Raw genomic sequence first — 47,604 nt, forward strand, 5'->3', positions numbered from 1 at the left:
TTTAGCAGGCATTCACTTTGTCTGAATATCATTATGTTATATTATACCACTATGCGTTTTAAATGCACAACAGCTTAACTAGGAGAAATTGTGGAGAAGCGGAGTTATTAATCTAATGCAGGTACTTTGACTAATTCGACTTCAAAATAAGCTTTGCCCATCAATCTTGAGGCAAAACTGGCTGTTCTTGACTATCAAAAATAATCACAAATGTGCGATGTTTAACCAACCGTTGCAAAACCCGCAGATGCTCATCTGCATCGTTTCTCTTGCGAAATCGCGCCACAACAATACGCTGGCAATTAGGAAGTAAGCGAATTAAGCACCACGGGTGCAACTTCTCAAAATAGGTCATTTTAACCTCCTGATAACAGTAACAAATTGTGTTTGTGTTTGATTACCTGCCATTACCTTAATTGAAACAATATTGTCGAAGACAGGTCACGGTGATATTGACAATTGACTATATTTGTGCTGAAACCAGCTCAAATTATTTTTTGATGCTGAAAAGGCTTGATGTATATAAAATCAAAAACAATAGTGGCGCGTCTATTTGGAAATGAGGCATTAGAAATCTCCTCAGAAACTCGCAGGGGAGAAGGGGAGAAGGGAGAAGGGGAGAAGGGAGAAGGGGAGAGGGGGAGAAGGGGAGAGGGGGAGAAAGAGTTTCTTTGATCCATAACGGGTGCTGGGCCTCCGTGAAACGCTTTGAAGTTTATCAATTTGAGAAAACACGGGCAATTGTTCAATGCACTAATTTCAAGCAGACGCGCCACTACTAATGCACGCTATTATCTTCAGAAAGCCGACATAGCAAGGTTGCCAGTGCCTCTGGAATTTCCTCAAAATGTTCCAGCAGAAAGTCCATTACTGCCAAATGGCGCAAATCAACAGCAGTAGGAAATCTTCGATTTTTTCCCTTTTTAAACCAACCCCGCACTGTAGAATTAGAACGGGAACAAATAAAAGCGATTTCCTCGTAACTCACCGCCCACTTGCCATAAAACTGCTTCGGCGTCATTCCCAATTGGCATTGGCTGTAAGCTGCAATTAAATTGCGCTCTCTATCTGTCAAAGTCTGCGGCTTTTTCATCCTCAAACCCCTCCAAATCTTCCTCCCGCGCCGTATCAAACTGACACCAAGCTGCGCTCTTGGAATTAGCAGCCAGCCAAATTATGTAGCACCACATCCAACAGCAACGGCGCGGTTCGCAGTTGTAAAATTTGCCAATAACTATCCCCCAATCAGCTTCTTCGCCAACACCCGTCCAGCGCACCATGTCGCCGCACTCAAAGCGCGGCGTGTGAATTTTGGCAAAATTAGCAGGCAATTCGATTGAAGGTGGCATCCCCTTCAAATCTCTTAGCGGCAGCGCCGAAATCAAATCTCGACTTCCTTTTAAGATTGACATAAGTTCATAGCTGTGAATCGATTGCACCTGACTTTTTTTGACAGGTTTTCAGGCAAATTTCTTGATAAAGAAATTGCAGCGCGATATTCCCCTAAATCAATCAACTGAAATCAAGCTGTGTAAATTCCTTACTGGGAGGACACCAGCTTTTAACGCATTGTACAAGCGCTCTTTCTCCAATGGCTACTACTTGATTCTGTGTTTTATTTTTGTTACGGAAATAGGCAGACTTTTTGGCCATTAATTAGTGTTGCTAGGAATTGGCACTAATACCAATTCCTCTCAGATTTACAAGGAAAGATTGCGTTCGTTTAAGGGTAATGATTCTGCTGTACCCAAATTTAATGGATGCGTTGCAAAAATCTTTGCAGTACAGAAATCGCTGTCCAATTACCTTTATTAGCAGCTTCGACGTATCGCCGGATCGAATCTTCAGTTAGTTGTTGGTCAAGCCAATGCGTTAATTCCACTAGCTCCTGCTAAAATGGGTTAGAAACCCCGTGCTTCTAGCACGGCTTTACATTAGAACTTACGCATCTCACAGGATAATTGCTATAATGTGAGACATGACGCAAAAAGCCTTTAAGTACCGCTTCTATCCCACGCCTGAACAAGAAACCTTGTTGAGACGCACGATGGGCTGTACTCGTTTGGTCTACAATCGCGCCCTTGCTGTGAGAACACAGGCTTGGTACGAACAGAAGAAGCGAGTCGGTTACAGCGATACTTCGGCAATGTTGACCGAATGGAAAAAGCAGGAAGATCTGCAATTCCTCAACGAGGTTAGCTGTGTCCCATTGCAGCAAGGATTGAGACACCTTCAGAAAGCATTCTCGAACTTCTTCGACGGGCGGGCGAAATACCCCACCTTCAAGAAGAAACGCAACGGCGGCAGCGCAGAGTTTACCAAGTCTGCCTTCAAGTTCAGAGACGGGCAAGTCTTTCTTGCCAAGTGTTCTGAACCCCTGTCGATTCGCTGGAGTCGAGAATTGCCACCAGGTGCAACTCCATCGACCATTACGGTGAAGCTCTCGCCTGCTGGACGCTGGACAGTTTCCTTGCTGGTGGATGTCGAGATTGAGCCATTGCCAAAATGCTCCAGTGAAATTGGGATAGATTTGGGTGTGACCAGCCTGGTTGCCTTGAGCGATGGCGAGAAGATTGCCAACCCCAAAGGCTTCAATGCGAAACGCCGCAAGCTCAGGAAAGCTCAGAAGGCGTTGAGTCGCAAGCTTCATGGATCGAACAATCGCCACAAGGCACGACTCAAAGTGGCAAAGGTGCATCAGTCCATCGCTGACGCGAGAAAGGATTTTCTTCACAAGCTGACCACTCGATTGGTGCGCGAAAACCAAACGATCGCCGTCGAGGATTTGGCCGTGAAGAATATGGTGAAGAACCCCAAACTTGCCCTCTCCATCAGTGATGCGAGTTGGGGCGAGTTGGTAAGACAGCTTGAATACAAGTGTGACTGGTACGGTCGTACTTTAATCAAGATTGACCGATGGTTTCCGAGTTCTAAGCGGTGTGGCAATTGCGGTCACATCATGGAAAAAATGCCATTGAATGTTCGGGAATGGGATTGCCCAATCTGCGGGGCGCACCACGACCGAGATATCAATGCAGCAAAAAATATTCTTGCCGCAGGGCTTGCGGTGAAAGTCTGTGGAGCGAACGTAAGACCGGATAGGCATCAGTCTGATGGCAGTTGCGATGAAGCAGAAAGGTCTAAGAAGTGATTCTTGGAATCACCGTGGCTCAATTCCCGGTGAGGATGTCAAGGCGAGATAGCATCCCTCTTTGAATTTTGTGTGGTTAATTGAAAGGGAGCCAGTTAACTGAAATAGAAGTCAATCCTAATTCTTAACAGCTAACTGGCTTTTTTGAGGGCGATCGCCCGTGATGAAGGCTTTCCTAGGTGAATGCGTTCGCTATTGTTAAGAATGGATGAAACTTAATTGAGCAGGTCACTCCCAATAGCGGCGATAGCCGCTCTTTGACCAGCCCAGTAGGAGCGTGCGCTCCTCTTCGAGAGCTGCGCTAACGACGTATTTACGTCATCCTAGGTACTCGCGATCGATCAGAAACAAGATTTATTGTCGTGAGCGGTTGACCAAAATCAGATCGAGCGATCCTCTTCTCCGGCTGCGCTAACGTCGTCAACCAAATGGAAGGTGTTTGAGAGCCTTCTTCACGCGCGCGTGACAGGGCTGCCGCTCTTTGACAGAATAGTTGCTTTAAGCGTTCAGACACTCCACCAACCAACACCTTCTTGCGTCTAGCCGGAATCCAAACAAAGTGGTATCTAATAAGTGTAAGTGATGTAATTTTGCGCCTATATTTGTCTTGCATATTTATTGTCGTTGAGTCGCTAGTATCTACAATAATCTCGTACAATAATTTTAGGAGGTGATGCAGTTTGCTCTTAAGTTTCAAATACAAACTTAGACCTAATCGACAGCAATCCCAAAAGTTAACTCAGTGGCTAGATCTGCTACGAGCAACTTATAATTGGTGCTTGCGTGACCGAATAGATGGTTGGCATCAGCAATTCATTATGGGTGACTATTGTGATTTAAAAAACCAAGTTGAAATCATGCCTTTAAGTTGCAGTTTAGTTAAGGGAACGCAATTAACTAATCCCTGGAAAGATGGGGGTGGTAAAGCAAAAAAAGAAGGAAGGGAAAATAAATCTCCCAAGCGCACAGCATCTTTAATGCAAGATGCTAACTTACAAGAATTAAAAGATGCTAGACCTTGGTATCGGGATATAGATATTGGAGTTTTGCAGTCAATTCCTGCCAGAGTTAATGAATCATTCAATAAGTTTTTCAAGGGTGCAGGATTCCCCAAATTCAAACGTCGCCATGATTTCAAATCCTTTAGTTACAAGCCGGGAAGAGTAAAGATTAAAGGCAATAAAATATATTTGCCTAAAGTTGGATGGATGCGTTTTTATAACTCGCGTTCTATTCCAGAGGGATTTGAAATTAAGACGGTAACGGTTAGGCAAAAGGTTAATGGTTGGTACGTCTCGATCAGAATCGAAAACAAGACAGTGCCAGATTTCCCAGTAATCCCAGACAGTGAAATTAAAACCATTACTGGCTGCGATATGGGATTGAGCAAGTTAGTTTACTTGTCTGATGGAAGCAGTATTGATAACCCACGTTTTGCTACAAATAAAAAGACTAAGCGGTTAATGCGAATTAGACAACGGCGGGTTAGCCGTAAGCACAAAGGAAGCAATAATCGTGGTAAAGCTCAACTTAAAGTGAGCAAATTACACAACAAAATTCAACAGCGACGGGAATCTTATCAATGGGATGCTGCTAAACGTATTCTTGAAAGAAGCGATGCTGTTGCAGTCGAAGACTTGCAGGTTAAAAACATGATGAAACGGTGCAAGCCTATTAAGTCTGAGGCTGGTAGGTTTTTATCTAACGGTCAATCGGCTAAGCGTGGATTGAATCGTTGTATTGCTGATGCGAGTTGGTATGGGTTGACTCAAAAACTTGAAGATTTGGCTGTGAAGTCAGGCAAGAAACTATATCGAGTTAACCCAAGATATACCAGTCAAACTTGCAGCAAATGTCAGCACGTTGATAAGGATAGTCGCAATGGTGAAAAGTTTATTTGTGCCAATTGCGGACATATTGATGATGCTAATTTGCAAGCTGCAAGGAATGTAAAAATTAAGGCAATCGAAACCTACGGGTTAAATATTGTCAAATTGATTAAATTAAAAATGGTACGGCGGGACTCGCCGAAACCAGTACAATTAAGTCTTTTTGAGGCTGAATTGTGCAAACGCTCGCCAGAGAATACACCGCCAAAAGGCAAACGGTGTGTGGGCGAGAACCCAGAGTACAAGCAATTGTCTCTCTGGGATATTAAGGGCGAAATCTCTTAAGAATCCCATCCCCGACCGGGGTGGGAGTGTCAAAAGGCCAAACCTGTCTTGTACTGATAAATTTGTCAGTTCAATCTTCTGACTATCAATGAATGAATATCCCTAGATTTTGACAATGGCTTTTCGCCCGAAAATAGCTTAATTCTTTGAGCTTTTTTTTAGTTATATAGTAGTCGCTACCAACCAAAATTACCTTAAATATCTAATTTTTTAGGGGTAAATATTTTGCATTTTGTGGGTGTAATGACAATCAGGATTCCGGTGTATTTACTGCTGGTGTCGCACTGATAAGTACCTTCGGTTTGTTGATTGGTGGAGTCATTTTTAATGATTTGGGCATTTCCTAGCATTTGCAGCAGTAAGTATATATCTATCTGCCCTTTGACTGGTTCCGTAAGATAGTTTTTATGGAGTTATGGGGATTACGTCAATTACAACTCAAGAGTCAGGAAAGCTTATTCATACCTCACTCTTGAGCAGGCGGCTCAAACCAGTCAGGATTGTCGCGGATAGCAGTTGCCTTTGTTTTAGCTAAAATACATCCGGGAAGAAATGGGTAGCCATCGCGAGCCTTGCGCCTGAATTCAAAGAAGACTTACGGGAGAGCCCTTCAACTGTTGAAACAATCTGGCGAACCAAAGTCGCGATCGCCTCATTTCAGAATCCCGAGCGCCTTGACAAGCTGTTCCGGCTGCACTTCTAAATAGCGCTGGAGGCTCGACAAATTTTTGTGACCTGATATCTCCATAATTACCCGCAGTGGCACCCCAGCATTGCTCAAGTTCGTGAGTGCTGTCCGCCTCATCGAATGTGTGGAAGCTCCCTTAATTCTTACCCGTTTGCAAGCTTCTTTAAAAATCAAGTCTGCCTGAGAGCGTGTCAAAGGCTTCGTACCCTCTCGCCCCGGAAACAAAAAACCCGCATCTGGATTGTAAGCCAATAAAAACTTAGCCAACATAGGATGTAGCGGCAGCGTTCGCGTTGCTGACTTGCCCTTAGTTGTCGCTTTCCGCAGCGTCACCACACCGCCAACAATGTCCTGAGTTGTTAAAGCTAACGCCTCTGAAATACGACAGGCACAATAAAAGGTCACAGCAAACAAAAGCCTATCCCTTGCTGTAACAAAACCCCGGTCGAACAGCCTAGATATTTCGGCGGGCGTCAAAATCTTAGCACGCCCGTTGCCTTGAACCTTCACGGCGCAGCCCTCCAAAATGAAAGCTCCCTTATTATTGGACGAAAGTGTCCTTTCGTCAAGTCTGCCGAAAAGCTTTTATCGCTTGATGGGCCACTTGCGGGGCGCTGCGCCGAGGATGCCTCCGCCCGCGTCCTTTATTGCAGTTAGATTGGCTTTTATTGCTACTCAACTGACTTAAATTCTCAGGAAAGTTGATAATTGGCAAGGTGGCGATCGCATCTATGAGGTCTAGGAAGGTAACAGGTTTAAGTGCCGCCATAACAGTACGCTCAAATAGAAGTGGCGCTTGTAATAATTTGATTATACTATTTTTTGATTCACTTGGCAAGTTGTTTTGCTAGTTTTGTTCCCCTTTAATAAAAAATTAGGATTTTATTGGAAAATCGCTTATTCAGGTCAAAAGAACTGCCCAAGCCTTACGAAGGCTTGGGCATTGTTATAAGTTTCGGAGGGTAAACGAGTGCGCTGGTTGGTTGAGAAACTTTTCGTTCGCTGTTAGGACACTGAACGCGCACTTTCACCTAGTTCGGAAGTAGCAGATGCTAGGGTATTTGCAATCACCGCTTTGGGAGCAAGCTTGAGGATGATAGGCATCACAATTAGGGGAGAATTTTCCAGCCGATTTTTGATTTGAGCCTGCAACCATTCAATAGAGGAATCAGAGCCGTTAACTTTTTGCTTGAACCCCAGTTCTGGCGCAGCAGCTTTGATGGCGCTAGCAATTTTGCGAGCTTGCCTAAGTGAAATTAGTGAAGTATTAACGGCAGGAACTGAGGTTGTGCTTGCGCCTGAATGTGCGGCAAAATCAATTGGTTTTGCTGGTTTGTTTGGTGTTTTTTTGCCTGTGGTCTGATGGCGAGTGTGATGGGATCTGGCTGGTTTCTCAATTTCAATTGTTGCTCCATTTACGGCACTGCCAATACCATCGGATGGTGTTGCGACTGTTGACACATTTACTTGGGTTCGATTGTCTGTGAGTTCTTCTTGGGCTGCTTCAGGTTTGTGCAGGAATACTGAGGCTAAGCAAAAGAGAGTGGTAAAAAGGAAAGGGGGAAATAGTACATCGTTGATAGTTTGGATAGTCATATTAACAGAAAACTCCAAATCAAAATTTTCGCGGTAAGCATTGCTAACCTTTTTTAGATTGCAACAGTTGACAACATGGTGCAGCATGGCTACACGGGCTGAAAAAACGGATAATTAACTTCAGCCTTTTGGATGATTAACTGAGGAGAAATACACCTCCTCTGATAATTAATTCAAAGGCTCCGACCTGCTGTACGAGGATCTAAGCGGTTTCAGGAAAGCGAAAAGTTGTGTTTTCTTTCTTTGCTCACGCCTCGCGCGTGACGGGCGCCAATGCGAGGGGACAGTGGCGGGTGAGCGTTCAGTCGCCACAATTAGCACTGATACTTTTAATCCAGACAATCTCCGACAACCTGAGAGAATCCAAATATAGCACACTCATCAGACACGTCTGAGAGTATGGTGGTATCCCACAAAGCTTTAAGGAAAATCCCTAAAGCGCCATTAAAATCACGGGGTATTTCACGAACACAATTGGGGCATTTAAAAATTTTAGAGCCACCCAACTTTTTATGAATGTGACCGCATTTTGTACAAGTTTTGGAGGTATATTCCTCAGTTACTCTAACCAATCTCGAACCGTAACGATTACAGAGATGCTCTAAGGTTTGTGAGAACTGATAGAAAGCCCAAGTCATCATTGCTCTTGCCGACTTAGAATTAAGTTTGCGACTTCCTCTTGCCACCATCTCAGAAGTCTCAAAGTGTGGCAAGTAAATGACATCGTAATTACGCGCCAAGTAACTTCCTACTTGTTTGTGAGCTTCTGAGCGCAAGTTTTTGATTTTAGTTCTTATTTTCTCCATTGCTTGCCTTAGTCGGTAACGCAATCGGGAAAATACCGAACCTTTCAATTGGTCACGCTTGGATTGAATTTTATCTAAATGCTGACACAATCTAGCAATTCGTCCAAAGTCATGTTTCCCAAATTCAGTGAAATAATTGCCATCAAACCCGGTCAAAAAACAGCGCAGTCCTGGATCGAGTGCGATGGTCTTGCCACCATTTTTAGATGCTGGAACGTCCATCTCTACAGGCATATTCACAAACCAACGTCCTTTATTGTAAGTGACTTCTACAGCTTTGTCGTAATTGATTAAGCAAAAATCTTGCCCAGTCCAAAGAGGTTTTTCTAAACCCTTGCTAGCGTTAGCCATGAGATGACCGTTCTTATAATCACCCGGGTCAAACTGAATGGTCTGTTTTTGGTCGCGAATCGACCTGAATTTGGCTAGTCTTAGTCCAGCTAAAGGATTGATTTTCGCCTTTTTCCCTTTACCTATGTGAGTTGGTTGTTTGTCAGTTTTCTTCCAAGCTGTATAAGCCTCGAAGAGGGCGTTATCTAAGCCATGAGCTATTCCTAGCTCTTTGCACCATTCAGGGATTATCTCGTAACCCAAAGTTTTACAGAAACTCCGAAATGCTTGCTTCCCAGAAGTTTTTAAAACTGGCTGATTAGTCTTTTTGTCAACAGTGTAATAGGTAAACTTTCCTTGATGTTGGTTTAGGTAAGAAATTGCGTTATTGTAAACTTTGCGATTGGCATGAATTCTCAACATCCAGATTTTCTTGGTTTCCCCCTTTGGGTACACTCGGTACGTCAGAGTCTTCAATGATTTGCTTTTTGTACTTTCTGAGTCCGTACAATCGACAACTGAAGACATGGATGATTGCGAGTATGTCTTGAACCATTTCTCTTTCTGGACTAAGTGTGCAATTGTTGAGAACCAGAATTTTACATCCGCCCCGCTCCGCAAACCATGAGATAAGATCGAACCCGAATCGACACAATCTATCTTTTGAGGCAATGACAACCATTCCGATGTCGCCTGTGTAAATGTGTTCCAGTAGGGCGATAAGACCTTTCCGTTTGAAATTGAGGCCGCTCCCGATGTCTTGGATAATTTCACATCCGGGGTAGCGAGACAGAAGAAAGTCAGTCTGTCGTAGAAGGTCGGCTTTTTGACTTCGACTGCTAACTCTGGCGTAGAGGATGGTTGGTTTAGTAGATGGAATATTGACAACTGAGTCACAGTCGTATCGTCGCTGTCCTGATGGTGTTCTGTACGCTTTGATTTTCCCTTCTTTTTCCCACCGCTCAAGGGTTTTTGAACATACTCCAAGTCGTTGAATAGCAATTCTTGGTGGTACATATTTAGCCATATTAGGTTTATTTTACGTGAACCACTCCCTCCTACACCGATTGTCTGACTTATTAGGGAAATGTCTAAGAAAATATCGTCCTAGGGATTACTCTCTGCGGAAAGTGGTTTCAGTAGCTCGCTTTGTTTGTAGGCCGGGTGCGGGAATTGTTAGTTCAGCTGTCTTCCACTCCGCGACGGTAGGCGCGGAGATACAGCGGTTTCCGCTGTAATGAGGTACAGTAGCAGCAATTAGCTTTCCCAATTTCTTAAATGTTGAGGATTCATCAATTTGAGTGCAACTGCAATTATAGTATCAACCATTTCTGTTGTAGTTAAAAAAAAGCTTCGTAAAAAAGACTTAAGTTGAGACCACCATAATTCATACGCCTGCGGCGGGGCGTAGCCCTACGGGTTAAAATCAGGAGAATATGGTAATAAACAAATAATTTTAGCACCTACAGATTCAATCATAGTTGTAATTGAAGCTAGTTTATGGGCCGATAAGCGATCCATTATGACTACTGCTCCTGACCACAACTCAGGGACTAAAAATTTCTCAACAAATACTTCAAAAGCTTTGCCATCCATTAAATTGTCCATTCTCATCAATGCCACGATTCTTTGAATACTAATTGCTCCAATTGCCGTAACTTTTGACCCTCGATAAAATGGTTTTAAATCGTATACTCTTGTTCCCTTTTCTGGGCGGGCATGAGTTCTTGCCAACCCTAGCATTACACCAGTTTCATCCAGAAATACTAAGTTTATAGGATCTATATCCTTCACTTTTTCCCAGTAATCAACTCTTAATTTTTGCACTCTTTCTGTCTCAGCTTGACTACTCCGCATTGTTTTTTTTAGGATTTAATCCTAACTTTTTTTTCGGGTAAAATTCCATTATAATTTAAGAGCGAGCGGTCAACTATTTCTTTTTGGGAGATATCTATTACAAAATTGAGCAATGCAAATTTGGAAGGAGCTAATTTAATTGATACAAATTTGACGGGAGCAACGGTTGCCGGAACGGTTATGTCTGACGGTTCTATCCATGAATAACTACTGAATTTAGGTACGTTGTTGCGCTTCAGCGCTCTTAAAATGAAGCGCAACTACATACATAACGGTACAAGTTATTGAATTTTCATTCCTTACTTTCTTGCCGTAAACAGTGCAGTGCAACCGACAACTTGAACCGAATAACTAGAAAAATTCGATGCAAGCGCCTGCTTTAAATCTTCAACGCTATCGTGCCAATTGCTGAAAACACCAGTGCTGTTGTAGATGTGCATCACTATTTTTCCTAAATAATGGTGATTAACTCCTTGACCAAGAATAGTCGAGCCAAATAGAATAGCACCATCTTTCATCAGAGGTTTTAGGTGCTGGAAGGCTACTGTTTTAGTGGCAAGCGTTCCAGGGAGGCAGTGAAGTAGGTAGTTAATTCCTACAGAATCAAATTGATTTGGTTCCAGCGACAGGGGTTCTAATACCGAGGCTTGATAGCAAGACGGTTTGTAGCGTTCAATCCGCTTTGAAGTAAAATCTAAACTGTTAGCATTTAGATCCAACAAAGCAATCTTTGGCTGTTTAGAAGGAAAGCGGCACTTGTCCAAATAATATCCAGATCCAACTCCGACATCCAAGTGGCAATCAGAAATATTTTTGTTGTAAAAATTGAGAAGTCGGCGAGCAGAGCATTTCCACAAAAAACGAGATGAAAACCCAACAACAATTTTATCGTATTCAGACAAAATGTCTTCTGTATAAACGGCTTGTCCTTTGATTACGCGCTCTTGACTTATGGGAAAAGAAGTTGTATCCATGATTTTTACCTATTGGGTGATTAGTGTTAGTGTGAGGAGCAAAATAGGAGAAGAGGAAAGACTTTTATTTTGAACGATTTACCCTTTCTACTTATGAGAGTTAGGGGCAGAGGATATTAAGAAACGGCTAAAAGAAGAGACGCGATGTTGCGGGGATTTGTTGGGCGCTAGTTCGCGGGAAATAGTTTGTAAAACAGATTCGCGATCGCTCTCTAAAAACAAGTGAGAACCCGAAACAGCGTCAAGGTGAAAGCGGCTCGAAGTATGTAAACTCCATGCTGCCATATCCTCTTGGCTGACAAACCGATCTTTGCTTCCTCCCAAAGCCGAAATCGGACAATCCAGTGGTGCATTCTCCTTGTATAGATAGCCCTCAAGAGCAATAAAATCTGCCTTTATAGTCGGCAAAAGCGCCTCCGTCAGTTCAGTGTTTTGCAGCACTTTAGATGATGTTCCCAAACTGTGGAGAAATTTAGTCAACTTCAGAGGAGAACTCAAATCGAGGGCTGGGAAAGGATTAGGCAATTGGGGAGCCATACTTGCACCAATAAACAAGTGAACTGGCAACAAGTTAAACTGAGCGCGAAGCAACCTTGCCGCCTCAAAAGCTAGCACTGCGCCCATACTATGACCGTAGAATGCAAAAGGTTTATCAAGCATTGGTTTTAAGGCATCTACCAAAGCTTCAACTAAGTCTGTAAATTTAGTAAAAGGCGCTTCGTTGATGCGGTTTTCCCGACCGGGAATCTGAATCGGACAGACTTCTATTTCTGGGGGCAATTCATCTTGCCAGGTGCGGTAGATTGAAGCGCCGCCACCAGCGTAGGGAAAGCAAAATAAGCGAATTTCTGAAGAGGAAGAAAACTCAGATTTGTTGATCCAATTAAAATGAGGTGCGTGAGGAATTGTTTGAGCTACAATCTCAATTTTTGGTGATAATTCTGCTACTTCTGATGTCAGTTGAGAGTTCAGTTTTAGGGCTAGCTGAGTGACAGAAGGCCCCCCTATTAGTTCCTTAACTAGCAAGGTAATTCCCAAATCTGTCTCAATCCGATTTTTGAGTTCGACTACCATCAAAGAATCAAATCCCAAATTTTTTAAAGACGCTTCGAGGCATACTTCGGAGCGTTTGATTCCCAGTCCTCGGACTACTTGATCGCAGAGATAAGACTCTAATAAAGCGGGGCGATCGCTCTTTTGTGCATTTAATATTCTGTCGCGCCAAGACGCTTGTTGCGAAATTAAAACCGCCGTAGATAGCGCTATATCTGCTTCTTCAACCATAGAATGCGCGGGTGCAATTGAGGTAGACCGTTCGCTAGGTACTACTGTATTTACTGCCTCTATCCAATATCGCTGGCGCTGAAATGGGTAAGTAGGAAGTAGCACTCGGCGACGGGAATAATTTTTGTCAAATGCTGCCCAATTTACATCTGCTCCATAAACGTATAACGTTTTTAAAGTCGCGAGCAAATGCTGCCAGTTGGAGCGTTCTTTTTGGAGGGAAGATAGCCAAATTGCTGTTGTATCTGGGAGACACCTGCGCCCCATCTTTATTAATTTGGATTGCGATCCGATTTCAAGAAAAATGTCAATATCTAGGGTGGAAAGTGAGTCGAGCGCACCCTCAAACATTACAGGTTGCAGGATTTGATTGCACCAGTATTCAGCGCATCCAATTTCACTGGCTTGAGCGCTTTCTCCCATCGTAGAAATTAGCTCGGTCTGAGGTTCAGCATAGGTGATTTGAGCTGCAATCTGCCGGAAATCATCTAGCATCGGTGCCATTAAGGGGGAGTGAAAAGCGTGGGAGACTGCTAGGCGGTGCGTCCACAATTTTTGAGGTTGCAGGTCGGAAAGTACCGCAGAAATGGCTTCAGAAGTCCCGGAAATGACTGTTTCTTCTGGGCCGTTGATAGCTGAAATTACGACATTTGGCTGGTAGGGCGCGATCGCGGCTTTTACTAACTCTGCATTCGCTAAAATTGCTACCATCTCGCCGTTTGGAGGTAGTGCTTGCATCAGCCTTCCTCTTTCTGCAACTAGCTTTAGTGCGTCTTCTAAGCTGAAAACTCCGGCTATACAGGCGGCTACGTATTCGCCTAAACTGTGACCCATCACCGCATCTGGCTTGATGTCCCACGACAGCCACAATTGAGCTAAAGCATACTCGAAAGCAAATAATGCTGGCTGCGTATAAGCTGTTTCATTGAGAGGAGAATCTACGCCCTTTTCTGGTGCGCCTTTTTCTGGATAAAGGACATCTAGCAGTGGCACTTCTAAATAGGGGCGTAGCAGTCGATCGCAGCGATCGAGAGTTTGGCGGAATGTAGGTTGAGTATCGTAGAGTTCGCGCCCCATCCCGATGTATTGGGAGCCTTGGCCGGTAAATAGGAAGGCAATTTTAGGTGGGTTGGTATTCGAGCATTTGGTAATAACTTCGCTGAAGTCTTCGCCAGCAGAAAATTCTGCCAATTGTTCGCGCAAATCTTTGGCGGAATCAGCTACTATTCCCAGGCGGTAATTGTGGTGCGATCGCCCTGCATTTGCAGTAAAACAAATATCTGCTAAGGACTGATTTGGTGATATTTCGAGGTGAGTTTCGTATTTAGCCACCAATTCATTCAATGCTTTTTCAGTTTTGGCCGACAGGCAGAATAAATGCAAGGGCCGTTCGGTTTCTGATTGTACGGGGGCTACTTCTGGCGGTTCTTCCAAGATAATATGAGCATTAGTGCCGCCAATTCCAAAAGCGCTGACTCCTGCGCGGCGAGGAATGCCATTTTCAGTTGTCCAAGGTTGTTGTTTTGTGTTGACGTAGAAGGGGCTATTGGCAAAATCTATTTGGGGATTTGGTTCTTCAAAGTGCAGGCTAGGTACTAACATCTTGTGCTTGAGCATTAACGCAGTTTTGATGAAGCCTGTTACCCCAGAAGCTATATCCAGATGTCCGGTATTCGTCTTATACGAACCGATCGCGCAAAAGCCTTTCTTTTTGGTGTAGTGTGAAAACGCTTGAGTCAAGCCAGCAAACTCAATTGGATCGCCCTGCTCAGTAGCCGTTCCGTGAGCTTCAACATAGGTAATTGTTTCAGCTTCTACTCCTGCATTAGCAATAGCTTCAGCAATCACTTCTGCATGGCCATTGACACTGGTAGACCAATAGCCAACCTTTTCCGAGCCGTCATTGTTGAGAGCTGAACCTTTAATCACTGCATAGATACAGTCCCCATCTGCAAGAGCATTTGAGAGCGGTTTTAACACTACAATCCCTACGCCGCTGCCGAATACAGTGCCTCCTGCTTTCGCATCAAAAGTGCGCGTGTGTCCGTCAGGAGAATAAATCTGCCCTTCTTTGTGGAGATAGCCTACTTTTTCAGGAATATCGATCATTACTCCGCCAGCTAGAGCGATATCGCATTCACCCGCCAGCAAACTTTGGCGGGCAATGTGGATGGCAACTAATGAACTAGAACAGGCGGTTTGGACATTGATACTTGGCCCTTTCAAATTTAATTTGTAAGAAACCCGCGTCGGCAAAAAATCGTTCCAATGAGAAGCAAAAAGTTTTAAGTTGCCTGAAATTGCGGCATCTTGAAGATCATAATGGCCTGGATAAATATTTCTCAGGAAATACAGACTCTCTGCTTTGCTGGCGTAAACACCCACCGATCCTTTGTAACCTTTAGGGTTGTATCCAGAAGTTTCAAGTGCCTCCCAAGCGCATTCCAGGAAAATGCGAATCTGAGGGTCTAGCAGTTCAGCTTCTTTCGGACTGTAGCCAAAAAACGAAGCGTCAAATAAGTCGATGCCTTCTAGTTCTGCCGCCGCTTTCACGTAGTTAGGATTCTTGAGCAGGTCTTCGCTTACACCAGAAGCTGCTAGCTCCTCATCGGTCAAAAAGGAAATAGATTCTACACCATCTCGCAGATTCTGCCAAAACTTGTTGATATTTTCAGCACCGGGAAATCTACCAGACATTCCAATTACAGCGACATCGAGAGCATTATTCATTAACCTATCTCCTGGGTTATTTTGTGATTGTTTGGTGAGTTTTGGACGTTGTTTTTTGAATTTATACAGGCATGGGCATTGCGAATCTCTGCCTGCGATTTTGTCCTCGAATTTTACTGTGAACTAATTTAGAGAAAAGCTGTCGGTCTGACCCTTGCCCTAAATGTTCAGCCAGTGATTTGATAGTGGGATATTGAAACATATCGGTTATGGAGATTTCTTTCTTGAAGGCTGACTGCAATTTGCTTACAACCTTAGCGATCAGTAAGGAATTGCCGCCCAAGTCAAAGAAATTGTCGTGAATCCCTACTTCATTGAGATGAAGGACTTCTTTCCAAATCAAACCGATTGTTTTCTCAATCTCAGTCTTAGGCAAGCCGTGAGCAGTTTGTAGCTTTGGCGTGTCGAACTGTTTGACAATGCTGTCGAATTCGCCCCTCTCGAAACCTTGGCTCAATTGACTCCGTTGAATTTTCCCAATCTCTGTTTTAGGAATCGTTTGTTTCTCAACTGGAATCAGATAATTTGGATTCAGCCCAATTTTTTTAACAATACTAGCTCGAATATCCTTGAGTAGTAACGCTAAGCGGTTCTGCTCGGAAATAGCCGTATGAAAAAAGATTGCTAACTTATCACTATTGCTATCAGGAGTTCGGACGGCACAGGCGGCAGTATATGAGACTTCTACACCATCAACTTCTTCTACTACCGCTTCAATTTCATGGCTGTAGTAGTTGAGACCATTGACGATGATCGTGTCCTTCGCACGACCTGTAATCGTCAGCCTGCCACCGTTGAGAAATCCCAAATCTCCAGTATTAAACCATCCGTCCTCGGTAAAAACTTCTCGATTTAGTTCTGGATTATGATAGTAACCAGAGGTGACAGATACTCCTTTAACCTGTAAGCGTCCAATCGTTTCTTGCTCAACTACTTGGTCATTGCTATCAACAATACGAATCGAAACACCGGGAATAGGAGCTCCTACTTCTACAAAGGCATCATGTTCTGATGTTGAGTCTAAGGAAAAGTTGTGTGAGAAGGTAATTCCTGAAGAAGTCTCTGACATTCCCCACGCCGGACGCATCGCACTAGCTGGCAGTCCTTGAGGGCAAAGCAACTCTAGAAAGCGCCTTGCTGTTTTAGCAACAATTGCCTCACCTCCATTTAGAAGAAACCGCATTGAGGATAAATTCCAATGTTGCTCTTGAATCTTCTGAGCGTGGTCATTGATCAGCGCATAAGCGAAATTGGGGGCCCAAGTAACAGTAGCTTGAAAGCGCTCAATCAAGTCTAGCCATAACAGCGGGTTTTGCAAGATAGCTTCTTTGACAACATGGATTTGTTTGCAACCCAAGTAAACATCTCGAATATGAAACATGACTAGACCACCAACGTGGTCGAGAGGCATCCAATTCAGGGAGATATCTTCACTACGAAAATGGTTAATCTGGGATGTACTAGCAGATCGGTTGAGTAAAGTGCGATGGCTTTGCATCACCCCTTTGGGCATTCCGGTGCTTCCAGAAGTGAGAAGCAATAGAGCTAAATCGTCGGGATTACTATTTTCAGCGCGTTTGTCAGGAGTAGAGGTTTGCAACTCTTCAATAGTTTCAACTTGAATGCTCTCGACTTCCCAAGACTGCGACAGAGCAAGAATTGAGGGAGCTAGTTTTTCGTTTGTTAGAATTGTCGGCTGCTCTAACATCTGCCAAGCATGGTGCAGCTTTGTGACAGATCCATTAGATTCGGAGTAGGTGGGAGCGATCGCGATCGGTACGGGGACAAACCCACCTAAAACGCATCCCCAAAAGGCAGCGATCGAGTCTTGATTGCGCTCGAACTGGAAAATTATTTTATCTTGTGGCTTTAGTCCGAGTTTTCTCAATCCCCCAACAATCCGCTGGGCTTCTTCTAGTAAGGCTGAATAAAATTGAATGCTCTCTTTACTATCAGACTCAATATAGACAATGCCTTGATTAGGAAAATGAATTGCCGCCCGTTGTAGAGCTTGGGCAAGATTAGTAGGGGAACTAGGGGCCAGCGTCAGGGGTTCTCCGTGACTGACCGAAAGTCGTTTGGGAAGCGTTTTTTCTTCAGATGGCGAGGATAAGCATTGAGAATTTTTGCTCGTCGCCTTAGATATTGTGACAGAAGACATTACAAAAGGTGACAGAGTTAACTGTCTCTGTGTGATAGAAGTCACAGACGACTTTATATGACCTTCAAAGCAAAGTCAAGCTATTTGACAGCTACTTTAGAGAATCTTTATAAATTCAGTATATTTACGTAAGTAAATAGATAGGGGTTAAAGCCCCTGGGGGGCTTGTGCTAGTGGTGAATATAACAGTTTTCGGCGTTGCTTAATCAAGGTACGAAAAGGAACCATACAAAAACCCAGAATATTTGTGGACAATAGTTTTGAGGATTGCATATTTAGCCGTTTCTACCGTAAATCAGCAACGCCAAAATCTCAATCGCATTCCTACTTTCCCCAAAAATTAGATATACTGAATCGACAACTTGCTTCTATCGGTACAGGAGATTCCAATATGTTCGTCCTTCCCGGTTATCACATCGCCCAGCCAGTCCAAGTGGGAATTAAGAACGCCATCTACCGAGGAATCCGAGAAAAAGACCGCACCCAAGTCATCATTAAAACATTAAATGCCGAATTCCCTACTATAGAAGATATTACTCGCCTCAGACACGAATATAAAATAACTCAAAACTTACACTTAGAAGGCGTTGTCAGAACATACAACTTAGAAAATGTAGGCAATAGCTACGCCCTAATCATGGAAGACTTGGGAGGAACGTCTCTCAAGCAACTGTTAGCCGCCAAAAAACCAACCCTCAAAGAATTTCTCAGCATCGCCCTGCAACTTGCAACCGGCATTACCGAACTCCACCAACACCGCATCATCCACAAAGATATAAAACCTAGCAACATCATCATTAATGCTACTACCAAGCAACTGAAACTCATAGACTTTAGCATTTCCACTCGTCTGGGTCGAGAAACTCCAACTATTAACAACCCCAGCGAACTTGAAGGCACTCTTGCCTATATGTCTCCCGAACAAACTGGGAGAATGAATCGCACTTTAGACTATCGCACTGATTTCTATTCTCTCGGTATCACCTGCTACGAAATGCTAACTGGTCAACTTCCTTTTACCAGCCTTGACCCATTAGAATTAGTTTACAGCCACATCGCCAAAAATCCGACACCCATTCAGCAACTAAACCCCGAAGTTCATAACACTATCAGTGCTATTGTCATGAAATTAATGGCAAAGAATGCTGAAGACCGCTATCAAAGCGCCCAAGGACTCAAAGTAGACTTAGAAGAATGCTTAAACCAACTCCAAGCAACTGGACGTATCCCTCACTTCACCCCTGGTGAAAAAGATAAATCGGGACAATTTCTCATTCCTCAAAAACTCTACGGGCGGGAATCAGAAGTTGCAGCATTGCTAGAAGCATTTGAGCGAGTCAGTGCCCCTCTTCAACCGGGGCTAGGAGGGGTGGAAATGATGCTCGTTTCCGGTTACTCCGGCATTGGGAAAACCAGTGTTGTTCAGGAAGTCCATAAACCCATCGTCCGACAACGGGGCTACTTTACCGCAGGGAAATTTGACCAATTCAAGCGCAACATTCCCTATGCAGCCATCATTCAAGCTTTCTCTGAACTTATCCGCCAACAGCTAACAGAAACTGCTGAACAAATAGCCGTTTGGAAATCAGAACTTTTAGAGGCATTAGGTGTCAACGGTCAAGTCATCATCGATGTGATTCCCGAAGTTGAATTGATTATAGGTAGTCAACCAGAAGTCCCGCAACTCGAACCCACCGCCTCTCAAAACCGCTTCAACTTAGTCTTTAAACAATTTACTAGCGTTTTTACAAAAGAATCCCACCCCCTCGTCTTATTTCTTGATGATTTGCAGTGGGCTGATTTAGCTTCACTCAAGTTAATCCAACTGTTAATGACTGACGCTGATAGCGATTATTTATTGCTAATTGGAGCTTATCGCGATAACGAAGTCAGTCCCACCCATGCCTTAATGTTAACCCTCGAAGAAATACAAAAAACTCAAGCAACAGTTAACAATATTGTCCTCCAACCTTTAACGCTCAACACAGTCAACTTAATCATAGCCGACACCTTAAAAGATTCAGAGCGATCGCAAGAACTCAGCCGCCTCATTTTCAATAAGACCCAGGGAAATCCCTTCTTTATGAACCAACTGCTGCAAACTCTGTATGCAGAAAAACAGTTGCAATTTGACTTTAAGCAAGGGCGTTGGCTGTGGAACTTAGAGGAAATACAAGCGATCGGCATTACCGATTACAACGTTGTCCAATTAGTAGCCAGAAACTTACAAAAACTCCCAGAAGCTACTCAAGAAGCCTTAAAATTAGCTGCTTGTATCGGCAACTCTTTCTATTTAGATGTCTTGGCAATAGTCAGTGAAAAATCTCAGTTTGGCATAGCAGATAATCTGTGGGAAGCGTTACAATTAGGTTTGTTGTTACCTTTGAGTAAAGACTATAAAATACCGTTACTGCTTGACCCCTCTGAGCAAGATGCAACTCCCCTTGAAGAGTTTCGAGTTGGGTATAAGTTTCTCCACGACAGAGTACAGCAAGCTGCCTATTCCCTTATTCCTGAAGATCAGAAAAAAGTTACTCATTTAAAAATCGGTCAATTGCTGTTGCAGCAGACTGCAAATTATGCCTTAGAAGAAACAATTTTTGATATAGTCAATCAGCTTAATATTGGGAGAGAATTCATTACAGAGTCCTCGGAAAAAGAGGAACTAGCTAATCTGAATTTGAAAGCGGGGAAGAAAGCGAAAACATCTACAGCAATTGATGCGGCTGTTAGATATTTAACGGTTGGTTTAGAACTGTTGCCAGAAAATAGCTGGCAGAGTCATTATGAATTGACGCTTAACCTTCATGTAGAAGCGGCAGAAGCGGAATATTTAAACACTAATTTTGAGCAAGCAGAAAAACTGGTAGAAATTGTTTTGCAGCAAGCTACAAGTCTGCTGGATAAGATAAAGGTGTATGAGTTAAAAATCCAGTTTGCTATTGCACAAAACCAATTAGTGAAAGCCATCGAAATGGGACTTTCTGTAGTAGAAATTTTGGGAGTAACACTATCTCCACTACTCAATGATGGCAGTAGCGTCGTTGAGTTACCTAAGCTGGAAGAATTAGAATTTTTGCCTGTGATGACAAATCTTTATCAATTAGCAGCCATGCGGATTTTCATGAATATTGCGGCTGCTGCTTATATAACATCGCCTACAACTTTTTTTCAGGTAATTTTGACGATGGTTAGTCTTTGTGTTGAATATGGTAATTCGGCACTAGCAGCTTTTGCATATGTTGATTACGGCATGATTTTGTGTGGGCCTTTATCAAACCTGGATGCTGGATATTATTCTGCTCAATTGGCTTTAAGACTGTTGGAGCAATTTCAAGCAAAACAAATTAAAAGTAAAGTATATGCACCATTTAACGGCTTGATACGACATTGGAAAGAACCCGCTAGAGAGACTCTAGTCTCCTTACTAGAGGGATTTCAAAGCGGGCTAGAGACAGGAGATTATGAATATGCTGGTGTTTGTGCGCTTAACTATTCTAATCATGTTTTTTGGGTTGGGGAGCCACTAGAATTTGTAGCGCAAAAGCAATCGTCATACATTGATTTAACTAGGCAACTCAAACTAGATTTTTTTAGGACTAATATCCAACTATTCCACCAGCTTACTTTAAATTTACAATCCTGCGTAACCAATAAATATAGTTTAATAGGAGACAGTTTTGATGAAACAGAAATGATGCCATATTTTCAAGCCGCAAATAATAGCATGACGCTGTTTTTTGCTTATGTTTCTAAAACAATCCTCTGTTATTTATTTAAAAATTACTCTCAGGCTATTGAACAGGCTACTTTTGCTATGAAATATGCTGGGGGTGGGTTAGGAACAATGTATTTTGTTGCACACTACCTCTACTATTCGCTTGTCCTCCTCGGTCACTATTCTAATGCTAACTCCACCGAACAACAACAATATCTACTCCAAGTAGAAGAAAACCAGCAAAAAATGCAGCACTGGGCGCACCACGCCCCTGTTAACTATCAGCATAAGTACGATCTAGTAGAGGCTGAAAAAGCGCGAATTTCCGGCGATATCCTCAAAGCTCAAGACTACTACGATCGCGCCATCACTGGAGCTAAAAACAACGGCTACATCCAAGAAGAAGCCCTAGCTAACGAACTCGCCGCCGAATTTTATATCGCGATCGGCCGAGAAAAAATTGCCAAAATTTACATAACAGAAGCTTACTACGGCTACATTCGCTGGGGAGCAACAGCCAAAGTCACAGACTTAGACGAACGTTACCCCCAGCTAATTTTCCGCACCTCAAACCCTGAAATTTCAGACATAGAAGTAACTAGAGTAACTGCTTCAACCCGGGCAACCAACTCAACTTCGAGGGGTTCAGCAGTATTAGACTTAGCCAGCATTATGAAAGCCGCGCAAGCACTCTCCGGCGAATTTGCCTTAGAAAGCTTACTCAGCAAATTAATGACAATTTTAATAGAAAATGCGGGAGCCCAAAAAGGTTATCTGATCTTGCAGCAACAAAGCCAACTCACAGTAGAAGTCAGCGCTCTTAGCCCAGAAGTAGTAACAGTACAGCAAATCCCTCTGACTAATGAATTGCTGCCGCTTTCAGCCATCAACTATGTCGTCAGGAGCAAACAAAACCTGGTCTTAAACAGCGCTGCTAACGACTCAAAATTTGCCGCAGATCCTTATATCCAACAGCACCAACCTCAATCAATATTGTGTTCTCCCATTCTCAATCAAGGCAAACTAATCGGCGTCATTTACCTAGAAAATAACATCACAACCGGAGCCTTTACAAAAGAGCGCACAGAAATCTTAAACATCCTCTGTCTCCAATCTGCCATTTCCTTAGAAAATGCCTTTTTGTATAGCAACTTAGAGCAAAGCAACCAGCAATTAGCAGTCGCTAATCAGCAACTAGCAGAATATTCCCACACCCTAGAAGCTAAAGTAGAAGAAAGAACGGCTGAACTCAAAGCAGCTCAAAAGCAGATTGTCGCCAAAGAAAAACTCGCCTCTTTAGGAGCTCTTACCGCCGGAGTTGCCCACGAACTCAGAAATCCTCTCAATTTCGTTAATAACTTTGCCGAATCTAGCGTCCAGTTAACTGAGGAATTGATAGAAGAAATCGAGAACAATTCTGATAAATTAGACACAGAATCTCTCGAAAATATCAAATACATTTTAGAAGAACTTAAAGGCAATGCTAGCGACATCAATCTTCATGGGAAAAGAGCCGAAAACATTATTAAAAGTATGATGATGCACGCTCGTACAGAAAGCGGTCAATACCAATTGACCGATTTGAACGAACTCCTAGCTCAAGCAGTTGATTTAGCTTATCACAGCAGGCGGGCCAAAGATAATCGATTCAACTTAACAATAGAAACTAATTATGATGGTGCGATCGGTCAACTAGAATTAATAGCCTCCGATCTCAGCCGCGCCTTCATCAATTTGATTGACAATGCCTGCTACGCGGTGCATACTAAGAAACAGGAACTTGGTGACTCTTTTAACCCTACCTTAATAGTGAAGACAGAAAATCGCGGCGAAACTGTTGAAATTACAATTGCTGATAACGGTATAGGTATTGAGTCAGAACTTCAAGATAAAATCTTTAATCCCTTCTTTACAACCAAACCGGCTGGAGAAGGCACAGGTTTAGGGCTATCGCTCACCCACGACATCATTGTAGGGCAACACCGGGGCAGCATCCAACTAGACACTGAACAGGGCAGGGGAACACAATTTATCATAAGCTTGCCAAAAACGAATAATTCTTAAATATATAACAGGTACGAAAATGACCACAAAAATTCTAGTCGTTGATGATGAAGTTAGCTTGGAGCGTTTAATTAAACAGCGTTTTCGTAAAAGTATCCGCGCCCATGAATTAGAATTTATTTTTGCTCGCAATGGTAAAGAAGCCTTAGAAAAATTAGCAGCCGAAGCCCCTGTTGAAATCGTCTTAACTGACATCAATATGCCCGAAATGGATGGGCTGACTTTGCTAGAAAAGCTCTCTGAAATTGACGGCATTATCAAAACAGTAGTAGTGTCAGCCTACGGTGACTTGCCAAATATTAGAACCGCAATGAATCGGGGGGCTTTTGACTTTTTAACTAAGCCAATTGACTTTGATGATTTAGAAGTTACTATCAACAGAACCTTGGAGTACGTCCAAAAACTGAAAGCAAACCTTAAGGAATTGCACCAAGCACAATCTCAATTAATTCAAAGTGAGAAAATGGTTTCTATTGGGCAATTAGTGGCGGGTGTTGCCCACGAAATTAACAATCCCGTCGGCTTCATTGATGGCAATCTCTATCACGTAGAAACCTATATCCAAGAACTGTTGAAGATTTTAGAACTTTATCAAGCCGAACTACCAAACCCTAGCGAGATGCTGCGTAAGTATATAGAGAAAATCGACTTAGAGTTTATGAGAGAAGACTTACCTCAACTTGTCGAGTCAATGAAAGAAGGAACAGAACGCATCCGCAATATTAGTACCTCTTTGAGAACTTTCTCGCGCAGCGATATCGACAAAAAAGTGCCTTTCAACATTCATGACGGCATTGATAGTTCGCTAATGATTTTGAAACACCGCTTGAAAGCTAACAATCAGAGTCCAGAGATTGAGGTGATTAAACACTACGAAAAATTGCCCCCAGTAGAATGCTATCCCGGACAACTCAATCAGGTATTTATGAATATTATTGCCAATGCTATAGATGCAATGGAAGAATACAATCAAGGGTGGAGCTATGAAAAGATTAAAGCTAATCGCAATGTGATTACGATTAAAACTGAAGTGGGGAATGAGAAATGGGAAATCGGAAATGGCGACAAGGACGATAAGGAGGAGTTGGGTTCACCTTCTTCTCAAGTTATAATCCACATTTCTGATAATGGCCCGGGGATATCAGAATCAGTAAAAGAGCACATTTTCAATCCATTCTTCACTACAAAACCAGTTGGGGCTGGCACGGGATTGGGGCTGTCTATTTCCCGGTCAATTGTGGTAGAAAAACATGGGGGTAAGATTGACTGTATTTGTACGCCAGGACGGGGCAGTGAGTTTATCATACAAATTCCCATAAACTAATAAAACGCTGGCGTTTGTCAGAGAAGTTCGACAGAATCAAGAGCAGCTTGTACTCGCTCAAGAACAAATACGACTATCGCGCTTTTCATTTCCCAAAAAGCTGACCCCACTACTGCTAGCATTTCTTATTGAAGAGCGATCGCAACAGGTTTGGAAACCTGGGCGGGGTAAAGCCGGGATACGGACTTGCGATCGCTTTCCTGTTTGAGTAGTTGGTTTCCGTGTTTTGTTATTAGGGGGTGTAGAGCAACCAGCTACAGAGAACGGGAATTATTTTTGACATCCAGAAGCAATCCTTCTATCCGCTCAAGTCTAGCTTTTAAGTCTATTAACTCTTCTGCCTCAAACTTATTAAGTATCTCATGCACTAATTGAATTTATAAAAACGCCTGGAGATCGCAATCTAGGTCTTGCTGTGCGCGTTTTCTATCAATATCTCCAGCGCGATTTTGACTCATCATCACAATAGGAGCGGTATAAGCTGCCTGAAACGACAGCATCAAGTTCAGCAAAATGAAAGGGTAGGGGTCCCAATGATTCTTCCAAGCTGTGACATTCAAAATTATCCAGGTAATTACAGCACTTCCGGATGTTATGAGGTACAATAGAATTGACTAAAAATAATATACCAATGAAAGCATACTCAGTAGATTTGCGCTCCAAAATAGTAGCAGCCCATATCGAGCAGAAGCTGTCGATCAGAAAAACAGCAGCGATATTTTCCGTCAGTAAAAGCTTAGTTCAAAAACTGGTCAAGCAACAAAAAATCGAGGGTAATTTACAGCCGAAACCCAGCGGGAAACCGAGATACAGTCATTTGAATAATTCCACAGCTTCTTTGAGAGAAATAGTGGCAGCACATCCCGATGCAACCTTACTAGAATTGTGTGAGTTATTTGCCCAGAAGACCGGAAATTGGGTTGGTAGAACAGCCATGTGTAACGCCTTACAAAAGTTGGGATTAAATCGTAAAAAAAAACCGTGAGAAGTAGCCAAGCCGGTACTGAAAGAGTCATGAAATTAAGATTAGAGTATTGGGAAAAAGTCAAGCATATCGACCCAAAAAATCTAGTCTTTTTAGATGAAACTGGAGTATTGCTAGGTTTAAGCAGAAGTCATGCACGTTCCCAACTAGGGAAAGCGAGCCTATGCGGTCAAACCTTTTTATCGAGGCCAAAAAGTCACAGTAATTGGTGCAATTAGTCTCACGCAAGTAGTGGCATTAATGACCATTGACAACTCGATGGATAGCCAAGCATTTGAGGTATTTATCGATCAATGTTTAGTGCCACAATTGTGGTCGGGAGCAGTAGACGTGAATTGATAACTTACCAGCGCATAAAGTAGATTCAATTAAGACTATGATTGAAGCGGTGGGTGCTTCTATCTTGTGTTTGTCCCCATACTCTCCTGATTTTAATCCAATTGAATTATGGTGGTCGCAACTCAAATCTTTATTGCGACAGTTTTCACCAACCAGCACTAAAATGGTTGACAGGATAATTGCTGTGGCTCTTGACTTAATTAATCCGAAACATCTTAAAAACTGGTTTACTAATTGCTGCTACTGTACCTCATAACATCCGGAAGTGCTGTAAAAGTTAATCAAAAATTAATCGGACATTACTGTCATTTCACCCCTAACTTGGCACGCTAGATGGAACCTTGACATCCTCCCCACCCGTATACTTAGCACTGCGTGCCAAGATCTTTGAGGGTGGGGATTCCTCGGAACTTTTGGATCGCTTCCGAGTTTTTACAGCCTCACGACTGTTACTTCCTGCTTCAAGGCACCCGCCGCCATCCTTATAGGAGTTTGGTCTTACAGTCGCTCCACAGGCTATCACCGCAAGTCCTGCGGCTAAAATATTTTTCCCGGCATTTTCATCTCGGTCGTGATGGGTATTGCACTTAGGACAATCCCATTCCCGTATTTTTAAGGGCAATTTATCAATGATATGCCCACAACAATGACACCGTTTTGAACTGGGAAACCACTGGTCAATTTTGATGAAAGTACGACCATACCAATTAGCTTTATACTCTAATTGGCGGATTAATTCTCCCCAACTCGCATCCGAGATCGCTTGAGCCAATTTGTGATTCTTCAACATCCCTTTCACATTTAACGTCTCCGCCACAATTACTTGGTTTTCGGTAATCAGTTGAGACGTTATTTTGTGCAAGTTATTTTTGCGGATGTTGGCAATCTTTTCGTGAATACCCGCTAGTTTCAATCGAGCTTTATGGCGATTATTAGAGCCTTTATGCTTTCGTGCTAAAGCTTTATTTAATCGCCTGAGTTTTTTCTGCGCTTGGAGCAGTGACTTGGGATTGTTAAACTTCATTCCGTCACTGGTCGTCACTAACGCATCAATGCCCAAATCCACTCCATTTTGTTTCATTGAGGTGGGTTTGGGCATTATTTTTGTATCACACAAAATGGAAATGAACCATTTACCAGAAGGTGTAAGTTTTACCGTCATTGATGACGGATTAGAATTCCTTGGAAGTTGACGCGACCACCGAATATTGAGTGGTTCATCGCATTTTGCTAGGAATACTTTACCTTCTTTAAGGGTAAAGGATGACTTGGTAAAGGTTGCAGAACCGCCATTTCGCTTCTTCTTGAAGTTGGGATATTTCGCCCGACCTTCAAAGAAGTTACTAAAGGCAGATTGTAAGTGTCTCAACGATTGTTGCAAGGGAACCGAGGACACTTCTTTGAGAAAATGCAAATCTTCCTGCTTTTTCCATTGAGTTAAAGCGCCAGAAGTTTCTTTATATCCAATCCGCTTCTGTTCTGTATAGAAAGCATCGGTTCTGAGTGCTAAGGCTCGGTTGTAAACTAACCGCACACACCCTACCGTTCGTCTCAACAAGGTTTCTTGTTGGGGCGTTGGGTAAAATCTGTAACGGTAAGCTTTTTCCATTGACAATTTACTATTTTTTAGACTCTTTACATCTTAATACGGAATCTGTGAATTCGACCAAAAATCCCGAAAAGTTTACATGACATTAACTGGATATTTGACTTACTTTTTGCGCCTTTCATCCCCAACCGAATTCACTCCCCCAAGCGCGGATCTGTTTCTCCGTTTCGTTGATGTTGGGGTTTTCCGGCGCATTTGATAAAGTGGCTACTGCTTTCGTTATGGGTGAAGTGACAATTACCGAATGAGCAACTTAAAAAGTATGTTGAGCAGCAGGCAACTCCTGAATAAATACTGAGCATCAATCGCGCTCGCCATAAATAACTCATCCTGTCCCCCCTTCTGCAAGCTCTAAGCGGTGTGCGTAAGTGTTGACGAATTGCCCCGAAAACAGAGATTTCACCATTACCTGAGCCCCTGCAACAGCTCTAACGACATATTTCTGAACCTCACCGCAGAACCTCACCACCGAGCCAACTTTCAGCTCAAACGGTGCTATTTGGGGTACTTTTACCTCATAAGTGGGAATAGCATGAGTTTCCGGCTCTATCGCCTGATATGAAGCTACAATTCCCATCTCTTCAGTTGTTAATGTCTCCCCAGGCGCAGCTTCCACTCCGAACACTTGAGTAGTGTGAGCCCATTCCTCATCCAGAGGCGACACACCCTCAGATATCTCTATATTATTATCCGACCCTGTGCCAGCAGTTCCCACCTCATTATTTTGTTGAGGGAAATCCTCAGAAAACACACCCTCAGACATCCCTATATTATTATCCGACCCTGTGCCAACAGTTCCCACCTCATTATTTTGTTGAGGAAAACCAAGAGGCGGCACAACCTCAGACATCCCTATATTATTATCCGACCCTGTGCCGGGAGTTCCCACCCGATCAATCTGTTGAGGCAAATCCTGAGAAAACACACCCTCAGATATCCCTATATTATTATCCGACCCTGTGCTACTAGAAACCTCTCCTAAACACTGAGTAGTAGCTTCCAGCGAAGAAACTGCCTCTTTATCCCGCTGCTGCCAAACCTCAAAGATCGCCTCCCTGCCATCCTGGGGAAACTCAAACTGGTAAACCCTAATACGTTTCTGCCTACCTAAAGCATCTCGTTCCTCCGACCTTTCTTGGCGAACCCGCCGCAAAGTAAAGCCCAGCTTACCCCTCAAAATATACTGCACTACCTCCATTGGTAAAGCCTTGGGATTGACGCTGATGCCCAAAAAGTCTTTCACATCAACAGAACATAGCTTAACCCGCTCAGCAAAAGCTATCGCAAGCGCGTCAGTCCCTCGAAACTCTTTGTCTGGGTTAAAGAACTCCATCACTCCCAATTTCTTAAGTGCTTCCACCCTAGCTGTAAGTAAGCGCAAATCTTGGGGACAAACCTTACCTTTACCCCTTTCCTGATGTCCAGCCAAGTGATTTTTATCTCGCAACCTGACAAATTCAGGGTCATAAGTTAGATAATAATGCAGGCTAATTTTTGGCAACCAGCCATCATCATCTCTGAGTTTTAGTTCGGGCGTAACAGGCACTCCATAAGTATCCCACAGTTGATATTTACGCTGCTTCTCTAGTTCTAGCTTCGTCTTAGCCCGCTTGTCCTTCAATTTCAGGTATTCAGACAGAGTAATGTTTTCAGCATTGGCAACCCCTGAAGCCTCAGCAACCTTATTCTCTTCTCTGATTATTTTTGCCTCATCACTAAGACAATTAGCCACAGTTTCTAAGCTTTCTAACTCCTCTTCTAATTCTTGCGATTGCTCAGTTAGCTGTTCCAATAAAGCCCAGTCTTGGCAATTGTGAGCCGCCAATTGTTGCATTTGTATAACTTTAATCTCCCGATGTAATTGAGTCTCTCGACACAATGTTATCCGATGCCCTTCAGCCTTCAATCCCTCCAAAATAGCCTCTCTGTAGTTCCACATTCCAACGTTGATTCTAGCTGCCATTAAAGCCCAAGTCCGCAAGTGAACAGGGTCGTGAGCGATATCTATGTCAAAATCCACACCGTGCAACAGTTTGATATTAGTTTTAATGATTTTCTGCTGAGATTTAATTATTGCTCGATAACTAGCGCTGCCATTGCCAATTTTGCCGAAACCAAATTGTTGAGTCCAAACAAACCAAGGCACATTTTCATCCCTTACCCGGGCTAGGGCTTGCAAAGCGTCATTTACGGCTACCGCCCCTTTAAAGATGCCAAAAACTGCTGTAAAGTAACCTCGGATATTGATGCTCACACCAGTGCCAATCGTGGGGCTGGCGATGATGATATCGTAGTTTTGGATCTGGGCATTGAGTTGCTCAATGCAGCCATAGGCTGGATGATTTGGCTCTGCTACTGATTCGCTATCAATCCTAAGAATTCGCTGATTGGGGAAGCGGCGTTGCAGTTGCGTTTCGAGGTTGCGACAAGACCATTTGCCTGTGACTTTTTGTGAGTCTTCTACAACCATAATGCGCGGGCGGTATGGCTCTATAGGGCAACATTCAGCCCTGCTTTCAATGTCGCATGAAGTGACTTCTTGAGAGAGAATTTGCTCCATTTGCACATACACCGAAGCCGGATTAGAAGTGGCAAAAAACGTCACATCTCGCCCTCGTTTTGGCTGCCACTCATTGATAACAACCCAAGGGGAAATAGGAATACCTGCTATGGCTATTAGGTAGTCTATGCTGTAATCCGATAAATCTGCATCTTGGGTAACAACTAAGCCGCCACTTGTTAAGACATTGTGGATGAGTTCTTGCAGAGTTTGCAAGATAGCGACTCGGTTTTCGCGGCAAGTTGAACTGTTTAAGGCGTGCCAGATGACTTGTTCGCACTCGTCGATGATGACGATCGCACCTTCCCAATCTTCAGGATTAAATTTAGCTTGAGACAATGGGTGGAGGCTGTCTATGCACAAGCCGTATCCGAACAGTTGACCCTCGGCTGAGTCCCTAGTTTCGTCGATGTAGTTGATTCCTAAGCTGGCACAGATAGCCCTACCCAGTTGAATCCTATGGGTAATTATCAGCACGCGGCGATCGCCTGTGGAAAGGGATTGTGAGACTAAGTTAGTCAAGGCTTGGGTTTTGCCGGTGCCTTTGGGGGCTTTGATGCAGGCTAACCCGGACTCTGGATAGGGGAGTTTTCCCAAATAGCGAGAATTTAGCCTTAAAGAAGCGGGATAGGTTAAAAGCCATGATTCCCTAGCGAGCCAGAATTGGAAGCCTTGTGCTTCATTTTTGAGGGCGCTGAAGGCATCGGAGCCCTTCGATACCACGAAATCGTCAACGCCTTTTTCTGGCCCTGGCAGGTTGATGACTTTGACGGGGCATTTGGCGGCGGTGAACAGGCGACCGAGTTTGCCAATTTCCCGGTTGACGTTTTGGACGGTTTGGCGTTTGTTGTCGCAGTCGAAGCAGATGTATATTTCGCGTTCCTCTGTGGCGAAGTGTTGGAGTTCGGGGATGAGGTAGGGGTCGCATTTTTCGCCTTGCGGGGTTTTGGTTCTGACACCGCCGGTGACACCGGGGAGGGCGATGGCGGCGTAGCCCAGTGTGAGTAGGCATCCGGCTTTTTTTGCGCCTTCGACGATGATGACCGGGATGTTGTTGTCCCATACCCATTGCCAGAAGCCAAGTTGTCTGTCTGAGCTGTCGATGGGGACACCGTAGCGTGCTGCGACTTTTGCCCAGATGTGGTCTGGGACTTGCAGGAAAAAGGCTCTGGTGGGGGTTTTGGGGGGGTGTTCGTATTTGACGGGTTTGATTTTGCCTTTGGGGTCAAAGGTATTTCGGGGCTGGTGGGGTTTGAAGCAGCCCCAATACATGGGTTGCCAGTTGTTGAGGGGGTCAAGGCCTGAGCACCACCAGCCACCAGCTTCGATGTGGCTGTAGTGCTTTCTGGCCCACCGCCATTGTGCGTCGGAGTGAACTCTGCCGGAGGCGGCGTTGATTTCGTACAGGAGGTACGGGTAGGGGGTGTCGCCTGAGAGGGTTTGGACGTTGAGGGCGATGAGGTCGGGGTCTACGCCTGAAGCCAGCCATTCGGACAGGGGGGAGATGGGCGATGTCATTGGACACCCCCGGTGTTGGTCAAATGGAAGGGCAGCCGGAAGCGGTTAGGCGGGGTTGAGGGGGCTTTTCGTAGGGGTAGGGGTGTTTCTCTGATGTCAGCAAGGCTGCGGGCAATTCCCGTGCGTTTGGTTTGACGGCAATGCTTCCAGCACCTCAGATAAATTTCTCTCGTCACGTTTTATATTGGGCAGAATTTGAAATCAATCCTTAGCCTGTCTGACTCGGCTGCTGTGGTTAGTGACACTCCGTTAAACTACTCAAACTACTCAGGAGATTTTTAGGCGCTGAAAGCTATACAGGACAAAGGTTTCAAATTTACAACTTTTCCGAATACCCCCTAAACTTTTCCGAATACCCCCTAAACTTTTCCGAATACCCCCAAAGTGTTTAGGCGCTGAAACCATTGTCAGATAATAGATTCAAGCAAATTTGCCAATTTTTTAGGTGTTTAGCGGTTTAAACACTCTGCTGCTCAAAAAGCTAAAAAGACCCCCTGAATTGGGAGTCTTTCCGCTGGATGCAAGATGCCTTTTGGTTGGCTAGTTACTCAATAGACCTCTTGCAAAAGTCATTCTGAAAGGTTAAGTTCATAGTTATAGATACCTGCAATCAGGTTGAAGCGTAAACCAAATCTACGTCGGCGATTTCGGTAACGTTCCGACAGAATCCGAAAAATTTTCAGTTTCCGATTGACGTGTTCAATGACAATACGTTGAGTTGCCAGAGTACGGTTTTCCTGCCGTCGAACCTTAGATAAATTAGAGCTTTTGGGCTTTTTAGTAGGGATCTGACTATTGGCATGAAGTTTCCCAATTCCTTGATAACCCTTGTCACCTAAAAGCTTAATTGTAGCGGCTAGCCTGACTTTACTCGTCTCGAATAGTCGAAAGTCATGCCTTCTGCCTTTACCACGAAGCTCTGCAGATAATTGCTCCCGTCTTTTGATTGACCACTAATTGTGACTTCAAGGTGTGATACTTTTTTTTGCCAGAAAACACTTGTCGTTGTTTTTTTTTGGACGCTCGACTGGACTTTCGGTCACATCGACCACAACCACTTCTAAAACTGAGTCAGGTTGTCGCAGTGCTTTCTTTCCGGGTAAGCTAAACCGACCTGAACGAATCAATGTGTCCTCTACATGTCTCACGATCCGGAACGCAGTCGATTCATTGATGTTCCAGCTTTGAGCAATGTGAAAGTAGGTACGGTACTCTCGCCAATATTGTAATGCCAGTAGTACCTGATCTTCTAAGCTCAGTTTAGGCGGACGACCGGGTTTGAGTTTCTGAAGTTGCTGTTGTTCGCTTTACTGACACCATTTCTGCAAAAGTTGTAGACCCAACGCCACAGAATCTCTTGAAGGCTTCTGGCTTTAAGCTTTGCACTTGTTCGTAAGTCATCAGTTTTTCCTCTCAATCACCTCACTATTGCCCTTATTGGGGACTTTTGCAAGAGGTCTATTTAACTACCAGCCGGGAAGTCCCTCGGTATATTTAGAGGGGACACATCTGAGCGCTGCGCGAAGTACCCCGAATAAATTACCGAGCGTGATGTCCAGAAGCGTCGGATGGAGGTACGGAAGCCGACAATTAGACTTAGCCCTATGAATCAATCTTCGGGAGCATCTTGATTTTCGATGTATTTCCCAAGTGTTGAAATGGTTTACTAAGTGTTGAAATGGTAATTTTTGGTGTTGCATTTTGGACATACACAAACTATACTATGCAAAGGTCGAAAAAAGGAAGTTAAAAAATGCAACTCACTTACAAATACCGCCTCAAACCCACAAAAGCTCAACTAACAACGATTGTGGCTCACTTAGAACTTTGTCGTCGGCAGTACAACTACCGACTCGGCGAAAGATTTAGGTGGTGGGAAGCCACGAGGACACCCATAAACGCTTGCCCCTTGAATATTTCTATAGTCCCTGTTGAGGAGATTTATCGAAATATTCCTTTGACGAGAGTGCAAACTAGAGATGGCAGGAAAAAGGATGAATCAGGTAATTCTTTGACCAAGAAAGGTGATGTTTTCTCGAACATTGAAGGCGGATATGTACAGTGGCAGACGATACAACGGGCTGACCTGAAAAACACAAAGAAACTGTTTCCTGATTATAAAGTGTTGGATTCTCAGGTTTTGCAAGATGTCGTCAACAGAGTGGAAACTTCCTTTTCAAACTTTACTACGCCCGACAAGAATGGCAATCGCAGAGGTAAGCCCAAGTTCAAGGGGTTTCACTACTACAAGTCTTTGACGTACCCTCAACTGAATAATGTTGACATTATCAAGGATGAGCAAAATAGGATTTGTATTAATCTTGCAAAGATAGGTCAAGTGCCGATGGCGTTCCATCGCCCAATACCAACAGGATTCAAAGTTAAGACGGGCAGTGTCATCAGAGAAGCGGATGGGTGGTATATTTCCTTGACGCTAGAAGATAAGACGGTTCCCGTAACGGTTGCAGAAATTCAGCCGACTGAAGAAAATACTATTGGTATCGATCTGGGAATCACTAATTACGCTTATCTTTCTAATGGTGAAAGAGTTGAAAACCCTAGATTCTTGAGGGAGTCGGCTGAAAAATTGACAAGGCTTCAAGCGAAATTAGCTAGTAAAGTTAAGGGTTCTAAGCCTTGGAAGATTATTAAGGACAAGGTTTCCAAACTCCATCAGTTCGTAGCTAGAGCTAGATTAGATTTTCAATTTAAAACGGCACATGAGCTATTCGGTAAATGTGATGTTTTAGTTGTTGAAGATTTGAGTGTCAAAAATCTAACTAGACGTGCCAAGCCTAAGACTGATGTTGAGAATGGCAATTTAGTTTATTTGCCGAACGGTCAGTCAGCTAAGAGGGGTTTGAATAAATCCATGCTTGATGCTGCTCACGGGCAATTTGCCAGCGTCCTAAAATATGTCGCAGGGAAGCTAGGTAAAAGCGCTTTGTTTGTTGACCCAAAGGGAACTTCCCAACATTGCTGGAACTGCCTAAATAAAGTTCCGAAAGAATTATCGGAGCGCTGGCATTCTTGTCAATGCGGAGAATCCTTGGATCGAGATGAAAACTCAGCTAAACTTATTAGAAAAATTGGATTGAGCTACGAAAGTGGCGGGGGAACTCCGTCACTCAAAAAAGCCTTTATAAAAAAGGAAAAAGAAGCCTGCGGTCTAACGGTACTCCGTTGACCGTCAGGTTAGTTCACGCCAAGGTGACGAATTATCTTGGTTTTCAGGCTGGGCTTGATGGTATGTGGATAGCAGCCGTTCTCAATCTGAGATAGCTGGGATGCTGAGATACCCAGCTCTTTTGCCATTGTTCTCAGGCTTTCTTCCATAGTTTTCCGAGCTTCTCTCACCCATTGACCAAAAGCTATGGGTTCGGTTAGGTTGGCTGCTGGCTGAGCTGACTTCTGCTTGCGGGCGGGTCTTTTGGGCGGTTGCGGTTGCTCTGGTTTTGGTTCGGGTTGTTGTGGGTGTTTGGGTAGCGCTTCTGGCTGGCGTAAAGTCCCGTTAAGCTGTAGCCAGGTTTCAAACCAGTGATTGGGCTTTTTAACTTGGCTGTTTGGATACGCCCAGTCAGGGACATCGGACTCGTAGTCAAAGAGGTAGGGGTATTCAAAATTTCCCAGTGTTTTTAGCCCTCGATCGAAGCTGCGCTTTAAATTCGAGGCAGTAACTCCGTTTCTCTTGGCTGTCTCTATGTCGTTCTTATACCCGATTCGCGTCAGCAGTGTTTCTATTTGATACCGACCGCTTTTGTGCTGTTGCAGGGCAAATAGGGCAAAATAAGCCAGTCTGAGAGCCATTTTTTCCTGGTAATAATCTAGTTTTAGCGCCTCGCTGGTAAGGTAGCCAAATTCCCGCAAGTATTCGTGACCTGCAAATTTGTCAAACCATTTGCCAGGGCGATAAGTGATTTCAATATCGATCAAGGTGTTTTTTTCTTGATGAAACACCTCGGTAATTTGAAAAATCTCCCAGAGATTGGAGTGTTCAATAGTAAATATTTTATTGCGTATCCGCCAAGCTTTAACGGAAACTTCTAATCGTTTTAGCAGATATCCATGATAGGCTAAGGCTCTTAGTTTTTCTTCTTTAGAAAGGTATCGGGCTGGCTGGCTATTGGCGTCTCGTTCGGCTTTTGGGATGTAGTGTTTCTTTTTGTTATTCTCACCAAAGTCAGCTAGGAGTTTAGATGCTGATACTGTAATTTGCTCTCTCCCGACTTCGGGCTTGCGGAAGGCAATCATTGCCAGTGCATAGTGCAGTTTGAGGGTTTCTTCTCCGAAGTTCTGGGCGATAATTTCCTTGGCTTGATAGGCAATTTCAGCAAAGTCTGTTAGGTCGAAACGATCGCGGATTTGCAATTCAACTCGACCTTTGGAAAAATCTTTGCGACCATTCAAACTGGTTTCGCTTATTTCCCAGAAATCCATACCAGTGACTCCAGCCGTATAGATTGTATCTGTGATTGCACTACTGGGGCATTCTTCGTAGAATTTTCTTTGGCAGAGGCGGGGTTCTGTAGATGACTTATGTGACCGTTGCGATTGCTTTGGCTCCGCGTAGGAGCTGTTGCTAAGGTTATTAGAGTCTATATTAACCTCAAGGTTTTGATTATCGCAGATTTTCTTGCCAGACATGGGGGTGATCTGTCTCCACCTGTTATGGTCGGTCCATCGTGCTTGTCAGGTTGATGGGTTTGCTAATTACAAAGTTTTCTCGCATTACGAAGTAAATCGCTCTTCTGTGGGGCCGTTGCGATCGCTCACCCAGTAGCGGCGGTGGCAGGGCTGGGGGTAAATGTCAGCGATCGCTATCAACTCTCCTCCGTCTTCGCGGTTTCTGAGTTCTTTTGCTTTTGCCAGTCTTTGATTGCCGCTTAGAAAAACCTAGGCAAACCTAGGTAAGCTCTGCGGTATAAGCTTTAAACGTTCTTTCTTAGCGCTTACGCTTCCTCTCTGGTCGAGGTTGACCAAGAAACTCCAGTTAGAAACGCTATAATACTCACAGCGACGTGATATTACAGCGGAACGTTTGATTTTTTTATTCAGTTGATTCCACTCGCTCCACACGTGCTTTTCCGAGTTCACCTCGGAATAGGCGGTTAAGGAGCGAGGTATTCTTTCACTTAGTTTCATAGCTCGGCGAGCAATCACCAGTGAAGCAGATTCGTCGCTGGCTAAGCCATACATTCTCAGGTATTTTACCAAGCCGATAATGCTTGAATATGCTGGATTGACTGAAATCAATTCAATTCCGCGATTCGACAAAATAGAATTGAGTTGCTTGTAGAACTCGCTGTATGCCCAACCCGACAACATCCGAGCATATTTTCTGCCTTTCTCTCCTAAAGATTCCTTTTTTACGGAGAAATCAAGTTCTTCGCAAACTACGGGACATTCAAATTCCGCAGCTTTCATTGCTAGTTGCAGACAAACATCAACAATCTGAGCCTGCTGCTTGCCATTCGACAAACCCATTTGCAATGGAATCTGTCCTTTGGCTTTGAGATTCCCTTCAGGATCAACATAAACCCACCCAATAGAGCCAGGATTCATATCGATACCAATACAACCGTACATCCTATTTCTAGAAACTTGATTCACGGGAGCTGGGGTAAACTGCACGGCAATAACCCACTTCCCATTCTTGCGGTAGAAGTGCCAAGTTTTAGCCCCGCATTCTGGCAATCTATTTATGTTGCGATTGAAATCACCAACCTCGGAAGATACAGTCTTTCCGAATCGTGACTCTAAACATTTGGGAACTCTAAACGTTATTTTGTTTCTCTTCCACTGAGAGACTTGATTTCCCAAAGATTCGTCCTTAGAGCCGACAACGAAGATATCGCTGTGAGGGACGAAGACTTTGATTGGCTTAAGTCTTAAGTGTTCGAGTCTGTTGGTCAACAAAATCAGTCTACGCTTTTTATTGTGTATTTGAAGGCGTAAATTCTGCCAATTAGTAGATTTGTGTTGGAGCGAACAAGCTATAGGAAAATTGCATCCCGTCTTTGAACTCTGCCATTTTTTCTTGGCATAAAACTTACGAGCTAATAACAGTTTACGCTCAGCCTTTTTAATCCACGCACCAATAGACCTAATCTTTCCTTCAAGAGTTTTTATGTGTAAAATCCTATGCTCTTTAGCACCATCTACGCGACCTTTGGCTGCACTAATCACGCCATTCGCGTGGCGCTTATTGATGCCGTAGGTTTGCTGTAGGTGCGTGTTCCAGTCAGATTTCTTGAAGTCTGTATTCAATAATAAGTGGTTGACTGTTTCAATGCTTGCAGCCCTAAAAATTGGGGCGTAAGCTTCTAGAAACATCTCGAAATCTGTGAATCCAAGTTCGTTGAGTTCGTCTGCTGGCGTGGGCAAGCCTTTGCAGTACGTTATGGTAGCCATTGATTCGACCTCTCAATGTGGTTGTATATTAATAGCTTTGCACAGAATTTGCAAGTTATTGAGTCAATTTTTTTGTTTCCGAAACGTCGCTGGCGAAGCTTTACTTCAAAGGCTACATTTTTTATTGAAAAGCTCCAACGCTCATTAGTTTGTTTGTCAATTTACCGAGAATTCAGTGACCAAAGTCTAGGTAAATCTAGGTAAATTGTCAACTGCCGTCAACCCTAATGACTACGTAAGCAGCGCCGTTGGCGGCAATTGGCGTACCGGCGATCGGTCCGTAGCCTTTGGGGTAGCAGCGGTATTGAGTGCCATCGGCTTTGTCTACCGTCCAGCCGTTGGTTACGGCTTCTTTCATTTGGGCGGGAGTCAGTGGCTTTTGCTGCCAGCCCGTGCCTTGAGGGACTTTCTTGCCGTCGAGCAAGCAGAGTTGCCAGTCTTGAGGAATCCGCGACAAGCCCTGGTACAGGCGGGTGCTTAGGTCGTTGTAGTGCATTTTGGCTCCTATTCCAAAGGGTAGAGGAAGCCGAATGTTGGAGCAGCAAATGTCTTAAATACTAGAAATTCTAAGACATACCTATTGATTCAGTGCTTCTAATGGTTTAATATGGAAAAACCATCAAGGCAGCTTTAACAAGTCGGCCAGAGATGTACCATCATCAAAAGCTGGCTCTAACAAGTCGGCCAGAGATGTACCATCATCAAGAGTCGGCTCCAACAAGTCGGCCGATAGATGTGATGTACCGCCATCAAGAGTCGGTTAAGTCCGGTCGATGGAAGTACAGTCAAGAGTCTGCCCGATCTGGCAGTTAACTCTCTCGTCAGATGACAACTTCAGTAGGTCCGGTGGCTATCGCTGTCAAACAGCCGTCGGTGTTTAATGTCTGGGAAGAGTCCAGTTCAGAAAAAAATCAGAATGGGGATTCTAAGGTTGTTTTTCTGTACAACTGTATCTCTTCCACTGGTAGAATAGCCTCACTTCCGATTCCGACTAGGATTAGGGTGAGGCAAAATTTTTAGAGGGTCTGATAAAAGTCTTTATCATTTAACCAGCATATAGCCGAGTATAACTTTTATCAAGTAAAGAATTGTTACGTTTTGGGTCAAAGTATTAGTGGCTATCATTATTCCGTCTAAGGCTAGCGATTGGAGCTTAGATTAAGTTAGGCGAATCATACTCTTGACTGTAAAACGAGTTATTCTGGTATAATACAGGCGATACAGTTATGCCTGCGGTAACTCCTTAGCTAGTAGAAAACAGGAATGTCAACGAAAGTAGAGGAAAATTTAGCACTCGATAGTGGAATCCAGAAACGTCTCGGTCAGTTAATAGAGGCGTTGGTGGAGGATGAGCGCGTTGGTAGTTCTAGGGAACTAGGAAGGATTACAGGAGTTTCATTCAACACGCTGGTGAACTGGAGCGAGGGCAAAGCCGATCCCAGATTGCAAAAGTTAGTCCAGTTTGCCTATGCGATCGGTTGGTCTATGACAGAGTTGATGCAATATGCGGAAGGGGATGAAGATCCCTATGAGGCGATCGCTCGTAAAAAAAAAGCACGACAGCAGAAGTATCGGAAAGTATCTTAACAAGAGAAAAATATCCATTTATTCAATATTTCAATGCCACGCTAACTGCCGAACAAATTCAGAAGCGCGACTTATTTTTACAGCGTATTAAAGCTGATTTATTACCGGATATAACATCCCGCAAAAGGCTTTATGTCTTGTTAATAGACAGCATGGCAGTTAAGGGTATTTCAGAATTAGATATCTTTGAAAAACTTTCCATTTCAGAGAAATTACTGTCGAAGATTCGGAATCTCAACATGGAATTTCAGTTCGGTCGTTCCTACTTAGAACAGTTAGCGCCCTATCTTTTTCAAGTGGAGGATTGGGAAGAGTTAAGACCTGTTTTTAAGGTGCCCTACATCTCTTATCAGGGGTGGGTTGATAATCTGATTGAAGACTTACAAGTGGCTAAACCCCAATCTATAGCTATAGCTTCAATGAAATAGTTCCTAAAAAATGACCGATAAATTTGAGATGGGAAAGTAAGAACTGAGGTCAAACTTAGAGTAAAATAACCAAGTTTCTACTCTAGCAAGGCAGAAATAACCTACCAGTTATTCAAAATCATGCAACAGTAGCAACAGTAGGTTGATTGTAGGAGCTCAACCCAACGATGTAGATTATTGGAAATATTTAGGTCAAGTCCTACAACTCCTGAAGTGACAAAATTAGCAGGTTTTTGATAAGGAAACCCTTTATTGATGAGTTGAGCATACCAGCAAGGATTTCAGGCTGTGAGGTGACATCTCCCACACTAATCCGAAGCGGATATAGTGTGGGCTTCCAAGACAATCCGGCTATCGCTTAGGAGGCTCTTGGCTTTAAGAACGGAATGCCCCACCGCTCTATTTTTAATCACAATTGCTGCATTATGGTCGCGGTCTAGACTGCACCCACAATGAGGGCAATCGTGCCAACGAATATGCAGCTTTTTCGGGACTTTCTTACCGCAATTAGAACAATCTTGTGAAGTATTGTAGGCGCTTACTGGGATAGCTAGCAAACCAGCATTTACGGCTTTGTTTGTTAGAATCGACAGAAAGCTTGACCACCCAGCGTCCAACACAGATTTAGCTAATTTTGTACGAGCTAGACCTTTGACGTTTAAATCCTCGTGCGCGATTACGTCATATTTTGATAACAGCCAATTCGCTGTCTTGAAATGGAAATCTTTACGCTTATCAGCTACTTTTTTGTGGCACTTCCCTAACTGCTTGACTGCCTTCTTCCTCCGGTTGCTGCACGAATTGCGTCGTGAAACTCGTTTTTGAGCAACTCGCAGACGTTTTTGAGCTTTGCGGTAATATTGAGGAATCGCGACTGTTTCGCCATCAGAAGTTGTTAAGAATTCCTTCAGTCCTACATCAATACCTGTTATTGAATCAGGATTAAAGTCCGGCTTGATCTCTGGAACCGTTTGATCTTCTAATGAGAGCGTCAAGTAATAGCCATCTGCTTTTTTAGTCACAGATGCGGTTTTGATTTTATACCCGTCAGGGATAGGACGATGCAAGACGACTTTAACTTTGCCGAACATCGGTAAGTTAATCAAGTTGCCCTGCAAACATTCCTCTTTTACCTGCGGATAAGTAAAAGTACGATAGCGATTGCGACCCTTGAAACGAGGTTTACCGCTACGCTTTCCATTGATATCGCCTTTGAGAAAACGGTCAAACGTTACCTTAACTCTTTTAACCACATCTTGAAGGACTTGCGAATAAATCTCGCTATACCAAGGATGAGTTTTCTTGAGTTGAGGTAACGTTTTCTTTTGCGAGTAATAATCGGGATTGTCCCGCAGTTCAGGTAGATAGCAAACGAGAGGACAAGCATTAACAGCAGAACGGTTTTGTTCGTACCAAGTAAATCTGTCAGCCAACAGATAATTGTACTGCGAACGCAGCATTGACAGCCATCTGTCTAGCTCAACTACCTGTTGTTTGGTTGGACGTAATTTGTACTGGTAAGCCGTTCTCATGGTTGCCCTCCTTGAAAATTACGATAGCATAATTGTGTTCGCGTTAGCAACACGCACAATCACAGATAAAAATCTTCACATTCGACTATCGGAGAAACATCTCAGTAAACTGAGGGCGGTCGCGGCGGCGAGAGAACAAACTGTTACCCAGATGGTAGAGGCATGGATCGATCGACTTTTCCTGACATTTAATGACTGACTCGCCAACCTCCGTCAGTCGCGCATTCATCCCACACTGATTTATCGGGGGTACTCGGCGATGCCTCGATTAATCCCCCTCTAAATTCAGTGTGGGGATTCTGCTGTTTTAGCTAAAAACTGTCCGGACTGTTGCTTGATACGAAGTTGAAATTTCTGGTTGAGCAAACGGATTTAATTTCCTGGAGTTCGAGTTAAAGGAGGGAGCGAAGGAGATGGCGTTTTTGGAATTTCATACAAAGGTTCGCGACTCAACCCTAGCTGCCCTAGTGAAATAACAACAGACATTGATAGATTACTTTTCTCAGCAGCTTTAGCAATAGCTGTGCCATTTCGAGCTAGAGCGATGAACTCTCGAACTTTGAAGACAACGGAGTCATTGGGAGGCGTGTAACCTCTTCGGATGGCAATGTCTAATCCCCGTTCGATGTCACTGAGCGCCGCCGTTCTATTGTCTGCTAAAGTTACGCTGGGTTCCTGCCCAGACACTATCGTAGAGATGGCAATGCCATTATTAGTAGGTTGCCCATTCTGGTGAACGACATTAAAGGTATAAAGGCGTTCAATTCCTTCTGGAGAGCGAGTTTTAACGAACAGGTTAGTAATGTTTGCTGTTGTAGCGCCAGGGAATTGTAAGGGTTGAATTGGTTGGACAAATATGGTTCTAGCTTGGTTAGTTTTTAATTCAGCATCAGTGTTAAAGACAGCCCTGGAAGGATCTGCTAACCGGATGTAAATAATGACTTCACCAGTCTGGCTAAAGTCAATAACGCTGGAACGGCCAGACCATACTTGAAGGTTGGTAGTTGTATTGATTGCTGCATCTCTTCCGACAATTTTTAGCGCTGATGTTTGAGCTTGCCCAATATTAACTGTAGTGAATACAGTGGCAATTATTAAGGCAGGAGAAATTAAAGCCAAACTAATTTTTCGAGTGAGTTTGTTCATGGTTATTTTACCTCCGTTATCTTTGCACTGTGACAAAGGCATTGACAAATACTGAAACTTGAGTTCCTTCTGGTACAATCGCTACATTTCCTTGCTTTAAAAGTTCTTGGGCGTTGCGATCCGATCTTTCTCGCAGCCGTTGGGCAGTAGGTGTAAAGAATCCCTCTAAAGCGGCGGCTAGGATGTTAGGTTTAGGCGAGGTTGTGGTTTTAACAGCCGTACTGCCCAAAAAGCCGCTTTGCTGGCTGAAAGTTTCTTGGGCTGGTCGATTGATTATTTCTCCTACCCGCCCCAAGCTGCCAAGAATTCCTACTAAAATATCAGCCTTGGCTATTTCAGAACCTTTGTCAAATAAACTGTCGGCAATGAGAGGTTGGTTATCGGTTCCGCGAACGATTAAGTTTCCGGGAGGAATGGGTACTTGTTGGATGCGGCCAGCAGCATCGGGGTAAACAAGCGCTACTACGCTTTGAGAAACCAGTCGATTTCCGCGCGTGACATTTTCTACTTGAGTGATTAAGACGGTGCCAGATGGTAAGGCGATCGCCCCGTCAGTTGCTATCACGTCCTCGGTCAATTGGACGGCAAACCTTCCGGCTGTTGGGCTTTGGCCTGCTTCGTCCCAAATCATCGGCACGATTACCTTGGCTTGAGCAGATGACCCGATGGCTATCTCTCTCATTGCTGTGCTGCCTTCAGTGTTTTCGCCGGCGGTCGTGCGGTTGAGGATTCCAGCTTCTCCAGGGCTCATGATTTTGGTGTTTACAGCCGAGCCAGCAGCTCCAATTGCGATCGCGGGTATCTCTTGCATTGGTGCAGCCGATTGTGGGCTTTTTGGCGAACTGACTAGCACTGGCTGCGGGTTTTGAGAAATCGGTGGCATCGGCTGCTGTTGGGGCAATGGCACCGGCGCAATTGCTACTGCACTAGGGGGCGGTGCCTGTGCTGCTGTAGGCGCAATTGCTACTGTGCTGGGGGGTGGTGTTTGTGTTGCTGCTAGTATTGCTGGCGGTATGGCAGGGTAGCTTGCCGCTGTCATCCCCGGCGCGATCGCGCGATCTAAAGTTGGGGAACTAGCAGAAATACCTCCAGCATTTAGCTCTTTAACTGCTTGACTTCTGCTTTGCCCCAGAGAAGCTAATTGCGCCCAGCGCTCGTAAGGATCTACTTTTTCTGGTGAGGGCGACGGGGGTGGTGGCGCAGGTCGAAGTGCCAGCAGTGCGGGTGGCGGCACAGGGCGCGGTAATGGCGTCGGACGAGGGCGAGGCGGGGGCGGTGCAGGCTGCTGTGCAGGGCGCGGTAATGGCGGCTGTGGAGGAGGAATGGTCTGTACCGTCCTTGGTGGCGGATTAAAGTTTTGAACCGGCCTCGGGGTTTGAGACCTTCTAGCGGCTGGTACAGGTTTTGGTGCAGGTGTCGGTTTGGGAGCAGGGGTTGATCGATTTTTAGGTTCAGGAGGCTGAACTTCCAGCGCCCGCTGCTGATCTTGAAAAGCCAGTCGGCTTTTTAGTTCTCCTGACTCGTCTTCAGAAACTTGAGCAGGTTTAGGGTTTGTCGTTTTTGCCTGTTGGCGGACGGGTTTAGGAGCAAAGAACACAAACCAAAAGAATCCCAAGATGCCGAGAACTGCGCCAGTACCCATTAATACTGAAAACGTCCGAACTTCGGGCTTCTCAGAAACAGGATGAGTTTCTGCTCCTTCGTTGTCCTGTTTAATTCTGTGTTCAGAGGTCAATAATTCATCGGTTTCTCCGTCATGTCCAGCTAATTCTCTTTCCTCCTCACGGCTCAACGGCTCAACTGAGCGCAAGCCGAACGTCTTTTTACCATTGCTGCCAGCGCCATCAGGAGCGTTAGCTGCCTGAAAACTGTTAGAACTGTGGGAAAAGTTATTGGCTTCATTAGAGGAGTTGTTGCCATTAAAACTGTGGGAAAAGTTATTGGCTTCATTAGAGGAGTTGTTGCCATTAAAAGGATGGCTAGTTGTGCTGTTAGGTGGCGTATTGTAGGAAACTTCTTCAATTTCATCGGGTTCGCCATCAAATTCGCGCCCATTTTGAAGTTCTTTTTCACTCATGTTTTTATCTCCTATTATTTCGATTTTTATCCGATTATTTGGGTTTAAATTCGGTAATTTTGTTGATTTCTAAGCCGGCCGAGCGAAGCTCATAAACTTTTTGTTCAAAAGCTGAGGCTTGACTACCTAGCGGCGGGGTTTGGATTTCTACTGCTTTGATTCGGAAAGTGCGATTGAAAGGAATTCTTTGATCGATTCCTGACGTGCGATCTACAAGCAACCGGGTGGCAATCATGTCAATTTCCCATTCGCCGGGACGGACTTCTCTGGGTTCAGATAAAAAAGAAATGATGACAGTTGCTCGCAATTGACCCGTAAAAACTTTATTGGGGACGAGTTCAGCGATGTCAGGGAGAGAAGCTTTGCCAAAATTGGGTTCTAGGAGTAACGAAGCAAAATAAGTGCTGGTAGGAACTCGTTTGGAATTGACTTTAATCCCTGAATCTGTATCGTTAGTTCCTGGTATTTTATTGTCCCAGTTGAAGGTTAACTCGGCCCAATTTTTGACAAAATTTTGGATGACTGAGGGATACCGAAAAAACCGATCTCGTTCTGCTACGTAGTAAGTTTGACCGTTGATTAGCTGGACTTGTGTTGTTTTCATAGCAGCTACCGAGTTGATTCGGTACGCGACGAAGAGGTGCAGAATTAGGGCGAGGATATTTACTCCAGTTAGGATGAGGAAGCACAATGCCAGTAGATTTTTAGCTTCTGGCAACAATGCAGTTTGTGAAAATCTTTGTAGCTTCATAAAATCTTTTGGTAATTAGTGACATTACTTAAATCCTTTGTTCATCGCCAAATTAGCGGCTGCTCCTATGGCGTTGCTCAAAACATCGACGAGTTGTTTAGCATTGCTAGCAATGCCGTTGTATAGGGCAATTCCGCCGCCGCCGGCGATTAATAGGGCTAAGCCGGGTGCGAAAATGCTGATGAAAAAGAGGAAGGCGACATCGCTGGCTAATTCGGCTCCAGAATTGACTAGCACGGTGGCTGCTAGCCCGACAACGATGTTGTATCCAAGTTGGACGCCAAATAAGCTCAGAAATCCAGTTGCCCAAGCCCAAATGGGCCTGCCCTGCAAGGGAAGTAGCGACAGCCCCATCGCGATCGGCGAAAAGAATGCTGTTAGTAAAAGGGCTGCTTCAAGGATGTTGACAAACGCCCACTGGATGCTATAAAGAATGAATCGGATGATTGGTATTGCTTTTTCTCGAAACACTGAACCGGGGTCAGTTATAAAAGTTGTGGCATCTTGAGCAGCACCGAGCAAGCTATTATTCCACAGGGTTTCACCAAAAGCCCGCAGCGCTTGCAGAGGGGCAGAGCCGGCGGCTTGCCTTTCAGCTTCGCTAACGATTTTCTGAGCAGCTTCTTGCTTGGAATTCCAGCAGGTTACCAGTTCTGCTCCGACTTTATTTCGGCATTCACCGTAGAGATTTTCTAGTTGTTGGCGGCCGATGTTGCTGATAGTGACGTTGGCGATCGCGTCCCTAAATGTCATTTCTCCTAGTTGCGCTTCTAGGACACTCTGGACTTGTCTGTAGGCAAAACTTCTAGTAAAAATGACGGTATTGGCTAGCAATTTGCCGTTAGCGCCGAGGAACAGCATGATGACGAGCGGCCAGACGAACAGTGCTGCTAGTTCTGACCATGACTGCTTTTCGATAATGTCTTTCCCGCTGCTTAGAGTTAAGAACAGGATGCTGATGGCTGCTAGGGTGATGCCGAGGGATACTAGACCGACCCATAGCCCAGAAGCGATTGGGTCAATCGTGCTAATCCAAACTTTGTCCCAAGATTCTGAGGTAGTCTTAGCCAGGTTAATTGACTCGCTAACTATGTCCAAGGATGACCCTTCTGCACCACTCGTTGGGGGTGTAATTTGTGCTAAAAACTCTTTCATTTTCACCTCTGAAAAAACTTCAATTTTGTATTTGATAAGGCTGTTATTCAGTACACAAACTAGGCAGATTATCGCGGATTTAAGTTAACTGCTTGAAGCATTAATTGGGAGCGACAAATCTGTTAGTTGAAATCGGGGTTGTGCTGCTGCCACTCGGTTTTCCCAAGTAGCCGCCGCCGGGGAGCATCAGCATTCCCGCCTGATAGCTGGCTTGGTTTCCAGACGCAGTGCTGCCTCGGCGCTCTCCCGTATTGAGCGCGGATATTTCCTTAGCAGCTTGCGATAGCAGCACGTTATTAATGGCCCGATCTGTGCGAGCTTGCTGAGCTTCCTGTAAATTTCGCATTTGAACTTGTGCGCTCAATGCGGTCTGTTGCGAGAGGTTTTGGAGAATTTGTTGAGTAACGTCGAGGCTCTGCGATTCTTCGCCCAATTGGATGTTTTGTTCGGTATCTTGGCGAGTGGCTTCTAACACTTGGAAGCTGTTGGTTTGAGCTTCTTTGCTGAGGGTTGCTCCGTCAGCTATGCCGATAGCGGCGCTGCGCTGAGCTTGAGCGTCTAAGTCAGACATGATGATTAAAGTCAGTGAAGGAGTCGCCTCCTCCACTGCTCTCCAAAACGGAACGTGATAGTTTCCCATCATTCCGCT

General features: G+C 44.2%; 33 protein-coding genes and 2 pseudogenes. 10 read left to right on the forward strand and 25 right to left on the reverse strand.

All coding sequences use genetic code 11. The features are described 5' to 3' along the window. Positions 1–160: 160 nt before the first annotated feature. The 3 genes from QUA56_RS27825 to QUA56_RS27835 form a co-directional block, all read right to left on the reverse strand. Positions 161–355 carry a hypothetical protein gene (locus tag QUA56_RS27825; RefSeq protein WP_015211718.1) on the reverse strand — a complete coding sequence of 65 codons (195 nt, stop codon included), beginning with the start codon at positions 353–355 and terminating at the stop codon, positions 161–163. A 423-nt stretch (positions 356–778) separates the two neighbouring features. Next, positions 779–1,093, reverse strand: coding sequence for a helix-turn-helix domain-containing protein (locus QUA56_RS27830; RefSeq protein WP_333162539.1), 315 nt, complete (start codon positions 1,091–1,093; stop codon positions 779–781). After that, entirely contained in the window at positions 1,065–1,412 is a 348-nt protein-coding gene (locus tag QUA56_RS27835) for a hypothetical protein (protein ID WP_333364569.1), read from the reverse strand. Before QUA56_RS27835 ends, QUA56_RS27830 begins: the two co-directional genes overlap by 29 nt. 566 nt (positions 1,413–1,978) lie before the next feature. Here QUA56_RS27835 and QUA56_RS27840 point away from each other — a divergent pair. After that, positions 1,979–3,151: an RNA-guided endonuclease TnpB family protein gene (locus QUA56_RS27840; protein ID WP_333364571.1), complete on the forward strand. Its 1,173-nt coding sequence runs from the start codon at positions 1,979–1,981 to the stop codon at positions 3,149–3,151. A 680-nt stretch (positions 3,152–3,831) separates the two neighbouring features. Further along, complete coding sequence (locus tag QUA56_RS27845) at positions 3,832–5,325, forward strand: transposase (protein WP_333364574.1); 1,494 nt, start codon at positions 3,832–3,834, stop codon at positions 5,323–5,325. A gap of 652 nt (positions 5,326–5,977) precedes the next feature. Here the strand turns inward: QUA56_RS27845 and QUA56_RS27850 are convergent. The 6 genes from QUA56_RS27850 to QUA56_RS27875 all read right to left on the reverse strand — a co-directional run bounded on the left by QUA56_RS27850 (position 5,978) and on the right by QUA56_RS27875 (position 10,602). Then, positions 5,978–6,523 carry a tyrosine-type recombinase/integrase gene (locus tag QUA56_RS27850; RefSeq protein ID WP_015211723.1) on the reverse strand — a complete coding sequence of 182 codons (546 nt, stop codon included), beginning with the start codon at positions 6,521–6,523 and terminating at the stop codon, positions 5,978–5,980. A 55-nt stretch (positions 6,524–6,578) separates the two neighbouring features. Further along, positions 6,579–6,782, reverse strand: a complete 204-nt coding sequence (locus QUA56_RS27855; protein ID WP_333364577.1) for a hypothetical protein — start codon at positions 6,780–6,782, stop codon at positions 6,579–6,581. A gap of 236 nt (positions 6,783–7,018) precedes the next feature. After that, positions 7,019–7,696, reverse strand: a complete 678-nt coding sequence (locus QUA56_RS27860) for a hypothetical protein (RefSeq protein WP_333294098.1) — start codon at positions 7,694–7,696, stop codon at positions 7,019–7,021. Between the two features lie 242 nt (positions 7,697–7,938). Then, a complete protein-coding gene (locus tag QUA56_RS27865; RefSeq protein WP_333364580.1) occupies positions 7,939–9,168 on the reverse strand; it encodes a transposase in 1,230 nt (409 codons plus the stop codon). After that, positions 9,131–9,772 carry an IS607 family transposase gene (locus QUA56_RS27870; protein ID WP_333364583.1) on the reverse strand — a complete coding sequence of 214 codons (642 nt, stop codon included), beginning with the start codon at positions 9,770–9,772 and terminating at the stop codon, positions 9,131–9,133. The genes QUA56_RS27865 and QUA56_RS27870 overlap by 38 nt, the downstream gene beginning before the upstream one ends. A gap of 386 nt (positions 9,773–10,158) precedes the next feature. Next, entirely contained in the window at positions 10,159–10,602 is a 444-nt protein-coding gene (locus QUA56_RS27875; protein WP_333364586.1) for a transposase, read from the reverse strand. 105 nt (positions 10,603–10,707) lie between these two features. Here QUA56_RS27875 and QUA56_RS27880 point away from each other — a divergent pair, with 105 nt between their 5' ends. Then, positions 10,708–10,809 carry a pentapeptide repeat-containing protein gene (locus QUA56_RS27880; RefSeq protein WP_333364589.1) on the forward strand — a complete coding sequence of 34 codons (102 nt, stop codon included), beginning with the start codon at positions 10,708–10,710 and terminating at the stop codon, positions 10,807–10,809. A gap of 92 nt (positions 10,810–10,901) precedes the next feature. Here QUA56_RS27880 and QUA56_RS27885 read toward each other — a convergent pair whose 3' ends face one another. The 3 genes from QUA56_RS27885 to QUA56_RS27895 all read right to left on the reverse strand — a co-directional run bounded on the left by QUA56_RS27885 (position 10,902) and on the right by QUA56_RS27895 (position 17,751). Then, on the reverse strand, positions 10,902–11,576 hold the full coding sequence (locus QUA56_RS27885; RefSeq protein WP_333364592.1) for a class I SAM-dependent methyltransferase: 675 nt from the start codon (positions 11,574–11,576) through the stop codon (positions 10,902–10,904). An 87-nt stretch (positions 11,577–11,663) separates the two neighbouring features. Further along, complete coding sequence (locus QUA56_RS27890) at positions 11,664–15,590, reverse strand: beta-ketoacyl synthase N-terminal-like domain-containing protein (protein ID WP_333364595.1); 3,927 nt, start codon at positions 15,588–15,590, stop codon at positions 11,664–11,666. A gap of 61 nt (positions 15,591–15,651) precedes the next feature. After that, a complete protein-coding gene (locus QUA56_RS27895; protein WP_333364598.1) occupies positions 15,652–17,751 on the reverse strand; it encodes an AMP-binding protein in 2,100 nt (699 codons plus the stop codon). Positions 17,752–17,998: 247 nt separating this feature from the next. Here QUA56_RS27895 and QUA56_RS27900 point away from each other — a divergent pair, with 247 nt between their 5' ends. Both QUA56_RS27900 and QUA56_RS27905 read left to right on the forward strand, forming a co-directional pair. Continuing rightward, a complete protein-coding gene (locus QUA56_RS27900) occupies positions 17,999–23,533 on the forward strand; it encodes an ATP-binding sensor histidine kinase (RefSeq protein WP_333364601.1) in 5,535 nt (1,844 codons plus the stop codon). A gap of 19 nt (positions 23,534–23,552) precedes the next feature. Further along, complete coding sequence (locus QUA56_RS27905) at positions 23,553–24,857, forward strand: response regulator (RefSeq protein ID WP_333364604.1); 1,305 nt, start codon at positions 23,553–23,555, stop codon at positions 24,855–24,857. A 377-nt stretch (positions 24,858–25,234) separates the two neighbouring features. Here QUA56_RS27905 and QUA56_RS36945 read toward each other — a convergent pair whose 3' ends face one another. Then, a complete protein-coding gene (locus QUA56_RS36945; RefSeq protein WP_445242956.1) occupies positions 25,235–25,462 on the reverse strand; it encodes a DUF1003 domain-containing protein in 228 nt (75 codons plus the stop codon). 26 nt (positions 25,463–25,488) lie between these two features. On the opposite strand from QUA56_RS36945, the gene QUA56_RS27910 reads away from it, so the two are divergent. Together QUA56_RS27910 and QUA56_RS36950 are read left to right on the forward strand one after the other, a co-directional pair. Then, positions 25,489–25,842: an IS630 transposase-related protein gene (locus tag QUA56_RS27910; RefSeq protein WP_333207437.1), complete on the forward strand. Its 354-nt coding sequence runs from the start codon at positions 25,489–25,491 to the stop codon at positions 25,840–25,842. Positions 25,843–26,176: 334 nt separating this feature from the next. Beyond that, positions 26,177–26,437, forward strand: a complete 261-nt coding sequence (locus QUA56_RS36950; protein WP_445242957.1) for a transposase — start codon at positions 26,177–26,179, stop codon at positions 26,435–26,437. 60 nt (positions 26,438–26,497) lie between these two features. Here the strand turns inward: QUA56_RS36950 and QUA56_RS27915 are convergent, their stop codons facing one another. From QUA56_RS27915 to QUA56_RS27925, 3 genes and pseudogenes are all read right to left on the reverse strand, one after another. Further along, on the reverse strand, positions 26,498–27,790 hold the full coding sequence (locus QUA56_RS27915; RefSeq protein ID WP_333364606.1) for an RNA-guided endonuclease TnpB family protein: 1,293 nt from the start codon (positions 27,788–27,790) through the stop codon (positions 26,498–26,500). A 325-nt stretch (positions 27,791–28,115) separates the two neighbouring features. Beyond that, entirely contained in the window at positions 28,116–31,868 is a 3,753-nt protein-coding gene (locus QUA56_RS27920; RefSeq protein ID WP_333364609.1) for a plasmid replication protein, CyRepA1 family, read from the reverse strand. A gap of 569 nt (positions 31,869–32,437) precedes the next feature. Beyond that, positions 32,438–33,269, reverse strand: a pseudogene (locus tag QUA56_RS27925) (IS5 family transposase). A 352-nt stretch (positions 33,270–33,621) separates the two neighbouring features. Between QUA56_RS27925 and QUA56_RS27930 the strand changes: the two are divergent. Beyond that, positions 33,622–35,055 (forward strand): transposase, encoded by a 1,434-nt coding sequence (locus QUA56_RS27930; RefSeq protein ID WP_333364612.1) that lies wholly within the window; start codon positions 33,622–33,624, stop codon positions 35,053–35,055. 8 nt (positions 35,056–35,063) lie between these two features. On the opposite strand, the gene QUA56_RS27935 is transcribed toward QUA56_RS27930, so the two are convergent. The 3 genes from QUA56_RS27935 to QUA56_RS27945 all read right to left on the reverse strand — a co-directional run bounded on the left by QUA56_RS27935 (position 35,064) and on the right by QUA56_RS27945 (position 38,775). Further along, entirely contained in the window at positions 35,064–36,305 is a 1,242-nt protein-coding gene (locus QUA56_RS27935) for a helix-turn-helix transcriptional regulator (RefSeq protein WP_333364614.1), read from the reverse strand. Positions 36,306–36,761: 456 nt separating this feature from the next. Continuing rightward, positions 36,762–38,279, reverse strand: a complete 1,518-nt coding sequence (locus QUA56_RS27940; protein WP_333364617.1) for a hypothetical protein — start codon at positions 38,277–38,279, stop codon at positions 36,762–36,764. Positions 38,280–38,487: 208 nt separating this feature from the next. Then, positions 38,488–38,775 (reverse strand): DNA primase, encoded by a 288-nt coding sequence (locus tag QUA56_RS27945; protein ID WP_333364620.1) that lies wholly within the window; start codon positions 38,773–38,775, stop codon positions 38,488–38,490. Positions 38,776–39,542: 767 nt separating this feature from the next. On the opposite strand from QUA56_RS27945, the gene QUA56_RS27950 reads away from it, so the two are divergent. Beyond that, positions 39,543–39,866: a transcriptional regulator gene (locus QUA56_RS27950; RefSeq protein ID WP_333046225.1), complete on the forward strand. Its 324-nt coding sequence runs from the start codon at positions 39,543–39,545 to the stop codon at positions 39,864–39,866. A gap of 152 nt (positions 39,867–40,018) precedes the next feature. After that, a complete protein-coding gene (locus tag QUA56_RS27955; protein ID WP_333364623.1) occupies positions 40,019–40,294 on the forward strand; it encodes a lipase in 276 nt (91 codons plus the stop codon). Positions 40,295–40,602: 308 nt separating this feature from the next. On the opposite strand, the gene QUA56_RS27960 is transcribed toward QUA56_RS27955, so the two are convergent. The 6 genes and pseudogenes from QUA56_RS27960 to QUA56_RS27985 all read right to left on the reverse strand — a co-directional run. Then, on the reverse strand, positions 40,603–41,826 hold the full coding sequence (locus tag QUA56_RS27960) for an RNA-guided endonuclease InsQ/TnpB family protein (RefSeq protein WP_333294478.1): 1,224 nt from the start codon (positions 41,824–41,826) through the stop codon (positions 40,603–40,605). A 372-nt stretch (positions 41,827–42,198) separates the two neighbouring features. After that, a complete protein-coding gene (locus QUA56_RS27965) occupies positions 42,199–42,972 on the reverse strand; it encodes a hypothetical protein (RefSeq protein ID WP_333364626.1) in 774 nt (257 codons plus the stop codon). Positions 42,973–42,988: 16 nt separating this feature from the next. Beyond that, a complete protein-coding gene (locus QUA56_RS27970) occupies positions 42,989–45,049 on the reverse strand; it encodes a hypothetical protein (protein ID WP_333364629.1) in 2,061 nt (686 codons plus the stop codon). Between the two features lie 34 nt (positions 45,050–45,083). Next, positions 45,084–45,800, reverse strand: a complete 717-nt coding sequence (locus QUA56_RS27975) for a hypothetical protein (RefSeq protein WP_325314634.1) — start codon at positions 45,798–45,800, stop codon at positions 45,084–45,086. A gap of 24 nt (positions 45,801–45,824) precedes the next feature. After that, the gene (locus QUA56_RS27980; protein ID WP_333364632.1) at positions 45,825–46,955 is read right to left on the reverse strand and encodes a hypothetical protein; all 1,131 of its coding nucleotides are present in this window, start codon (positions 46,953–46,955) and stop codon (positions 45,825–45,827) included. Between the two features lie 100 nt (positions 46,956–47,055). After that, positions 47,056–47,604 (reverse strand): annotated as a pseudogene (locus QUA56_RS27985) (hypothetical protein); the annotation flags it as partial.

The organism is Microcoleus sp. N3A4 (assembly GCF_036701805.1).
GTDB lineage: Bacteria > Cyanobacteriota > Cyanobacteriia > Cyanobacteriales > Microcoleaceae > Microcoleus.

What these genes read in the sequence shown, in the direction of transcription:
- QUA56_RS27825 (WP_015211718.1), bottom strand. Translation starts at nt 355, where the DNA reads ATGACCTATTTTGAGAAGTTGCACCCGTGGTGCTTAATTCGCTTACTT.
- QUA56_RS27830 (WP_333162539.1), bottom strand. Translation starts at nt 1,093, where the DNA reads ATGAAAAAGCCGCAGACTTTGACAGATAGAGAGCGCAATTTAATTGCA.
- QUA56_RS27835 (WP_333364569.1), bottom strand. Translation starts at nt 1,412, where the DNA reads ATGTCAATCTTAAAAGGAAGTCGAGATTTGATTTCGGCGCTGCCGCTA.
- QUA56_RS27840 (WP_333364571.1), top strand. Translation starts at nt 1,979, where the DNA reads ATGACGCAAAAAGCCTTTAAGTACCGCTTCTATCCCACGCCTGAACAA.
- QUA56_RS27855 (WP_333364577.1), bottom strand. Translation starts at nt 6,782, where the DNA reads ATGGCGGCACTTAAACCTGTTACCTTCCTAGACCTCATAGATGCGATC.
- QUA56_RS27860 (WP_333294098.1), bottom strand. Translation starts at nt 7,696, where the DNA reads ATGCTGCACCATGTTGTCAACTGTTGCAATCTAAAAAAGGTTAGCAAT.
- QUA56_RS27865 (WP_333364580.1), bottom strand. Translation starts at nt 9,168, where the DNA reads ATGTTGAGAATTCATGCCAATCGCAAAGTTTACAATAACGCAATTTCT.
- QUA56_RS27870 (WP_333364583.1), bottom strand. Translation starts at nt 9,772, where the DNA reads ATGGCTAAATATGTACCACCAAGAATTGCTATTCAACGACTTGGAGTA.
- QUA56_RS27875 (WP_333364586.1), bottom strand. Translation starts at nt 10,602, where the DNA reads ATGCGGAGTAGTCAAGCTGAGACAGAAAGAGTGCAAAAATTAAGAGTT.
- QUA56_RS27885 (WP_333364592.1), bottom strand. Translation starts at nt 11,576, where the DNA reads ATGGATACAACTTCTTTTCCCATAAGTCAAGAGCGCGTAATCAAAGGA.
- QUA56_RS27890 (WP_333364595.1), bottom strand. Translation starts at nt 15,590, where the DNA reads ATGAATAATGCTCTCGATGTCGCTGTAATTGGAATGTCTGGTAGATTT.
- QUA56_RS27895 (WP_333364598.1), bottom strand. Translation starts at nt 17,751, where the DNA reads ATGTCTTCTGTCACAATATCTAAGGCGACGAGCAAAAATTCTCAATGC.
- QUA56_RS27905 (WP_333364604.1), top strand. Translation starts at nt 23,553, where the DNA reads ATGACCACAAAAATTCTAGTCGTTGATGATGAAGTTAGCTTGGAGCGT.
- QUA56_RS27910 (WP_333207437.1), top strand. Translation starts at nt 25,489, where the DNA reads ATGAAAGCATACTCAGTAGATTTGCGCTCCAAAATAGTAGCAGCCCAT.
- QUA56_RS27915 (WP_333364606.1), bottom strand. Translation starts at nt 27,790, where the DNA reads ATGGAAAAAGCTTACCGTTACAGATTTTACCCAACGCCCCAACAAGAA.
- QUA56_RS27920 (WP_333364609.1), bottom strand. Translation starts at nt 31,868, where the DNA reads ATGACATCGCCCATCTCCCCCCTGTCCGAATGGCTGGCTTCAGGCGTA.
- QUA56_RS27930 (WP_333364612.1), top strand. Translation starts at nt 33,622, where the DNA reads ATGCAACTCACTTACAAATACCGCCTCAAACCCACAAAAGCTCAACTA.
- QUA56_RS27935 (WP_333364614.1), bottom strand. Translation starts at nt 36,305, where the DNA reads ATGGATTTCTGGGAAATAAGCGAAACCAGTTTGAATGGTCGCAAAGAT.
- QUA56_RS27940 (WP_333364617.1), bottom strand. Translation starts at nt 38,279, where the DNA reads ATGGCTACCATAACGTACTGCAAAGGCTTGCCCACGCCAGCAGACGAA.
- QUA56_RS27945 (WP_333364620.1), bottom strand. Translation starts at nt 38,775, where the DNA reads ATGCACTACAACGACCTAAGCACCCGCCTGTACCAGGGCTTGTCGCGG.
- QUA56_RS27950 (WP_333046225.1), top strand. Translation starts at nt 39,543, where the DNA reads ATGTCAACGAAAGTAGAGGAAAATTTAGCACTCGATAGTGGAATCCAG.
- QUA56_RS27955 (WP_333364623.1), top strand. Translation starts at nt 40,019, where the DNA reads ATGGCAGTTAAGGGTATTTCAGAATTAGATATCTTTGAAAAACTTTCC.
- QUA56_RS27960 (WP_333294478.1), bottom strand. Translation starts at nt 41,826, where the DNA reads ATGAGAACGGCTTACCAGTACAAATTACGTCCAACCAAACAACAGGTA.
- QUA56_RS27965 (WP_333364626.1), bottom strand. Translation starts at nt 42,972, where the DNA reads ATGAACAAACTCACTCGAAAAATTAGTTTGGCTTTAATTTCTCCTGCC.
- QUA56_RS27970 (WP_333364629.1), bottom strand. Translation starts at nt 45,049, where the DNA reads ATGAGTGAAAAAGAACTTCAAAATGGGCGCGAATTTGATGGCGAACCC.
- QUA56_RS27975 (WP_325314634.1), bottom strand. Translation starts at nt 45,800, where the DNA reads ATGAAGCTACAAAGATTTTCACAAACTGCATTGTTGCCAGAAGCTAAA.
- QUA56_RS27980 (WP_333364632.1), bottom strand. Translation starts at nt 46,955, where the DNA reads ATGAAAGAGTTTTTAGCACAAATTACACCCCCAACGAGTGGTGCAGAA.